The sequence below is a fragment of the Streptomyces sp. NPDC002776 genome (genome assembly GCF_053592195.1).
In genome coordinates this window covers 675591-731417 of record NZ_JBSFVG010000002.1, presented here as the reverse complement: position 1 = coordinate 731417, position 55827 = coordinate 675591, and the positions used below count along the sequence as shown (strand labels likewise).

53 protein-coding genes (2 of these 53 running past the window's edge) are annotated in these 55827 nt (G+C 71.3%); 19 read left to right on the top strand and 34 right to left on the bottom strand.

Features of this window, described 5'->3' with window-relative positions; translation table 11 throughout:
* The 4 genes from ACWD11_RS07535 to ACWD11_RS07520 all read right to left on the bottom strand — a co-directional run.
* Positions 1-1071, bottom strand: the start of a protein-coding gene (locus ACWD11_RS07535; protein ID WP_451281839.1) for an alpha-(1->3)-arabinofuranosyltransferase domain-containing protein. The gene continues 3210 nt to the left of window position 1, outside the view; 1071 of the gene's 4281 nt are visible here — the first part of the coding sequence; its start codon is at positions 1069-1071; its stop codon lies beyond the left edge, outside the window.
* Positions 1068-1832, bottom strand: coding sequence for a class I SAM-dependent methyltransferase (locus ACWD11_RS07530; RefSeq protein WP_389416198.1), 765 nt, complete (start codon positions 1830-1832; stop codon positions 1068-1070). Before ACWD11_RS07530 ends, ACWD11_RS07535 begins: the two co-directional genes overlap by 4 nt.
* Complete coding sequence (locus tag ACWD11_RS07525) at positions 1829-2977, bottom strand: glycosyltransferase family 4 protein (protein ID WP_389416199.1); 1149 nt, start codon at positions 2975-2977, stop codon at positions 1829-1831. Before ACWD11_RS07525 ends, ACWD11_RS07530 begins: the two co-directional genes overlap by 4 nt.
* Before the next feature lie 225 nt (positions 2978-3202).
* Entirely contained in the window at positions 3203-4177 is a 975-nt protein-coding gene (locus ACWD11_RS07520; protein ID WP_451281836.1) for a DUF3068 domain-containing protein, read from the bottom strand.
* A gap of 198 nt (positions 4178-4375) precedes the next feature.
* On the opposite strand from ACWD11_RS07520, the gene ACWD11_RS07515 reads away from it, so the two are divergent.
* Positions 4376-4528 (top strand): hypothetical protein, encoded by a 153-nt coding sequence (locus ACWD11_RS07515; protein WP_015660618.1) that lies wholly within the window; start codon positions 4376-4378, stop codon positions 4526-4528.
* A 3-nt stretch (positions 4529-4531) separates the two neighbouring features.
* Positions 4532-5776 (top strand): helix-turn-helix domain-containing protein, encoded by a 1245-nt coding sequence (locus ACWD11_RS07510; protein ID WP_389416201.1) that lies wholly within the window; start codon positions 4532-4534, stop codon positions 5774-5776.
* A gap of 20 nt (positions 5777-5796) precedes the next feature.
* On the opposite strand, the gene ACWD11_RS07505 is transcribed toward ACWD11_RS07510, so the two are convergent.
* The 12 genes from ACWD11_RS07505 to ACWD11_RS07450 all read right to left on the bottom strand — a co-directional run bounded on the left by ACWD11_RS07505 (position 5797) and on the right by ACWD11_RS07450 (position 19876).
* On the bottom strand, positions 5797-6909 hold the full coding sequence (locus tag ACWD11_RS07505; RefSeq protein WP_451281834.1) for an MBL fold metallo-hydrolase: 1113 nt from the start codon (positions 6907-6909) through the stop codon (positions 5797-5799).
* A 161-nt stretch (positions 6910-7070) separates the two neighbouring features.
* The gene (locus ACWD11_RS07500; RefSeq protein WP_451281832.1) at positions 7071-8261 is read right to left on the bottom strand and encodes a PucR family transcriptional regulator; all 1191 of its coding nucleotides are present in this window, start codon (positions 8259-8261) and stop codon (positions 7071-7073) included.
* A 139-nt stretch (positions 8262-8400) separates the two neighbouring features.
* Positions 8401-9300 carry an ABC transporter permease gene (locus ACWD11_RS07495; protein WP_389416204.1) on the bottom strand — a complete coding sequence of 300 codons (900 nt, stop codon included), beginning with the start codon at positions 9298-9300 and terminating at the stop codon, positions 8401-8403.
* Complete coding sequence (locus ACWD11_RS07490) at positions 9287-10075, bottom strand: ABC transporter ATP-binding protein (protein ID WP_451281830.1); 789 nt, start codon at positions 10073-10075, stop codon at positions 9287-9289. The genes ACWD11_RS07495 and ACWD11_RS07490 overlap by 14 nt, the downstream gene beginning before the upstream one ends.
* Before the next feature lie 19 nt (positions 10076-10094).
* Entirely contained in the window at positions 10095-11240 is a 1146-nt protein-coding gene (locus tag ACWD11_RS07485; protein ID WP_451281828.1) for an ABC transporter substrate-binding protein, read from the bottom strand.
* Positions 11227-12465 (bottom strand): sulfate adenylyltransferase subunit 1, encoded by a 1239-nt coding sequence (locus tag ACWD11_RS07480; protein WP_451281877.1) that lies wholly within the window; start codon positions 12463-12465, stop codon positions 11227-11229. The genes ACWD11_RS07485 and ACWD11_RS07480 overlap by 14 nt, the downstream gene beginning before the upstream one ends.
* Before the next feature lie 133 nt (positions 12466-12598).
* Complete coding sequence (cysD, locus tag ACWD11_RS07475) at positions 12599-13507, bottom strand: sulfate adenylyltransferase subunit CysD (protein WP_389416207.1); 909 nt, start codon at positions 13505-13507, stop codon at positions 12599-12601.
* The gene (gene cysC, locus ACWD11_RS07470) at positions 13504-14052 is read right to left on the bottom strand and encodes an adenylyl-sulfate kinase (protein ID WP_389416208.1); all 549 of its coding nucleotides are present in this window, start codon (positions 14050-14052) and stop codon (positions 13504-13506) included. Before cysC ends, cysD begins: the two co-directional genes overlap by 4 nt.
* Positions 14049-15161, bottom strand: a complete 1113-nt coding sequence (locus ACWD11_RS07465) for a sulfotransferase (protein WP_389416209.1) — start codon at positions 15159-15161, stop codon at positions 14049-14051. Before ACWD11_RS07465 ends, cysC begins: the two co-directional genes overlap by 4 nt.
* A 108-nt stretch (positions 15162-15269) precedes the next feature.
* A complete protein-coding gene (locus tag ACWD11_RS07460; RefSeq protein ID WP_451281825.1) occupies positions 15270-16355 on the bottom strand; it encodes a type III polyketide synthase in 1086 nt (361 codons plus the stop codon).
* A 351-nt stretch (positions 16356-16706) separates the two neighbouring features.
* Entirely contained in the window at positions 16707-19031 is a 2325-nt protein-coding gene (locus tag ACWD11_RS07455) for an MMPL family transporter (RefSeq protein WP_451281823.1), read from the bottom strand.
* 143 nt (positions 19032-19174) lie between these two features.
* Positions 19175-19876, bottom strand: a complete 702-nt coding sequence (locus ACWD11_RS07450; RefSeq protein WP_451281821.1) for an LmeA family phospholipid-binding protein — start codon at positions 19874-19876, stop codon at positions 19175-19177.
* 119 nt (positions 19877-19995) lie between these two features.
* Between ACWD11_RS07450 and ACWD11_RS07445 the strand changes: the two genes are divergently transcribed.
* From ACWD11_RS07445 to ACWD11_RS07435, 3 genes are all read left to right on the top strand, one after another.
* Entirely contained in the window at positions 19996-20616 is a 621-nt protein-coding gene (locus ACWD11_RS07445; protein ID WP_451281819.1) for a TetR family transcriptional regulator, read from the top strand.
* A gap of 123 nt (positions 20617-20739) precedes the next feature.
* A complete protein-coding gene (locus ACWD11_RS07440; protein ID WP_389416214.1) occupies positions 20740-21513 on the top strand; it encodes an IclR family transcriptional regulator in 774 nt (257 codons plus the stop codon).
* Positions 21510-22355: an SMP-30/gluconolactonase/LRE family protein gene (locus ACWD11_RS07435; protein WP_389416215.1), complete on the top strand. Its 846-nt coding sequence runs from the start codon at positions 21510-21512 to the stop codon at positions 22353-22355. The genes ACWD11_RS07440 and ACWD11_RS07435 overlap by 4 nt, the downstream gene beginning before the upstream one ends.
* Here the strand turns inward: ACWD11_RS07435 and ACWD11_RS07430 are convergent, their stop codons facing one another.
* The 3 genes from ACWD11_RS07430 to ACWD11_RS07420 all read right to left on the bottom strand — a co-directional run bounded on the left by ACWD11_RS07430 (position 22356) and on the right by ACWD11_RS07420 (position 25758).
* On the bottom strand, positions 22356-23768 hold the full coding sequence (locus ACWD11_RS07430; protein ID WP_389416216.1) for an FAD-dependent oxidoreductase: 1413 nt from the start codon (positions 23766-23768) through the stop codon (positions 22356-22358).
* Positions 23769-23920: 152 nt separating this feature from the next.
* Entirely contained in the window at positions 23921-25150 is a 1230-nt protein-coding gene (locus ACWD11_RS07425) for an MAB_1171c family putative transporter (protein ID WP_451281816.1), read from the bottom strand.
* The gene (locus ACWD11_RS07420) at positions 25147-25758 is read right to left on the bottom strand and encodes a toxin-antitoxin system, toxin component family protein (RefSeq protein ID WP_451281814.1); all 612 of its coding nucleotides are present in this window, start codon (positions 25756-25758) and stop codon (positions 25147-25149) included. Before ACWD11_RS07420 ends, ACWD11_RS07425 begins: the two co-directional genes overlap by 4 nt.
* Positions 25759-26006: 248 nt before the next feature.
* On the opposite strand from ACWD11_RS07420, the gene ACWD11_RS07415 reads away from it, so the two are divergent.
* The 9 genes from ACWD11_RS07415 (at position 26007) to ACWD11_RS07375 (ending at position 35434) form a co-directional block, all read left to right on the top strand.
* The gene (locus tag ACWD11_RS07415; RefSeq protein WP_389416219.1) at positions 26007-27356 is read left to right on the top strand and encodes an extracellular solute-binding protein; all 1350 of its coding nucleotides are present in this window, start codon (positions 26007-26009) and stop codon (positions 27354-27356) included.
* Positions 27353-28294: a carbohydrate ABC transporter permease gene (locus ACWD11_RS07410; RefSeq protein WP_389416220.1), complete on the top strand. Its 942-nt coding sequence runs from the start codon at positions 27353-27355 to the stop codon at positions 28292-28294. The genes ACWD11_RS07415 and ACWD11_RS07410 overlap by 4 nt, the downstream gene beginning before the upstream one ends.
* Positions 28291-29148: a carbohydrate ABC transporter permease gene (locus ACWD11_RS07405; RefSeq protein ID WP_451281812.1), complete on the top strand. Its 858-nt coding sequence runs from the start codon at positions 28291-28293 to the stop codon at positions 29146-29148. Before ACWD11_RS07410 ends, ACWD11_RS07405 begins: the two co-directional genes overlap by 4 nt.
* The gene (locus ACWD11_RS07400; RefSeq protein ID WP_451281810.1) at positions 29145-30116 is read left to right on the top strand and encodes an arabinan endo-1,5-alpha-L-arabinosidase; all 972 of its coding nucleotides are present in this window, start codon (positions 29145-29147) and stop codon (positions 30114-30116) included. The genes ACWD11_RS07405 and ACWD11_RS07400 overlap by 4 nt, the downstream gene beginning before the upstream one ends.
* 104 nt (positions 30117-30220) lie before the next feature.
* Positions 30221-31726 carry an arabinosylfuranosidase ArfA gene (arfA, locus tag ACWD11_RS07395; RefSeq protein ID WP_389416223.1) on the top strand — a complete coding sequence of 502 codons (1506 nt, stop codon included), beginning with the start codon at positions 30221-30223 and terminating at the stop codon, positions 31724-31726.
* 34 nt (positions 31727-31760) lie between these two features.
* Entirely contained in the window at positions 31761-32219 is a 459-nt protein-coding gene (locus ACWD11_RS07390; protein ID WP_389416224.1) for an RrF2 family transcriptional regulator, read from the top strand.
* 100 nt (positions 32220-32319) lie between these two features.
* On the top strand, positions 32320-32931 hold the full coding sequence (locus ACWD11_RS07385; RefSeq protein ID WP_451281807.1) for a sulfite exporter TauE/SafE family protein: 612 nt from the start codon (positions 32320-32322) through the stop codon (positions 32929-32931).
* Between the two features lie 89 nt (positions 32932-33020).
* Positions 33021-34019 carry an arabinan endo-1,5-alpha-L-arabinosidase gene (locus tag ACWD11_RS07380; RefSeq protein ID WP_451281805.1) on the top strand — a complete coding sequence of 333 codons (999 nt, stop codon included), beginning with the start codon at positions 33021-33023 and terminating at the stop codon, positions 34017-34019.
* Positions 34001-35434 (top strand): family 43 glycosylhydrolase, encoded by a 1434-nt coding sequence (locus tag ACWD11_RS07375; protein WP_451281803.1) that lies wholly within the window; start codon positions 34001-34003, stop codon positions 35432-35434. The genes ACWD11_RS07380 and ACWD11_RS07375 overlap by 19 nt, the downstream gene beginning before the upstream one ends.
* A gap of 72 nt (positions 35435-35506) precedes the next feature.
* Here ACWD11_RS07375 and ACWD11_RS07370 read toward each other — a convergent pair whose 3' ends face one another.
* From ACWD11_RS07370 to ACWD11_RS07335, 8 genes are all read right to left on the bottom strand, one after another.
* Positions 35507-36967, bottom strand: coding sequence for a pyridoxal phosphate-dependent aminotransferase (locus ACWD11_RS07370; protein WP_451281801.1), 1461 nt, complete (start codon positions 36965-36967; stop codon positions 35507-35509).
* Between the two features lie 139 nt (positions 36968-37106).
* The gene (locus ACWD11_RS07365; RefSeq protein WP_389416228.1) at positions 37107-38252 is read right to left on the bottom strand and encodes an aldose epimerase family protein; all 1146 of its coding nucleotides are present in this window, start codon (positions 38250-38252) and stop codon (positions 37107-37109) included.
* A gap of 54 nt (positions 38253-38306) precedes the next feature.
* Entirely contained in the window at positions 38307-39551 is a 1245-nt protein-coding gene (gene mmsB, locus ACWD11_RS07360; protein WP_389416229.1) for a multiple monosaccharide ABC transporter permease, read from the bottom strand.
* Positions 39548-41098 (bottom strand): multiple monosaccharide ABC transporter ATP-binding protein, encoded by a 1551-nt coding sequence (gene mmsA / locus ACWD11_RS07355; protein ID WP_451281799.1) that lies wholly within the window; start codon positions 41096-41098, stop codon positions 39548-39550. Before mmsA ends, mmsB begins: the two co-directional genes overlap by 4 nt.
* Positions 41099-41130: 32 nt before the next feature.
* Positions 41131-42243 carry a multiple monosaccharide ABC transporter substrate-binding protein gene (gene chvE, locus ACWD11_RS07350; protein ID WP_451281797.1) on the bottom strand — a complete coding sequence of 371 codons (1113 nt, stop codon included), beginning with the start codon at positions 42241-42243 and terminating at the stop codon, positions 41131-41133.
* Between the two features lie 87 nt (positions 42244-42330).
* Positions 42331-43299 (bottom strand): hypothetical protein, encoded by a 969-nt coding sequence (locus ACWD11_RS07345; protein WP_389416232.1) that lies wholly within the window; start codon positions 43297-43299, stop codon positions 42331-42333.
* A gap of 113 nt (positions 43300-43412) precedes the next feature.
* Entirely contained in the window at positions 43413-44417 is a 1005-nt protein-coding gene (locus ACWD11_RS07340) for a zinc-dependent alcohol dehydrogenase (protein ID WP_389416233.1), read from the bottom strand.
* Positions 44414-45574, bottom strand: coding sequence for a mandelate racemase/muconate lactonizing enzyme family protein (locus ACWD11_RS07335; RefSeq protein ID WP_389416234.1), 1161 nt, complete (start codon positions 45572-45574; stop codon positions 44414-44416). The genes ACWD11_RS07340 and ACWD11_RS07335 overlap by 4 nt, the downstream gene beginning before the upstream one ends.
* Before the next feature lie 279 nt (positions 45575-45853).
* Between ACWD11_RS07335 and ACWD11_RS07330 the strand changes: the two genes are divergently transcribed.
* Positions 45854-46633: an SCO2400 family protein gene (locus tag ACWD11_RS07330; protein ID WP_451281794.1), complete on the top strand. Its 780-nt coding sequence runs from the start codon at positions 45854-45856 to the stop codon at positions 46631-46633.
* Between the two features lie 21 nt (positions 46634-46654).
* Here the strand turns inward: ACWD11_RS07330 and ACWD11_RS07325 are convergent, their stop codons facing one another.
* Complete coding sequence (locus ACWD11_RS07325; RefSeq protein WP_389416236.1) at positions 46655-47092, bottom strand: MarR family winged helix-turn-helix transcriptional regulator; 438 nt, start codon at positions 47090-47092, stop codon at positions 46655-46657.
* Positions 47093-47182: 90 nt separating this feature from the next.
* On the opposite strand from ACWD11_RS07325, the gene ACWD11_RS07320 reads away from it, so the two are divergent.
* Both ACWD11_RS07320 and ACWD11_RS07315 read left to right on the top strand, forming a co-directional pair.
* Positions 47183-48205 (top strand): NADP-dependent oxidoreductase, encoded by a 1023-nt coding sequence (locus tag ACWD11_RS07320; protein ID WP_451281792.1) that lies wholly within the window; start codon positions 47183-47185, stop codon positions 48203-48205.
* A gap of 115 nt (positions 48206-48320) precedes the next feature.
* Positions 48321-48740, top strand: coding sequence for an organic hydroperoxide resistance protein (locus ACWD11_RS07315; RefSeq protein ID WP_389416238.1), 420 nt, complete (start codon positions 48321-48323; stop codon positions 48738-48740).
* A 63-nt stretch (positions 48741-48803) separates the two neighbouring features.
* Here the strand turns inward: ACWD11_RS07315 and ACWD11_RS07310 are convergent, their stop codons facing one another.
* The gene (locus ACWD11_RS07310) at positions 48804-49955 is read right to left on the bottom strand and encodes a serine hydrolase domain-containing protein (RefSeq protein ID WP_451281790.1); all 1152 of its coding nucleotides are present in this window, start codon (positions 49953-49955) and stop codon (positions 48804-48806) included.
* Positions 49956-49974: 19 nt separating this feature from the next.
* A complete protein-coding gene (locus tag ACWD11_RS07305) occupies positions 49975-52479 on the bottom strand; it encodes a M14 family zinc carboxypeptidase (protein WP_451281788.1) in 2505 nt (834 codons plus the stop codon).
* 141 nt (positions 52480-52620) lie between these two features.
* Between ACWD11_RS07305 and ACWD11_RS07300 the strand changes: the two genes are divergently transcribed.
* Entirely contained in the window at positions 52621-53412 is a 792-nt protein-coding gene (locus ACWD11_RS07300; RefSeq protein ID WP_451281786.1) for an EI24 domain-containing protein, read from the top strand.
* On the opposite strand, the gene ACWD11_RS07295 is transcribed toward ACWD11_RS07300, so the two are convergent.
* From ACWD11_RS07295 to ACWD11_RS07280, 4 genes are read right to left on the bottom strand one after another with little or no spacing between them, the layout of a single operon-like run.
* Positions 53402-54634 carry a pyroglutamyl peptidase gene (locus ACWD11_RS07295; RefSeq protein WP_451281784.1) on the bottom strand — a complete coding sequence of 411 codons (1233 nt, stop codon included), beginning with the start codon at positions 54632-54634 and terminating at the stop codon, positions 53402-53404. The two genes, ACWD11_RS07300 and ACWD11_RS07295, sit on opposite strands and share 11 nt — an antisense overlap.
* 58 nt (positions 54635-54692) lie before the next feature.
* Positions 54693-54920, bottom strand: a complete 228-nt coding sequence (locus tag ACWD11_RS07290; RefSeq protein ID WP_389416243.1) for a LysR substrate-binding domain-containing protein — start codon at positions 54918-54920, stop codon at positions 54693-54695.
* Positions 54921-54955: 35 nt separating this feature from the next.
* The gene (locus tag ACWD11_RS07285) at positions 54956-55105 is read right to left on the bottom strand and encodes a hypothetical protein (protein WP_389416244.1); all 150 of its coding nucleotides are present in this window, start codon (positions 55103-55105) and stop codon (positions 54956-54958) included.
* A complete protein-coding gene (locus ACWD11_RS07280) occupies positions 55102-55677 on the bottom strand; it encodes a TetR/AcrR family transcriptional regulator (RefSeq protein WP_451281781.1) in 576 nt (191 codons plus the stop codon). The genes ACWD11_RS07285 and ACWD11_RS07280 overlap by 4 nt, the downstream gene beginning before the upstream one ends.
* A 102-nt stretch (positions 55678-55779) precedes the next feature.
* Between ACWD11_RS07280 and ACWD11_RS07275 the strand changes: the two genes are divergently transcribed.
* Positions 55780-55827, top strand: the 5' end (the start) of a protein-coding gene (locus ACWD11_RS07275; RefSeq protein WP_451281779.1) for a beta-glucosidase. Its footprint extends 2385 nt past the window's final position; 48 of the gene's 2433 nt are visible here — the first part of the coding sequence; the start codon lies at positions 55780-55782; its stop codon lies beyond the right edge, outside the window.

The window sequence follows — 55827 nt, the reverse complement described above, 5'->3', positions numbered from 1 at the left end:
GGGGGCGCCGAACGCGCCGCCGTACCCGGCGAGCAGGATCAGCGCCGTCGTGAGCACGGTCAGCACCAGCCAGCGCCGCTCGGGCAGGTCCCGTCTCGCCAGGCCCGCGAGGCCCAGGCCGGCCGCCAGCGCCGAGCAGACGATCACCAGCACCGAGGAGGCGACCGCCCAGCCGGCCGGCAGCCAGGCGTCCCCGAAGTGCAGGTAGGCCACCCAGTTCCCGGCGCCGCGCAGCGCTTCGGTGGCCGCCATGGTCTCGGTCGTGGTGTGCGAACTCTCCACGTAGGGGAGGAAGTTCTCGCCGTAGACGCCGAGCAGCAGCAGCGGGATCCACCACCAGGCGGTGGCCAGGAGCACCCCGGGCACCCACCAGGTGATCAGCTTGCGCTGCCGCGGTCCGGGCGGGCGGGTCAGCAGATACAGGCCGACCGGGAGCAGCGAGGCGAGGGTCGAGGCCGCGTTGACGCCGCCCATGAACGGGATGAGCAGCGCCGAGCGCAGGGCGGCGACCCGGGGGCTGTGGCGCTCGTCGACCAGCGGCAGCAGCACCCACGGCAGGAACGCGCCGGGCAGCGCGGCCGCCGAGGTGGAGCCGACGACGACGGTGAACACCGGCCACAGCGCGTAGGCCACGGCGGCGAGCAGCCGGGAGCCGCCGCTGCCGATCCGCAGCCGCTCGGCCAGGCGCAGGGCGCCCCAGAAGGCGACGGACACGATCAGCGACAGCCACAGCCGTTCCGCCAGCCACACCGGCAGCTGTACGAGATCGGCCAGCCAGTAGAACGGCAGCATCGGCCAGAGGTAGCCGGAGTACTGGTTGGAGATGCCGCCGAAGCTGCCCTGGTCCTGCCAGAGCTGGCCCAGGTCGGACAGGAACCGGCCGGGGTCGACGGTCACGCCGAGCTTGGTGTCGAAGGTCTGCCGGCCCGGCTGCACCGCGAGGAGGAGCACGAACACCACGGCCCAGAACCCCAGCAGCCAGCGCCGCGACCGCGGCCCCTCCGGGGGGCCCGTCATGATCGCGGTGGTGGGGACGGCTGCCGGGGGAGGAGCCTGGACCGTGCTCGTCATGGGTGACACCGCCGGAGGATGAGGAGGAGGTTCCAGGTGGCTATCTCGCGGATGCCGGGCGCCTTGACGACGGTCTCCGCGAGAAAGGGCCAGTAGCGGGAGCGCGCCGAGACGACCGTGACGTCGTCGCGGGCGCGGACCTGCCGCAGGGTGGGCCCGATGTGCACGGCGAAGAGGTTCTCGCCGAGGGTGTGCTTGGCGGGCCTGCCGGTACGGCGCCGGTAGCGGGCGCGGGCCCGCTCGGCACCCAGGTAGTGCCAGGGGGCCCATTCGTGCCCGCCCCACGGCGACAGCCAGTTGGTGAACGACACGTAGATCAGCCCGCCGGGCCGGGTCACCCGGATCAGCTCGCTGAGGAAGGTGCCCGGGTCGGCCACGTGCTCCAGCACATTGGAGGAGAAGGTGACATCGGCGACCCGGTCGTACAGGGGGAGCAGATAGCCGTCGGCGACGACGCTTCCCTCGGGCGGCTTCTCGCCCAGCTCGTTCAGGTCCGGCTCGAAGAGGTAGGCGTGCGCGCCGCGCCGCCGGAACTCCTCGGTGAAGTACCCGCTGCCGCCGCCGACATCGACGACGATCCGCCCGGAGACGGATCCGTCGTAGGCCTCGACCTGGTCGACGGCGTCCCGGGCGAGCAGGGAGTAGCAGGCCTCGGGGTCCTGCTGTTCCCGGAGGAAGGCCCGGAACAGCGTCAGGGACCTGCGGAACGAGGGGTCCTTGGCATAGGGGCGCGGGGACCAGCCCGCACCGGCTGGAGTCACGATGCCCAACCCCGCACCGCCTCCGCCGCGACCGCCCGGAACTGCCGGACGGTCCGGTCCCACCGGTACCCGGCGGCATGATCCCGCGCCGCCTTGCCCATCAGTTCCCGCCGGTGTCCGGACAGCGCCAGGGTGCACCAGGCGGCGGCGAACGAGGACTCGCCCGAGGCGAGCAGGCCGGTCTCCCCGTCGATCACCGAGTCCCGCAGTCCGGGTACGTCGAAGGCGATGGTGGGAGTCTCCCGGGCGGCCGCCTCGGTCACCACCAGGCCCCACCCCTCCACGGCGGAGGGATGCAGCAGCAGCCAGGCCGCGCACAGCAGCCGGTGCTTCTCGGCCTCGGTGACATGACCGGTGAACTCAACCCCGGGACCGGCGAGTTGTTCCAGCCGCTGCCGCTCGGGGCCGTCCCCGACGATGACCAGCCGGCCGCCGGTGACCGGCCGCACCCGCTCCCACAGCCGCAGGAGCAGATCGATCCGCTTGTACTCGACGAGCCGCCCCACGGCCACGAACAGCGGCTCGGCGGAGCGGTCGGCGCGCGGACCCGGTTCCTCCACACCGTTGTGGACGACCCGTATCCGCTCCCGCTCGACTCCTATCGCGCGCAGCGCGTGGGCCGTGGACGGGGAGACCGCGACCAGCAGCCCGCGCTGCTGCGCGCCGGTCAGCGCCCAGTGCTCCAGCTTTCGCCCGATGCGGGCGGCCGGGGCCAGGGGCCCGCCGAACCGCATCCGCCACAGGTCGGTGTGCACATGGTTGACCAGGCAGAGCGTGGGGCCGCGGTGCCACAGGGGCGCCAGGTAGGGCACCCCGTTGCAGACCTCGACCAGCAGGTCGGTCTCGCCGACCTGGCGGGTGAAGGCGGAGCGGGCGCGCAGGTAGTGGCCGTAGGTGCCGCCCGCGGAGACGACCCGGTAGTCGCGGTAGGCCGCGGGGCCGCCGCAGAGCAGGGTGACCTCGTGGCCGAGGCGGGTCAGACCGTCGGCGAGGCGGTCGACGAGCAGTTCGGAGCCTCCGGCGGACCGGTTGCCGAGGTCTCGATGGGCGAGGAAAACGATTCGGCGCGGCTGTGGGGGGAGCGCCGGGGGGTGCTGCGGCACCGTGAACGGGGCGTGCAGCGAGGACGGCACGTGCTGGGGCATCGGTGCTCCAACATGTCTCGGGGTGCGGAACTCAGCGTGGGGGAAGAGTGCGCCGAATGAATACGGCTGGGGCGAGCTGGATGGTGCTGTGGGGGAACCGGGAGCTTCCTGGGTGACGGCTGTGGACGGGTTGTGCTCGGGTGGATTGGACAGTTTTCGCTTCACCGTTCGCCACGGCTACTCACCGAAGTGACAATTTCGGGCTTTATTAGAACTGACGTTAAGTCACATCGTGAGCGGAGGCTGGGACACCTCGGGTGAACCGGGATCACGCCTCCCACGTACCACCAAAACGCCCCCCACCGCGGCGAGGACGAACCCCACCACGCCCGCCCCGATGGGCAACGTCTGCCCCACCAGGCGCAGTCGGCCGCTGTCGTCCTCCGCCTGCGACACCGCCTCCTTCTGCGTCTCGGTGGTGAACGCGATCTTCCTGCTGTCCAGCAGGACCGCCTCGTCCTTCTCGCCGCCCGGCGCGCGCAGGGTGCGGCGCGGACCCGTCCGGGCATACAGCACCCGGCCCGTGGCCTGGTCGACCACCAGCTCGACGCCGTGGTTGGCGTACCACTCCTCGGCCAGCACCTGGGGGGTGTCCAGGTCGACGAGCCGTCCGGGCACCAGCCGCGTCCCGGTCTTGGTGGCCGGCACCGAACCGGTGAACCGGTAACCGGTGTACCCCTGAACCTTCTTGGTACCCCGGTAACTCAACGTGACCGTCCCGCCGAGCGTGTTGTCCCACCACCGGTAGTCCCGCTTCTGCACGTCGAAGGGGAACTTCAGATAGGCCTCACCCTCGATGTACGGCTTCTCCTCGCAGCAGTGCACCGGCCTGGTGGTCTTCCGGTCCATCACCCAGCGGTGCGGTACGTGGTCCAGCGCGTCGTGCGGGTCCTCCGCGGGCAGCGACTTGTCGGTGTCCACCGTCGTGATCACATCCCAGACGGCGTTCCCGCTCTGTTCACTCTCCGCGACATTTCCGCGCACCCGCTGGGTGACGGTGATGGTCCGGTCCGGCACGGTCTCGATCTTCTCGGTGTCGAAGACGCTGCCGGTGCCCTTGTAGACGGCGGTGGTGTCGATGTCGATGGGATTCACGGCAGCCCGTGGCTCGACGTACCAGGCGAGCATGGGTGCCAGGACCAGCAGAAACGTGCCGAGACCCAGCAGGATCAGCGACAGGGGTGAGGCGGTTCGGCGCATCCGGGCACTCCAGGGAGGTGTGGTGGCGGAGTTCGGGCCGCTCTATGGGCCGGGAACCGTAGGCGCCCCTTGACGGAGTGTCAATGTCGTGTCGACACTGGGGCGGACAGTCAGGGACGGGAAGCCCGGGTGGGGCGACCGACAGCGGCCGCCACGAGCCGCTGACCGATGCGGCCGTACAGAGAGGCTGACCCCGCGATGTCCAGACTGCTCGCCGCCGCGCTGACCGTAGCGCTCGCCGCCGCCCTGGCGGTGGGAGCCGCGCTCGGCGTGGTCGCCCTGCTGGAGGCCACCCCCGACCAGCCGAACAACCCGCTGATCACGTACGAGCAAGCCGGCCAGGGGAGTTGACCCGTGCCGCCCGCCGCCCGCACCGACGCCGTCTCGACCCACTCGGCCTGGCACGACGTCCCCCGCCTGAAGGTGCGCCGCTTCGCGGCCATCGCCATGGCGGAGGCGCCGGAGCTGGCCGAGCAGATCATGCACGAGATCCGCCGCGAGTACCCCCATCTCCCGGTCGTCCTCGACGAGTCGGGCGAGCCGATGGCCCTGATCGGCATCCGCCGGGCGATCGAGGTCTTCGTCCAGCACCTGGAGACCGCGGAGGGCCGCCCCAGGGTCCCGCCCGGCGTCTTCCAGGAGTTCGGCAGGGGCGAGGGCCTCAACGGCCGCAGCCTGGACTCCCTCCAGGCGATCTACCGCATGGGGGTACGGCTGGCCTGGCGCCGCTTCGCCGACATCGGCCAGCGCGTCGAGATCCCGCCACCGGCGATGTACGAACTGGTCGACGCGGGCTACGAGTACCTCGACGGCCTGGTGGACCAGTCGGTACGCGGCTACGCCGAAGCCGCGGCGCGCCAGGCCGGGGAACGGCTGCGCCTGCAACGCCGCCTGATGGAACTGCTGCTGGCCGAACACCACCGGGGCGACCCGGCCGAGGCCCTCACCGAACGGGCCGCACGGATCGGCTGGCCGCTGCCGGAGAAGGTCGCGGTGGGCGTCCTGTTGCGCCCGGCGCGGGAGGCGGTGGCCCCGGCGGTGGGCCAGGGCGTCCTGCTGGACATGGAGTACGAACAGCCCCGGATGGTCGTCCCCGAACCGGACGCCGCGGGCCGCTCGGAGCTGCTGCACCGGGCGCTGACCGGCTGGTCGGGCGCGATCGGACCACCGGTGCCGCTGCCGGACGCGGCGAAGTCGCTGCGCTGGGCGGAGGCGGCGGTGGCGCTGATGGAACGCGGCCTGCTGCCGGCGGGCGAGGTGCTGTACTGCACGGAGCACACCGAGGCGCTGGTCCTGCTCCAGCCGGAGGAACTGATCGACGACCTGGCCCTGCGCTGCCTCGCCCCCCTGACCCACTGCGGCCCGAGCCACGGCCGCCGCCTCGCCGAGACCCTGCTGGCCTGGCTGGAGACGAGAGGCGGCGCCCCCGAGGTGGCGGCCCGCCTCGGCGTCCACCCCCAGACGGTCCGCTACCGGCTGCGCCAGATCCGCGAACTGTGGGGCGACGAGATAGACGACCCCGACCGCCGCTTCGAGCTGGAACTGGTGCTGCGGGCGCAGCGGTTGCGGGGCCGTCTCGGCGAATTCCGGCGCGGCTGACGCCACAGGAGGCCCGCCCGTCACGTCCGCCGGGACCCCACGGGCAGCCGGGCGAGGTCGGTGCCCACGATCACGCGGCCCGAGTAGCCCTTGCTCGCCTTGGTGTGCCAGGTCGCGTCGGAGACGACGTTCGTGGCGCCGGGGACCAGGTGGCTCAGCACCAGCGTGGCCACGCCGGCGCGTTCGGCGATCGGCCCCACCCGCGTCGCGTCCGTGTGGCTGATCTCCATGTGCCGCAGCTGCGCCGGTCTCAGCCCGCCCAGGGCCAGCGTCTCCAGGTCCATCACCTCGTGCACCAGCACGTCCGCGCCCCGGGCCAGCCGCGCCACGTTCGCACACGGCGCGGTGTCACCGCTGAACACCACCGAGCCGTCGGCGGTGTCGAAGCGGTAGGCGAAGGAGGGGAACACCGGCGGATGGTCGACGAGCACCGCGGTCACCCGGACCCGGTCGTCCCGCATCACCTCGAACGGCTCCATCGCGGGCGCCATCAGCTTGCGCGGCCCCGCGCCCCTCGGCAGCGGGACGCGCACGTCGTGCGGCCGGATCAGGGTGCGGATGTCGGGCCAGCCCTCGCTGCGCATCCGTACGTTGATGTCGTAGGCGGTGGCCGCGATCTGCCCGGCGATCAGGTTCTCGATGCCGGGCGCGGGTTCCGACGGGCAGACGGTCCCCACCGGTCGGCCCTTCGGCCAGACGGCGGGCAGGTTCCCCGCGGAACCCGGCCCGTAGACGTGTACCGGGCCCTCCAGCGGCTGGAACCCGCCGAAGCGCAGCCACAACAGGGCGTACAGGTCGGAGAGATGGTCGGAGTGCAGGTGCGTGACGAAGACCGCCGCGAGCTGCTCGGCCGTCAGCCAGGCCTGCGCGTACCGGCCGAACGTGCCGGGGCCGCAGTCGACGAGGTAGGCGCGGTCGTCGACGACCAGCGCGGACGCGATACCGGCGCGCCCGTGCATGGGGACGGGGCCGCCGCTGGTGCCGAGCAGGATCAGCTCGGTGCCACGGCTCGCGCCGGGCGCGGCGTGCGCGGGGTGCGGGGGCAGGGCGGCGGCAGCCGTGGTGAGGGTGGAGGCGGCAGCGGCGGTGCGCAGCAGGGCGCGGCGGGTCGGGGAGGGGGGAGATGAGGGCATGACGGATCCCGGGTGGAGGGGGGACGGCTGGGGGGTACACGGTGGGGGCGCGTGTCAGGTGCTGTTCGTCTTCCGTTGCAGTGAACGGCGCAGACGGGTTCAGGGCTTTGGGCCGACAGCCCAAACTCCGGCCGCTGTTTGGGACGGGGAGCCGGGGCCCTCTACCCCGGCCCCAGCAGCCGGGCGACCTCCAGCGCCATCCGCAGTTCCAGCGCGTCCTGCTCCAACGGCCGCCCCAGCAGCTCCATGGCCCGCCGCACCCGGTACGTCACCGTGTTGCGCGCCACGAACAGCCGCTCGGCCGCCCCCTGCGGGCTCCGCCCCTCGGCGAGATACACCCGCAGCGTCTCCCGCAGCTCCCGCACCCGCGGATCATCGGCCCCCAACGCCCCCAGCACCCGCGCCGCGAACCACCGCGCGTGCTCCGCGTCGGCCGTGAGCAGCGCCGCCGTGCTGATGTCGGCGTAGTCGCACAGCCAGCCCGTACGGCCGAGGCGGGCCACCCGCTCGGCTTCCCGGGCGCCGCGGTGGCTGCGCCGGAAGCCCTCGACGCCGTATCCCACGGGCCCCAGCGCCGCCCGCAGTGGTCTGCGCTCGGGGACCAGCGAGGGCAGCCGGGTCAGCGCGCCGGGGGCCGGTTCCGCCGGCCAGCAGGCCCACGCCCACAGCTCGGTGGCGCCCGCCGACACGGCCAGCAGACCCTCCCCGCCGACCGCACGGCACAACTCCGCTGCCAGATACCGCAGTTCGTCGGCCGAGGTGTCCTGGGAGCCGGAGGTGAGGATGAACGCCACGTGGTGCCGGGCCAGTTCGTAGCCGAGGGTGCGCGCGGCGACGGCGCCGCCGATCAGCCGTCCGGCCAGCAGGTCGTCCACCGTGCGGCGGCGGGCCGCTTCGGTGCTGCGCCGCCACCGGTCGCGTTCGGCGACGTACTCCTCGGCGAGCCGGCTGGCCTGTACGTCGGCGTAGACGAAGAGCAGCCTGCTGATCCGGTGGGTCTCCTGGGCGCGGGTCTCCACGGGCTCCTTGTCGAGCGCCTCCATCAGCCGTGCGTGCAGATAGGCGTGGCCGAGCCGGACGCCGCGCAGCACCCGGTCCAGCGGGATGTTGCGGCGGGCCAGTTCGGCGTTGCCCGCCACCGCCTCCGGTGCCACCAGCGCTTCGGTCGGCTCGGGTTCGGTGGCCAGGCCCCGCAGGGCCGTCAGTACGGTGGCCTCCACCGCCCGCCGGAACGGCGGGTACGCGCCGGGGGTGCCGTGCTCGGGCACCTGCCGCACGATGTGCGCCGCCATGTCCCGGGCCACCTCGACGGCCCAGCCGACCGGCCCCGGCCCCAGGGGCCGTTCGGCCACGGCCAGCGTCTCCGGTGGACACGCCGGTTCCGGTGGCACCGCGGACGGCGCCAGACGCAGCAGCCACGAGGATCCCGAACCGGCGGTCACGCTCACCGGGCCAGTACAGCAGACGGCGCCCGCACCCGCGTCCCCCTCGTCACGGCCGCGCCCCGGTCAGCCCCCGCGACCGCAGCACCCTCCGCTCCAGCGGCGCGAACAGCAGCAGGTCCACGGCGATGCCGACCACCAGGATCTCCCCGATGGTGGCGAGCACCAGGGCCATGTCCTGGTAGGTGCGCGCGTTCTCCAGCAGTTGGCCGAGTCCGAGGCCCAACTCCGGGCTGCTGGCGATGAGTTCGGCTGCCATCAGGGACCGCCAGGAGAACGCCCAGCCCTGTTTGAGCCCGGCCAGGTAGCCGGGCAGCGCGGCGGGCAGCAGGACGTACCGGACCCGGGCGGCCCCGGTGGCGCCCAGCACCCGTCCGGCCCGCAGGTACAGGGGCGGCACCTGGTCCACGCCCGCCAGCAGCCCGTTCGCGATGGACGGGACGGCGCCCAGCAGGACGACCGCGTAGATGGTGGCGTCGGTGAGCCCGAACCACACGACCGCCGCCGGTACCCACGCCACCGACGGCAGCGACTGCAGCCCCGACAGCACGGGACCGATCCCGGTCCGCAGCGACCGCACCGCGCCGAGCAGCAGTCCCAGCGCCGTGCCGATGACGACGGCCGCCGCGAACCCGAGGGCGCCGCGCTGCATGCTCGTCCACACCGTGGAGAACAGCGTGCCCTCGTACCACTGGTCCGACAGCGCCCGCCACACGTCGGCCGGGGACGGCAGCAGGTAGTCCGGCTTGACCTCGGCCTCGTAGGCGACCTGCCAGGCGAGCAGGACGAGAACGACGGCGGCCACGGGCGGCAGCACCCGTTCCCGCAGGATTCGCCGCACGGGTGTCCGGGCGGGTTTGGCGGGTGCGCTGTCCAGCGCGTCGAGACCGGCCTCGACGGCCGCGGTCTCGCTCACCTTGCGGGGAGCGACCGTCTCACCGGCGGCCATGGCGGCGTATCTCCTCCCGCAGCGCGTCGGTGACCCGGGACGTCAGGGCGGCTTCAGGGGTGCCGGTGGCGGCCCACTCGCGGGCGATCCGGCCCGGCCGGGAGGACAGCAGTACGACCCGCTGCCCGAGCCGGACCGCCTCGCGGACGTTGTGGGTGACGAAGACGACGGAGAGCTTGTTCTGCGACCAGATGCGGGTGAGCTCCTCGTGGAGCACGTCCCGGGTGATGGCGTCGAGCGCGGCGAACGGCTCGTCCATCAGCAGCACATCGCCCTCCTGGGCGAGCGCGCGGGCCAGGGCGACGCGTTGGCGCATGCCGCCGGACAACTCGTGGACGCGCTTGCCGTAGGCGTCCTTCAGCCGGACCAGTTCGAGGAGCCGGCGGGCCTCCTCCGGCCGCTCGCGCCGGGGCACTCCGCGCAGCCGCAGGGCGAGTTCGACGTTCCGGCCCGCGGTCAGCCAGGGAAACAGGGCGTGGTCCTGGAACATCAGCGCGGGCCGTCGGCCGCCGGTGACCTCGATGGCGCCGACGGACGGCCGGTCGAGTCCCGCCACCAGGTTGAGCAGGGTGGACTTGCCGCAGCCCGAGGCGCCGAGCACACAGACGAAGTCCCCCCGGCCGACGGTCAGGCTGATGTCGTCCAGGACCGTCTGGCGCCGCCCCGCGGTGTCGAACCACTTGGAGACGCCGGTGAGCCGTACGGCCGGATCCGCCACCCCGGCCAGGGCGATCGGGCGGGCCGGTGATACGGCCCGCAGCGCGGTTTCTGACATGTGATCAGATCCTTTGGGTTCAGGTGGTCGGAGTGGCTGCGACACCCAGGTCGGCGTCGTCGACGGCCGGTTCTCCCCGCTGGGCGAGGACCCGGTTGAGCGGGCGCAGATCGAAGATTCCGGCCAGGCCCGCACGGCTTCCCTCCAGCAGCCCGAGCCGTTCGGCCCGGTCCGCCTCCTCGAAGAGCGTCGCGGCGAGCGGATCGTCGGTGAGGCGCACATGACGCCAGGCCGCGTCGAGGACGCCGGGCTCCAGTGGTCGGCCGGTCACTGCCTCGATGGCGTCGTTGACGGCCGCCTTCCCTTCGGCGGGGCGGCTCTTCAGCCAGGCGTTGGTGCGTACCGAGCCGCGCAGCACGGCCTCGACGACGTCCGGATGGTCGGCCAGGAACGACGGGGACACCACCACCAGGGCGGTGACGAACGCGCCGCCGTCCCACAGGTCCGACTCGTCGAGGAGTACCCGTCCGCCGGCGGCGACGAGCTGCGCGGCCACCGGCTCCGGCACCCACGCTCCGTCGATCGTGCCCCGCCGGAAGCTGGTCGGGATCTCCTTGGGCGACTGCCGTACCACCGTGACGTCACCGCGCCCGGTGCGCGGGTCCACCTCCCAGCCCTGCTCGCGGATCCAGTGCAGCAGCGCGACGTCCTGGGTGTTGCCCGCCTCCGGCGTCGCGATCCTGAGCCCCCGGACGTCGGTGCCGCGCACCTTCGCGTCGCCGTCGACGACCAGCGCGACCCCTCCCGAGGCGGCACCCGAGATGATCCGCAGTCCGCGCCCCCCGGACCGCAGGTAGCCGTTGACGGCAGGCGACGGTCCCATCCACGCGATGTCCACGGCGCCCGCGTTGAGCGCCTCCAGCGCGGACGGGCCGCCGTTGAAGACCTGCGTGCGCAGCCGGGTGCCGCCCAGCTCGCGGGTGAAGGAACCCTGCTGGACACCGGCCAGCGCGGTGGCGTGGCCGACGTTGGCGAAGTAGCCGACGGAGACCTCGTCCGCCGACAGCGGTGGTCCGGTGCCCACGGCCGGTGCCGCCGCCGCCCCCGGCGCCCGGGACCCGTAGCCGCAGCCCGCCGCCAGGAACAGCAGCAGGAGCAGCGCGAGGGCCGCGCGGAGCGGACGCCGGGAGCGGGGGGACGCCGGGCGGCGCTCAGGCAGCCGCATCGGGGGATCCCGGAGCGGTCGCGCCGACCATGCCCGCGGTCAGGGTGGCGCCGTCGGCCGGGTCGATCAGCACGAAGCAGCCGGTGCGCCGGCTGTCCTCGTACCGGTCGAACGCCAGCCGTTCGGCGGTGCGCAAGGAGACCTGGCCGATCTCGTTCAGGTCGAGCCGTCCCGGCCCGTGGATCCGGCGGACCACCGCGCGCACGGTGCGCGAGGTGTGTTTCAGGAGCACGTGGTCCCCGGGTTTCAGCGGCCGCTCGTGCAGATGGCACACGGCCGCTTCGACGTCCCGGGACACCGTCGGAAGCGCCCCCGCCGGGACGATCAGGTCGCCCCGGGAGACGTCCAGGTCGTCGGCGAGCCGCAGCGCGCCGGACTGCGGCGAGCGGAGCAGCTGGGCCGGGGCGCCCAGCACGTCGATGCCGGTGACCGTGGTGGTGCGCCCGGACGGCAGCACGGTGACCCGGTCGCCGACCCGCAGCGCACCGGCGGCGACCTGACCGGCGTAGAGCCGGACGTCCCCGGAGCGGATGACGTACTGGACCGGGAACCGGGCGGGTCCGTCGGCCACGTCGTCCGCGACCGGGACGTTCTCCAGGTGCGTGAGGACGGTCGGGCCTTCGTACCAGTCCATGCGGGTGGACTTCTCGACGACGTTGTCACCGGCGAGCGCGGAGATCGGGACGGCGGTGACCTCGGGAATGCCGAGCTGTGCGACGATCCGGCCGAACTCCTCGGCGATGCGGCGGAACACGGACTGCTCGTAGCCGACGAGGTCCATCTTGTTGACGGCGAGGACCACGTGCGGCACCCGCAGCAGCGCCGCGACGGCCGCGTGCCGCCGGGTCTGCTCGACCACGCCCTTGCGGGCGTCGACGAGGATCACGGTCAGCGTGGCCGTCGAGGCGCCGGTGACCATGTTGCGGGTGTACTGCACGTGTCCGGGGGTGTCGGCCAGGATGAACCGGCGCCGGGGGGTGGCGAAGTAGCGGTAGGCGACGTCGATGGTGATGCCCTGCTCGCGCTCGGCGCGCAGCCCGTCGGTGAGCAGGGCCAGGTCGGGGCCCTCGCCGCAGGACGCGCGGGTGACGGCCTCCAACTGGTCGGCGAGGACGGACTTGGAGTCGTGCAGCAGTCGTCCCACGAGGGTGGACTTGCCGTCGTCCACCGAGCCGGCGGTGGCCCAGCGGAGCAGGTCCGGCTCGGTCGGCTGGGCGGTGGCCATGGGGTTCACGCGTCCTTTCGGCGTGCCGGAACCGGCGCTCAGCCGGGACCTGGCTTCCTGGAAGATGCCGCGCACCAGCAGCGCGGCGGTGGAATGAGGGGGATGGCCGGGGGCCGTCAGGTCGGCGGTCACGTCAGAAGTACCCCTCGCGTTTGCGGTCCTCCATCGCGGCCTCCGACAGCCGGTCGTCGGCCCGGGTGGCGCCGCGCTCGGTGAGCCGGGAGGCGGTGATCTCCACGATCACGTCGTCGACCCCGGACGCCTCGGAGAGCACGGCGCCGGTGCAGGACATGTCGCCGACGGTGCGGTAGCGCACCCGGCGCTTCTCCACCGGCTCGCCGTCCCGCGGGCCGCCCCAGTCGCCCGGCGCCAGCCACATCCCGGACCGCAGGAACACCTCCCGCTCGTGCGCGAAGTAGATGGACGGCAGCTCGATGCCCTCGCGGGCGATGTACTGCCAGACGTCCAGCTCGGTCCAGTTCGACAGCGGAAAGACGCGCACATGCTCACCGGGCAGGTGACGGCCGTTGTACAGCTGCCACAGCTCGGGCCGCTGGCGGCGCGGGTCCCACGTACCGAACTCGTCCCGCAGGGAGAAGACCCGCTCCTTGGCCCGTGCCTTCTCCTCGTCGCGCCGCCCGCCGCCGAACACCGCGTCGAACCCGCCGCCGCTGATCGCCTCCAGCAGCGGCAGCGTCTGGAGCGGATTGCGGGTGCCGTCGGGGCGTTCGCGCAGCACACCCCGGTCGATGCAGTCCTGTACGGACGCCACATGGAGGGTGAGCTCCTGCGCCGCCACCACCCGGTCCCGGTAGGCGAGCACCTCCGGGAAGTTGTGCCCGGTGTCCACATGCAGCAGCGCGAACGGCAGCCGGGCCGGTGCGAACGCCTTCAGCGCCAGATGCAGCATCACCACGGAGTCCTTGCCGCCGGAGAAGAGCAGCACCGGCCGCTCGAACTCGCCGAGCACCTCCCGGAAGATGTACGCCGCCTCCGCCTCCAGGACGTCGGTGTGTCCGAGCCGGGCGGCAACCGTGCTCACAGCACCCCCCGTTGGGTCATCAGCGCGTGCACGGCGTTCACCGACTCGGCCACGGACTGGAGTTGGGTCTCCACCCTCGCGTCCGGGTGCTGCGGAGGCTCGTAGGGGTCGTCGACACCGGTGAGGCCGGACAGCCGCCCCGCGCGGGCCTGCGCGTACAGGCCCTTCACATCGCGTACCGCACACACCTGGAGCGGTGTCGCGACATGCACCTCCAGATACGGGGTGGCGCTCGCCTCGTGCCGCTTGCGGACCGCCTCCCGGCTGTCGGCGTACGGCGCGATGACCGGGACCAGCACCAGGATGCCGTTGCGTGCCAGCACCTCGGCGACCAGGCCGATGCGCTGCACGTTGGTGTCCCGGTCCTCGCGGGTGAAGCCGAGGCCGGCACTGAGGAAGGTGCGGATCTCGTCGCCGTCGAGCACTTCGACCCGCCGCCCTTCCCGGGTGAGGCGGCTTGCCAGGGCCTGGGCGAGCGTGGTCTTGCCGGAGCTGGGCAGCCCGGTCAGCCACACCGTGGCGCCCGGGGTCGGCGGGGTCCTCATGCGCTGCTCCCCGCCGTCGTGCCGGCCAGCGGGACGACACCGTGCGCGGCGAGCACGGCGAACCCGGGGGCGCACGCCTGGTCCAGCTCCGCGCGCTCGGCGTCGGGCAGGTCCCGCCAGGACGACGAGGGCGCGCCGACCTTGGCCGCGCAGCGGCGCTCCCAGTCGCCGTCCACGAAGTCCGCGCCGAGGAATTCGCCGATGCGGTGCAGGGACTCCTCGGGCGCGGCGAGCAGGTCCTCGTACCACAGGTGCAGCACGTTCTGCTGCGGCAGCATCGACATCGCCTCCATGCCGCGCTTCATCTCGTCGGCCCAGTACGTGCCGAACAGCGACACCGGGAGCCGGTAGTCGCGCACGGCGTCCGCGTCGAAACGGTCCGGCAGGAACGGCAGCAGTTCCTCCGGTACGAAGCCCAGGTCCCGTCCGGTGTCCGGTGCGGGCGGCTCGGCGTACGGGTCGTGGCCGAGGGTGAGATGCAGTGCCATCACCACCGCCGCCATCCGGAAGCCGGTGTGCCGGCTCATCGACAGCGCGGTGTCCCGGCCGTCGCGCACGATGTGCAGATAGCGGGCGTCGGGGAAGTGCTCGCGGAACTGCCCGGCGAGGATCAGCGAGCCGCCGCTGCGCTCGGCCCACAGGGTCTTGCCGAAGCGGGCGCACAGCCAGGCGAACAGGCGCCGGTAGTGCTCACCGGCCCGGGCGTCCGGGAACCCGGCGACGGCCGCCCGGAGTTCGTCGTACAGCTCGTCGGGGGTGTCGGACAGGTGGGGGAGGGTGGTCATCAGGACGGCCGGTATGCCGGTGGCGGCCTGGAAGCGGGTGGTCGCCGAGGGGCGGTAGAGGACTTCCCTCGGGGCCAGGCCGTGGGCGCCCAGCAGCCGGTTGACGGTGTTGCGGGCGGACAGGACGTCCCAGAACTCCGCCGCCGTGAGGGGGCCTTCGGGGAAGACCCGGGCGGTGATCCGGTACATGTCCGTGAGGTGGTTGAAGAGCTCGGACAGGCTGAGGGCCTGCGGGTGTTCGCGCAGCAGCTCGGAGACCAGGGTCGAGCCGCAGCGTCCGGTGCCGGTGACGAAGACCTGGCCCGGTGAGGTCGGAGTGGGCATGGCGCAGCTGTTCCTTCCGTGCGTCCTTGGGGCGGTGTCCGTGGGGTCGTGCGGGAAGGTGTTGCGGGTGGGCCGGCGGAGTGCGGTCCGCCGGTGCCCCGGCCGGGGTCAGGTCCGGCGCAGCAGGGCCGCGTACAGCGTCAGGCCGGGGCCGAAGGCCATGGCGACCACCGGTCCTTCGGTGCGGGGCAGCCGCTCGAGGACCATCAGGACGGTGGGCGAGGAGCAGTTGCCGCACTCGTCGAGGACGCCGTAGGAGGCGTCGAGTGCGCCGGCGGGCAGTTCGAGCCGCTCACCGACGACCTCCAGGATGCGCTTGCCGCCGGGGTGCACGGCCCAGCCGGTGACCTCCTCGGGCTTGAGTCCGTGCGGGGCGAGCAACTGGTCGCGGACCACCTCGCCGACGTGCTGCGCGAGGACGTCGGGCACCCTCGGCGAGAGGCCCATCTTGAAGCCGAGGTCGGTGATCTGCCAGCTCATGAGGTCGGCGGTGCTGTGGTCGGTGACCGCGACGACGTCGAGGACCTCGTAGCCGGAACCGGCGTCGGGCTCCAGGACGACGGCCGCGGCGGCGTCGGCGAACAGCGCGTGCGCCACGATCTGTTCGATGTCCTGGGTGGGCGGCTGGACGTGCAGCGAGGTCAGCTCCAGGCAGAGCAGCACCGCGGGACGGTCGCGCGAGGCGACGAAGTCGGAGACGGCACCGAGTGAGGGCACGGCGGCGTAGCAGCCCATGTGGCCGATGAACAGCCGCTGGACCTTGCTGCTCATGCCCAGCTCGTCCGCGAGCCGTAGGTCGAGGCCGGGCGTGGTGTAGCCGGTGCAGGAGGCGACGGCCAGCATGCCCACGTCCGACGGGGCCAGGCCCGCGGACTCCAGGGCCTCGGAGACCGTGCGCCTGCCCAGCGGCACGGCCTCCTCGATGTAGCGCTCCATGCGCTGTCCCGTGCTCCAGCCGGACACTGCACGCTCGGCGCGCGGGTCCACGGCCGTGGAGCGGGCGCTGATCCCGGAATTCTCGAATATCCGACGCGCCAGCGGGAAGCCGTCGTAGTGCTCCAGGAAGAATTCCTTCCACAGGTCGTCCTGGCTGGTCCGGGTCTCCGGAAAGGAATGCGAGGACCCGGTGATGACGGGACGCGCGGCGGCGCGCATCCCATGACGGGCAGGGGCGATTTTCGCTTCGAGATGCATGCGTGTTTCCCTTGGCTTTCGGGCGGCGTAAAGGAGGGAATCGTGCGTGCCGATGGAAGCCGACCCGGGCCTCTTTGCGCAGGTCAGACTGTCCAGTGAACATGCGCCGAACGGGCGCATGGAAGATGGAAAGAAGAGTGGTCAGACTCTCCCCCGTTCGAGCCGGATGCCGATCCGGTGACCTCAGTCAAACACGGGAGTTCCGGTGGAATCAAATGTTCCAGGGTAAATTTCCGTGCCGGTGACATCGAGCGGCGTAAAAACGTCGGCCTGCCTCCGGGTAAACTCGGAGGCAGGCCGACATCGCGTTATTGCGACCGGTTCTGATGTCTGGAATCAATTCCTGGTAATTCAGCCAGAGCCGACATTGATTTCGGTCAGCGGGCGCGTGGGTCCGGTGCGGGCCGGCTGGTGCAGCCGTGCGCCCTCGATGTCCAGATCGGGCAGCAGCCGGTCCAGCCGGCGGGGCAGCCACCAGGCGCCGCGTCCCACCATCGCCAGGACCGCCGGCACCAGGGTCATCCGTACGACGAAGGCGTCCACCAGCACGCCGAAGGCCAGCGCGAACGCGATGGGTTTGACGATGGCGTCCTCCGTCGCCACGAAGCTGGCGAAGACGAAGAACATGATGAGCGCCGCCGCCGTCACCACCCGCGAGGCCTGTCCGGCCCCGTCGATCACAGCGTCCCGGGCCCGGCCGGTGCGCACCCACTCCTCGCGCATGCCGGAGACCAGGAAGACCTCGTAGTCCATGGCGAGTCCGAAGAGCACGGCCATCAGGACGATCGGCAGGAAGCTGACGACGGGCCCGGTCCTGGCCACGTCCAGCGCGTCGGCGAGCCAGCCCCACTGGAACACGGCCACCACCGCGCCGAAGGACGCCCCGACCGACAGCAGGAAGCCGACGGTCGCCTTGACGGGCACGACCAGCGAGCGGAACACCAGCAGCAGCAGGACGAGGCAGAGCCCGACGACCACCGCCGCGAACGGCAGGAGGGACGCGGTCAGCCGGTCGGAGACGTCGATCCCGATCGCCGTGGTGCCGGTGACGGAGAGGGCGGCGCCGGTCTCCCGCTCGATGACGGCCGCGTCACCGCGGAGGGCGTCGACCAGATCCTGCGTCGACTCGTCCTGGGGTCCGCCCTCCGGCACGACCTGGATCACCGCCCGCCCGGACTCCGGCGCGTACTGCGGCCGGCCGACCTTGACCACGCCCGGCAGCTCCCGCACCCGTCCGGCCACGGCGGCCGCCTGCTGCTGGCCTGCCTGGCCCCGGGTGTCCGTCTCGGCGAGCAGGAGCAGCGGCCCGTTGAAGCCGGGCCCGAACGCCTCGTCGACGGCGTCGTACGTCTCGCGCTGCGATGTCCCGTGCGCCGCCGTGCCGTTGTCGGGCAGCGCGAGCCGCAGGTCGGCGGCGGGCAGCGCCAGGGTCACCAGGGCGGCGACGGTGCCGACGACGACGAGGAGCGGGCGCCGGGTGACGAGCCGGGCCCAGCGCTGTCCCAGGACGGAAGCCTTGGCCGCGGCGTCCTCCGGCGCGGCTTCTCCCGTGACTCCTTCCGTGGCTTCTCCCGTGGCTTCCTCCGTGCCCTTTTCCGTGGCCCTTTCTGTATGCCTCGCGGGCCCCTCCCCGTAGGCAACCGCCGCTCGCCGCGCTGCCCTTGACCCCGGCCGGGGGGTGAGCCGGGCCCCCGCGAAGCCGAAGAGCGCCGGGAGCAGCGTCACCGCGACCAGCACGGCGATGAGCACCGTCACCGCCGCGCTCAGACCCATGACCGTCAGGAACGGGATACGCACCACGACCAGCCCCACCAGCGCGATGACGACCGTCGTCCCGGCGAAGACCACCGCGCTGCCCGCCGTCCCGACCGCCCGCCCCGCCGACTCGCGCGGTTCCATGCCCTGGGCGAGCTGGGTCCGGTGCCGGGACAGCACGAAGAGCGCGTAGTCGATGCCCACCGCGAGGCCGAGCATGAGCGCGAGGCTCAGCGCGGTCGACGACACCGTCACCCCCGAGGACAGCGCCAGCAGCCCGGCGAGCCCGGTACCGATGCCGACGAAGGCGGTCAGCAGCGGCATCCCGGCGGCGAGCAGCGAACCGAAGGTCAGGGCGAGCACCGCCAACGCGACCACGACACCGAGCAGTTCGAGGACGCTGGGGGTGAGGACGCCGTTGCCGTACGCCTGACCGCCGACGGAGACTTCAAGGCCCGCCTCCTCGGCGGCCGAGGTGGTCTCCTCCAGCGTGTCGAGCGTGCCGTCGTCCAGGTCGGAGCGGGCGGCGTCGTAGTTGACCTGGGCGAGTGCGGTGCGGCCGTCGGGGGTCACGGTGCCGGCCCTGTCGGGCGGGATCACCGCGGCGACCTGCGGGGCGTCCTGCGCGGCGGCCAGGGTCCGCTGGATGCCCTGTACGGCCCCTGGATCGGTGACCTTGGTGCCCTCGGGCGCGGTGAACACGATCTGGGCGCTGGTGCCCGCGGCGGCCGGGAAGTCCTTGGCCATCGTGTCCTGCGCGCGCTGGGACTCGGAGCCGGGAATCGTGAACTCGTTGTCGAGCTCGCCGCCCACGACGAGCAGCGCGCAGACGCTGCCGGTCAGCACGGCGAGCCAGGCCGCCAGGACGAGCCGCCGACGGCGGAAGGCGCCGAGACCGAGCCGATAGAGCCAAGTCGCCACGGAGATGCTCCTCGTGCAGTAGTGGCAAGTGCGGTGGGAGGCGTGGGGGAGGGAGGCCGGACAGGCGCTGTGGGCGGTGGTGGCCGGCCGAGGGGGAGCCGGACGGGTGCCGGTGCGCGGTGACGGCCCGCCGAGGGGGAGGGTCAGGCCCGCACGGTCGTACTGCCTCCCGCCAGCTCCATGCGCAGCCCGTCGCCGGTGACGTCGAGGCGTTCCGGCTCCAGGTCGAGCGGCAGCCCCGACAGGTCGACCTCCCGCGGGGCGTCCCCGAGCAGTTGCCCGGCGAGGGCCTCGGGGAGGACGCGTTCGCCGACGTGCACGGCGGTGCGCTCGAACCGGATGCCCTCCTGCTCCAGGACAGGCCGGAAACCGACGGAGATCCGTCCGGCCGGACCGGCGTGCACGACCAGCTCGCCCGTCTCCTGCTCGGTCGTCACCGCTGCGATGTTCAGCGCGCCCCCGGTCATCGTGGTGACGGCACCGGCCAGGGCGGTGTCCGTCAGTTCGGCGCTGACCTGGGTGTCGGCCACCGACAGTCCGTCGCCGGTACGGACCACATCGGCGAGTTCGGCGTGCAGGTCCACCCCGGAGAACCGGCGGAACGTCGCGCCCTCGCCGGAGACCTCCACGCGGGGGAAGGACCCGCGGGCCAGTTGCAGCATCACCGGTGTCGGTCCGAAGCCCACGTCGAGGCCGGTGTGCAGGCGCTCCTCCATGCGGTCCGTGAGCCGGTCGGCCGCCTGATGACGTGCCACCGCCTCGACGGCGGCCCCGGTGACCAGCACGGCGCCGACCCCGCCCAGGGCGATCAGACGGGTCCTGCGGGAGATGCGACCGCGGGGCACACGCCTCGGACCGCGGGGCACACGCCTCCTCCGAAAAAGTGTCATGACTGACACCATACCGAAGGTGTCATGACTGACAGATTCCGCACCGTCGGTTTTCCGCCTGCGATACTCCGCACATGGCAACCCTCGACACCTCCCCCGCGGAGCCACGCGGGCGCCGCGAGGCGCAGAAGGCGGCGACCCGCAAGGCCCTCCAGGAGGCCGCCCACCGCATGTTCGAGGAGCGTGGGTACGCGCAGACCACGGTGCGGGACATCGCGGCCGCCGCCGGAGTCACCGAGCGGACCTTCTTCCGCTACTTCCCCTCCAAGGAGGACCTGGTCCTCGACGAGGTCCTGGACCTCATCCCGGTCATGCGGGCCCATGTCGTCGCCCGGCCCGCCGACGAGGACCCCTACACCGCCGTCCTCGGCGCCTGCCTCGACCTCATCGCCGACGGCACTCCCGGCCTGATGTTCAGCGGGCCGCCGCAGCGCTTTCCGGGCCGGCCGGTGCGCCAGTTCCTGCCGGTGCTCAGCCAGTTCGAGGACGGTCTCGCCGACGCCCTGCTGGAGCGGCTCGCCGGGCATCGTCCCGACGCGGCCACGCCGCTGCGCGCGGCCGTGCTGGCCCGGGCCGCCGTCGGCGCGATGCGCTCCGCGCTGTTCGCGTACGCCGGTCTGCCGGAGGCGGAACGCACGCCCGCCAGGGCGCACGAGCTGCTGGCCTCCGCGTTCGACTGCCTCCGGGAGTCATGAGCGCGGGACATCCGGACATCGGGTCGCCGCAGTCCCATTGCCCAGGCAAACCCAGCATGAGTAGCCTGTGTTCGTCATTCCGACCAGCCGTTGAAATTTCGAACATTAGGGAGGGGGCCGCACGTGGGACGCCTCGTACCTGCCGTGACCCGGGCTCTCGACATCCTCGAGCTCTTTCTCGACGGGGACGGCACACTCTCCGCCCCCGACATCGTGCGCAAGCTCCAGCTCCCGCGCACCACCGTGCACGAACTCGTCACCACGCTCGCCGCCCGGTCCTACATCGTCCCGGTGCCGGGGCAGCCGGGCCGCTACCGGCTGGGCGTCCGGCCGTACCAGCTCGGCAGCCGGTACGCCGAGCAGCTCGACCTCGCCGCCGAGGGCCAGAACGTGGCCCGGACGGTCGCCGAGACCTGCGACGAGACCGTACACGTGGCGATCCTCGAAGGCACCGACGTCATCTACATCGCCAAGGTCGACTCCACGCACGCCGTGCGCATGGTGTCGGCGGCCGGCCGCCGTCTGCCCGCCCACTGCACCTCCGTCGGCAAGATGCTGCTGGCGTCCCTGCCGGAGCCGGAACTCACCTCGCGCATCCCGGACGGTGCCGAGCTGGTCGCGATGACCCCCAACAGCATCACCGACCCGGCCGTTCTGCGCGAGGCCCTTGCCGAGATCCAGACGCGCGGGATCGCCGTGGAGAGCCGCGAGTCCAACCCGGACGTCTCCTGCGTCGCCGCGCCGGTACGCGACCGCACCGGCCGGGTCGTGGCCGCGCTGTCCATCTCCGTACCGATGATCCGCTGGAGCGAGGAGCGCAAGGCGGAGCTGGAGCAGCTCGCCGCCAAGGGCGCCGCCGAGCTGTCCGAGCGGCTCGGCCACCGGACCGCGGCATGAGGTACGACGTCGCGGTACGCGCCGAGGCGACCCTCGGTGAAGGGCCCACCTGGGATCCGGTCACCGGCCGGCTCCTGTGGATCGACATCCTCGGGTCGCGCATCCACTCCTACGACCCGTCCTCCGGCCGCCGCACCAGCCGTACCACCGGCCAGCACATCGGCGCCGTGAAGCCGCGCGCGCAGGGCGGGCTGGTGCTGAACCTCCGGGACGGCGTGGCTCTCCTCGACCCCGACGACTCGCTGCGCTGGCTGCATCGCGAGCCCGTCCCGGGCCGCCGCGGCAACGACGCCGCCGTGGCCCCCGACGGTTCCCTCTGGGCGGGCACCATGCGCTACGACGAGGCGCCGGGCGGCGGCACGCTGTCCCGGATCACCGGGGCGGGGGAGGTGGTCCCGGTCCTGGACGACGTCACCGTCAGCAACGGCACCGGCTGGAGCCCCGACGGCCGGCTCCTGTACTACATCGACTCGCCCACCCGCCGCGTGGACGTCCTCGACCACGCCGGCGACGGGACCGTCTCGCACCGGCGTCCCCTGGTCGAGATCGAGGCCGGCGCCGGATTCCCCGACGGTCTCACCGTGGACGCCGACGGCTGTGTGTGGGTGGCCCTGTGGGACGGCGGGGCGGTACGGCGCTACACGCCCGCGGGCGAGCTGGACCGGGAGATCGTCCTGCCCACCCCGCGGATCACGGCCTGCGCCTTCGGCGGCGCGGACCTGACCGACCTGTACATCACCACGGCCCGGGTGGGCCTGGCCGCTCCGCATCCGGTGGCGGGCTCGCTGCTGGTGGTGCCGGGGGCGGGGACGGGCCTGCCGCAACCGGCCTTCGCGGGCTGACTACTGCAGCCCGGCCCGCTTCAGCTCGTCGTCCGTCAGCGGCGGTCCGCTCAGCGCCGGCTTGAGCGGGCCGACCGCGGCCGCCACCAGGATCGGCGGCGTGAGCAGCACGCCCGCGCCCTTCTCCAGTGCCATCACGTCCGTCAGCGCCCGCGCCACCCGGCCGTTGCCCGTGGCGGTGTACGTCAGACGGTCCACGTACGCGGCCACCAGCCGTTCCGCCCGCGTGGGCCCGGCCCCGGCGGCTCCGGTCGCCCCGGTCGCCCCGGGATAGAACACGTCCTGCCCGATGGCCAGGTCCCAGGCCGCCCGCGCCGGCCGGGCCACCGCCTTCTGCAGGCGCCGGGACAGCCCGGGCGTGGCCCAGCCGTGATCCTGCACCGTGGCGCGCAGGGTCACCGCCGCCTGGGCGGCCACCGACATGCCGTGCCCGTAGACGGGGTTGAACGCGGCGAGCGCGTCGCCGACGACGACGAAGTTCTCCGGCCACACCGCCATCCGCTCGTAGAAGTGGCGGCGGTTCGCCGTCGTACGGGTGAAGGCGACTTCCGAGAGGGGCTCCGCCCGCGCGATCAGGTCCGCCAGGATCGGATGCCGCTGCTCCTTGCGGGCGTGCACGTCGAAGTCGGCGGTGGAGGATGACGGTTCGCCTCCGCGGGTGCCGAACAGGGTGACCAGCCAGCGCCCGTCCTCGATCGGCAGCAGCACACCGCCCCGGCCGGGGCCGCCCGCGCGCGGCTCCGGCTGGACGTTGACCACCGGGAAGCCGTCGCGGGCCGCCTCCGGCGCCCGGAACAGGCGGCTCGCGTACGCCACCCCCGAGTCCACCTCCCGCACCTGCGGCCGTGGCAGTCCGAGCGCCGACAGCCACTTCGGGGTCCGGGATCCGCGCCCCGTCGCGTCGACCACCAGATCGGCTCGCAGGGTGCGCCGGGCGGCGTCGTGGGCCCGCAGGTGTACGCCGGTGACGGCGGCGGCCGTACCCTCCAGGCCCAGCACCTCCGCGCGCTCGATCAGCTCGATCCGTTCGTCGGCGAGGACCTGGGCGCGGACGGTCGCGTCCAGCAGGTCGCGGCTGCACAGCAGCATGAAGTGGGACTCCGCCCATCGCCGGTACCAGCCGCGGGGTGAGAGGCCGACCATGTCCGTGGTGACCGGAAGCCGCCGTGCGCCCGCCTCCGTGAGCCGCGCCGTCACGCCCGGCAGCAGTTCCTCCATGGCGTGGGCGCCGCCGGACCACAGCTGGTGGACATGGCGGGCCTGGGGGAGGCCCTTGCGCGGTTCGGGGCCCGCCGGGAGGGCGTCGCGCTCGACGACCGTGACCCGGACGCCGACGGAGGCCAGCGAACGGGCGGTGAGCATCCCGGCGACGGAGCCGCCGAGCACGACGGCGGTGGCACTGCGATCACTCATGGACGGCTTGCTCCTGATCGGTCAGTCATGGACGACTGGTTCTTCGCCATTCCGGCGCGAATACAGCTCGAACTACAGCACGAGAACACGGCATGGGACACCCATCGGCAGGGAGGAGTTCAGCGGCACCGGTGACGGGGCGGCGTCGGTGACTAGCTGGACGAGCGCGCCATGGAGGGCGACTCGGCCGTCCCGTCCCGCACCGTTTCCAGCAGATCGGGGCGGCGCAGGGCCCGGGACACCGCCCGGATCTCCCGGAGGAGTTCGGTGGTGTCGGGGTCGCCCGCGCCCTCGCTGTCCGGGGCCCGCCGCTTGGCCTCGACGGCGTCCTGGATGGCCACCGCGGCGGCCAGCGCCCGGGAGCGCTCCGGGCTGAAGCCGAGGGCGAGTCCCCGGTCGTGGGCGCGCTGCCGCTGGTCCTCGTCGAGGTGGCGGGCGAGGGGGAGCAGGGCGTCGCGGATGAACGTCTCCCGGCGCACCAGGCGCAGCTCGGGGGTGGCGCGCAGCACGTAGGGGAGGCGGTTGCCGCTGACCGTGCGCATCAGCAGGTACAGCGGCCGCAGTTCACGGTGGGCGAGCCGGACCCGCCAGCGGTCGTGCAGGAACTGGCCGGCGTGCGGGAGGATGAAGCCGACCGCGATCAGGATGGCCGACAGCGCGGCCACCGGCGGCGCCAGGTCGGTGCTGAGCCAGTCCAGGTCGTGGCCGGTCCACCGGGCCACCACGGCGGTGATCTTGGCCCCGTCGAAGACGAGGTTCACCACATAGCCGGCGCCCAGCAGCTTCAGTCCCCAGCGCAGCCAGGCGTCGAGGCCGTCGGTGCGCACCCAGTTCCAGATCAGCCGGGACGTGATCAGTACGGCCACGGTGTGCGCCAGGAGGTAGAGGACGATCTCCTCGCGCATGAACGGGGTGGTGGCGTAATAGGTGTCCAGGTCCCGCAGCCGCTCCACGGGGGCGTCCGCGAGGGCGAAGAGCACCCACAGGGCGACGATCACGCCCGAGTAGACGGAGACCAGCCAGCGCATGGCGCGGCGGGTGGCGGCGTTGCGGTCGGACAGGCCGTTGCGCCAGGCGATGATCAGCAGCAGACAGGAGCCGCAGAAGGCCGTCAGGAGCGAATAGCACCAGGGCGCCGAGATGTTGGGCACGCCGACCAGCCGGTTCACCCGGGCGATGGTCGAGGGCGTGCAGAAGACGAACACCGCGCAGGCGAGCAGCAGCAGTCCGCCGACCGCGCGCAGCAGCGGGTCGCGCCAGAGCCGGATGATGCTGGGCAGTTTGATCGCCAGGGCGGCGGCGAGCACCGCGGCGGGGATCCAGAAGGAGATGTAGAAGTCGCTGAGCGCGGCGGCGGGGTCCAGGGCCGACGTCGTGGTCATCCCGTCGGACCTCCTCGTCCGCGGTAGCCGAGGGACCGCTGGAGCGGGTCGAGCGGCGGCCGGGAGCCGGGCGCGTCCGTCAGGTACGGCCGGAAGGCCGCCGCCAGCCGGTGGCCGAAGTCGTCGGCGTCGGCCTCGTCCCGCTCCCGGGAGCCGTTGCGGGCGGCGACCCCGAGCGCGACGTCCTGCCAGTCGGGCCGCTCCGCCAGGGCGTCCACGGCCGCGGCGCCGGCGATGTGGTGGTGCCGGTGCCCCGCGTGCAGATGCCACAACTCATGGCCCAGAATGACGAGTTGCTGCATGGCCTCGGCCCGCTCCTCGACGATGACCAGGTCGAAGTCCTGGAACTCCACCCACAGCCCGGTGACTTCGATCTCGTCGGGGAACCGCTCGAAGCGCAGCTCCACGGGACGTCCGCCGCGACGGGCGCTCATCGCCGCGCACAGGTCCGCGCACAGCTCGCGCACATCGGCCGGGCGGCGGCCGTTCGCCCGTGCCGCGGTGGCCAGTTCGGCCGCCAGCGCACGCATCGCGGGGCCGCCGCGTGGGCGCCGCCGCAGCGCTGCCGCGACCCGGGCCGCCCTTTCGCGCGCGCCCGCGATGTCCATCCGTCCCCCTTCGTCTCGCCGCCGTCCCGGTGCCGTACGGCAGGCCGTTCGAGAGTACGCGGACGGCGCTGTCCACGTCATGCGGTCCGGGGGCCGTTGTTCAACCGGGAACCACCGGGCGCGACGGCCCGCGGCCTGAAAGCACCTTGAAATTCCTGCGCAACCCATTGACGCGCGAGCGCTTCGACCCTACGGTCCCGTTCGAAGTTACGAGCACCATTCGAAATCTCGAACAGTAAGGGCAGGGCATGGGACGACCTGGCCTGAACCGCAGGCAACTCCTCGCCGGAATGGGCGGGTTGACGGTCGCCGGAAGCTTCGGCTTCGCGGCGCTCGGGACCGGGGCCGACGCGCTCGCCTCCGGCGCCGACACCCGGGTGCGCTACTGGAACCTCTTCAGTGGCGGCGACGGCTCCAACATGATCGCGATGCTGGACGCCTTCCGTGCGCAGTACCCGGACATCGCGGTCAAGGACTCCACGCTCCAGTGGGGCAACCCCTTCTACACCAAGCTGGCCATGGCCGCCGCGGGCGACCGCGCCCCCGAACTCGGCGTCATGCACGTGGGCCGGGTCGCCGGCTTCTCCCCGGGCCGCCTCCTCGACCCGTGGGACGTCGGCCTGCTCGCCGAGTACGGCGTGAAGGAGCAGGACTTCAACCCCGCGCTGTGGAGCCGCGGCGTCATCGACGGCAAGCTCTACGCCCTGCCGCTCGACATCCACGTCCAGCTCTGCTTCTACCGCAAGGACGTGCTCAAGAAGGCGGATCTGCTCGGCGACGACGGCCGGATGATCCCGGTCGGCTCCACCGCCGAGTGGTTCGACGTCCTGAAGCGGGCCAAGGCGGTCCAGAAGAAGGGCCTGCAGACCATCGGCCTGTGGACCAACGACCAGAACTTCCAGTGGTGGTTCTTCGTCGCCTTCTACACCCAGCTCGGCGGCGAGTGGTTCAACGACGACCGCACCGAGGTCCTCTTCGACGCCGACAAGGCCACGCAGGTCCTGGAGTTCCTGCGGCAGCACGTCACCGACGGCTATGTCATCCCCGGCGCCCCCACCGGCGAGCAGTTCGTCAACGGCGCCCCCTTCACCTGGGAGGGCAACTGGTCGGTGCCGGTCTTCTCCGGTGCCGAACTCGACTACGGCGCCACCCCGCTCCCGCCCGTCTTCGGCAAGCAGGCCACCCACGCCGAGTCGCACGCCTTCGTCCTGCCCCACCAGGCCGGCCGCGGCGGCGCCGCCAACGAGGCCGCGCACCGACTGGCCGCGTACGTCGTCCAGCACGCCCAGCAGTGGGCGGCCGGCGGCCACATCCCCGCGTACACGCCGACGCTCACCACGGACGCGTACCAGAAGCTCACCCCGCAGAACGAGTACGTCAGCGCCATGGACCACCAGGCCACCGAGCCGAAGGTGTGGTTCGCGGGCTCCACCGGCGTGCTCGCCCAGGATCTCGGCCCGGTCGTCGTCTCCTCCACGATGGGCTCCGCCCAGCCGGCCGCCGTCGCCCGGACGATGAAGAGCCGGCTCACCCGGCTGCTGGCCTCGAAGAACCCGATGGACGGCCGGACCGCCGCCGAGGGAGGTGCGGCCGCATGATGGCGACCAGCGCTCAGACCGCCGTCGCACCGGCGCGGGCGAGGACCGCCGCCGCCAGTGCCACCGTCCGCCGCAAGCAGGGCTTCCAGCACGGGGGCTGGTTCGTCGCCCCCTTCCTGGCCCTGTTCGCCCTGTTCGTGATCTGGCCGCTGCTGCGGGGCGTCTACCTCAGCTTCACCGACGCCAACATCTCCGGCGAGGGCGCGAGCTTCGTCGGCCTCGACAACTACCGCGAAGCCCTGAACGACGCCGCGATGTGGGACGCGCTGGGCCACAGCGCCTACTTCACGCTGCTCGTCGTGCCCTGCATCACCGTCCTCGCCTTCCTGCTCGCGATGCTCGCCCACCACATCGAGCGCGCCAAATGGCTGTGGCGGCTGTGCTTCTTCGCGCCCTTCCTCCTGCCCTCCACGGTCGCGGCCAACATGTGGCAGTGGCTGTTCACCCAGGGCATCGGCCTGTTCAACGAGACCTTCGGGCTGGAAACGCCCTGGCTGACCGACAAGTCGTACGCGATGTTCGCCATCGTCATCACCACCCTGTGGTGGACCGTCGGCTTCTCCTTCCTGCTCTACCTCGCCGCCCTCCAGGGCATCCCCGGCCACCTCTACGAGGCCGCCAAACTCGATGGCGCCAACGCCTGGCACCGCATGGTCCACATCACGCTGCCGCTGCTGCGCAACATCACCGGCCTGGTGATCGCGCTGCAGATCCTCGCCTCGCTCCAGCTCTTCGACCAGGCCGTCGTGATGATGGACTTCAGCCCCGGGCCGGAGCTGTCCACCCGCTCCTTCGTCCAGTACACCCTCGAACAGGGCTTCACCAGCTACCGCGTGGGCTACGCCTCCGCGATGTCCATCATCTTCTTCGTGCTCATCGCAGCCGTCGCCCTGGCGCGGATGTGGCTGCTGCGCACCCGTGAGGAGGGCACCCGATGAGCGGCGCACCGATACGGCTCAAGCCCCGCAGTACCTGGTCCCCCAGCCAGATCGTGCTCACCCTGATCGGCGCCGCCGTCTCCGCCGTCTTCATGGCGCCGATCGTCGCGGCCCTGCTCACCTCGCTGAAGTCCGAGGCCGAGGCGGCCGAGATCCCGCCGCACTGGCTGCCGGAGGTCTGGACGGGCCAGGCGTGGCGGTCGCTGTGGGAGACCGGCAACGTCACCAACTGGTTCGTGAACTCCCTGGTCGTCTCCGTCTGCGTCACGGCCGTCGTGCTGGTCGTCAGCGCCCTCGCCGGATACGGCTTCGCCCGCACCGAGTTCCGCGGCAAGAACGCCCTGCTGGGCCTGGTGATGACGGGCCTGATGGTCTCCCCGGCGGTGCTCGGCGTGCCGCTGTTCACGACGGTCCAGCAGATGGGGATGGTCGACACCTACTGGGGCATGATCCTGCCGCAGTGCGCGCCGGCCGCGATGGTCTACATCCTCTACAAGTTCTTCCAGGGCATCCCGCGCGAGCTGGAGGAGGCCGCGTTCATCGACGGTGCGGGCCGCTGGCGGGTCTTCTTCACCATCGTCGTCCCGCTCGCCCGCCCCTCCCTCGCGGCGGTCGGCATCTTCACCTTCATCGCCTCCTGGAACAACTTCCTGTGGCCGTACATGGTGACCAACAACCCCGACCTGATGACCATGCCGAACGGCATCGCGACCGTCATGAACTCCTACGGCATCCAGTGGGCCCAGCTCATGGCCGGCGGCCTGATGGCGGGCCTGCCCCTGATCGTCGTCTTCGTCTTCTTCCAGCGGCAGATCGTGGCGGGCGTCGCCCACACGGGATTGGCGGGACAGTGACCCTGCGCAGCACCCTGACCGCCGTGACGGCGGCGGCCCTCATCGCCCTGCTGCCCCACACGGCGCAGGCGGCCGGGACCTACCCGGACCCCCGCCCCATCACCGGGCAGCAGATCATCCACGACCCCACCGTCATCCGCCTCAAGTCCGGCGGCTACGCGGCCTATTCGACCGGCGGCGTCATCGGCGCCCGCCTGTCGAAGGACGGCACGCACTGGGACGACGCGGGCAACGCCTTTGCCCAGCCGCCGAGTTGGTGGTACGAGTACAACGACACCGGTGATCCCTGGGCCCCCGACATCTCCTACCGCGACGGCAGGTACTGGCTGTACTACGCGGTCTCGTCCTGGGGCACCAACCACTCCGCGATCGGCGTCGCCACCTCCCGCTCCGGCCTCCCCGGCACCTGGACCGACCACGGCAAGGTCTTCAGCTCCGAGACGACCGACCACTGGAACGCCATCGACCCCGCCCTGATCAAGGCGGACGGCAGGCTCTGGATGTCCTTCGGCTCGTACTGGACCGGCATCCGCATGGTCGAACTCGACGAACGCACCGGCAAGGCGGTCCCGGGAGCCACGGTCCACCACCTGGCGACCCGACCCGACGTCCCGTACGCCGTCGAGGGCCCGTACATCGTCAAACACGGCCGCCACTACTACCTCTTCGCCTCCTACGACGCCTGCTGCTCCGGCGTGAACTCCACCTACAAGATCAAGGTGGGCCGCTCGACGGACATCAAGGGCCCGTACATCGACAGCACGGGCAAACCGATGCTGGAGGGCGGCGGCGACCTGCTCCTGGAGGGCCACGGCAGGTTCATCGGCACGGGCGGCCAGTCGGTCTTCAAGGACCGAGGCGAGGACTGGCTGGCGTACCACTACTACGACGCGGAGGACGCCGGCACGCCGAAGCTGGGCCTCAACAAGCTGAGCTGGTCGGAAGACGGCTGGCCGAACGCCGTATAGGGGCGCGGGGCTGTGTCTATTTGCGGCTTCGCCGCGTGGGCGCGATCAGCCCCCACGACCCGCAGACGCCATCCACACGGAACCACCCCCTTCGAAAGGCGAAAATGCACACCGCCCGCTTCACCCTCGACCCCGCGTTCACCGTCGGTGAGGTCAACCCCCGACTCTTCGGATCCTTCGTAGAACACCTCGGCCGCTGCGTATACACCGGCATCTTCGAACCCGACCACCCCACCGCCGACGAGGCCGGCCTCCGCCAGGACGTCCTCGACCTCGTCAGGGAACTCGGCGTCACCGCCATCCGCTACCCCGGCGGCAACTTCGTCTCGGGCTACAAGTGGGAGGACTCGGTAGGCCCGGTCGAGGACCGCCCCCGCCGCCTCGACCTCGCCTGGCGCACGACGGAGTCCAACCGCTTCGGCCTCTCCGAGTACATCGCCTTCCTCAAGAAGGTCGGCCCCCAGGCCGAGCCCATGATGGCCGTCAACCTCGGCACCCGGGGCGTCGCGGAGGCCATCGAGCTGCAGGAGTACGCCAACCACCCCTCCGGCACGGCACTCTCCGAGCTGCGCCGCAGCCACGGCGACAAGGACCCCTTCGGCATCAAGCTGTGGTGCCTGGGCAACGAGATGGACGGCCCCTGGCAGACCGGCCACAAGACGGCCGAGGAGTACGGCCGGGTCGCCGCCGAGACGGCCCGCGCCATGCGCCAGATCGACCCGTCCGTCGAACTCGTCGCCTGCGGCAGCTCCGGCCAGTCCATGGAGACCTTCGCCGAATGGGAGGCGACGGTCCTCAAGGAGACGTACGACCTCGTCGACTACATCTCCCTGCACGCCTACTACGAGCCGCTCGACGGTGACGTCGACTCCTTCCTGGCCTCGGCCGTCGACATGGAGTCCTTCATCGACAACGTCGTGGCCACCTGCGACCACATCGGCGCCCGCCTGAAGTCGAAGAAGAAGATCGACCTCTCCTTCGACGAGTGGAACGTCTGGTACCTGTCCCGCACCGAGGCCCAGGTCAGCGCCCTGGACTGGCCGGAGGCGCCCCGGCTGCTGGAGGACAACTACAGCGTCACCGACGCCGTCGTCTTCGGCTCGCTGCTCATCGCCCTGCTCCGGCACGCCGACCGCGTCACGGTCGCCTGTCTCGCGCAGCTCGTGAACGTCATCGCCCCGATCATGACCGAGCCCGGCGGCCCGGCGTGGCGGCAGACGACGTTCTTCCCGTTCGCCCAGGCGTCGCGGTACGGCCGCGGCCAGGTCCTGGACGTCCGGGTCGACTCGCCGACGTACGAGACGAAGAAGTACGGCGAGGCCGACCTGCTGCACGCCACCGCCGTGCGCGCCGAGGACGGGACGGTCACCGTGTTCGCGGTGAACCGCAGCCGCACCGAGTCGCTGCCGCTCGAAGTCGCCCTGAACGGGCTGGACCTGACCCGGGTCGTCGAGCACAGCGCGCTCGCCGACGCCGACCCGGACGCCCGCAACACGCTCGACGAGCCGGAGCGGGTCGCCCCGCACCCGGGCGAGGGCACGGCGCTGACGGACGGCGTCCTGACCGCCGTACTGGAACCGCTGTCCTGGAACGTGATCCGGCTGGGCTGACACGGACACCTGTGACAGCGGTGACAATGGTCGTATGAGGATCTCGGCACGGGCGGACTACGCGGTACGAGCGGTACTGGAGCTCGCCGTGCGCCAGGACGACGGCCCGGTGAAGGCGGAGGCCATCGCCACCGAGCAGGACATTCCGCACAAGTTCCTGGAGGGGATCCTCGGCGACCTCCGCCGCGCCGGTCTGGTCGACAGCCGGCGCGGCGGTAACGGCGGGTACCGGCTGGCCCGGGACGCGTCGGCGATCACGGTCGCCGATGTGATCCGGGCCGTCGACGGCCCCATCGTCTCCGTGCGCGGCGTCCGCCCGACCGGGCTGACCTACGCCGGGTCGGCCGAGCCGCTGCTGCCGCTGTGGATCGCGCTGCGCGCCAACGTCCGCCGGATCCTGGAGGGCGTCACCGTCGCGGACATCGCCACCGGCGCGCTGCCCGAGAACGTCCAGCTGCTGGCCGCGGAACCGGCCGCCTGGGAAAACCCTTAGAAGCCCTCTCGGCTCGCCCTCGCGGGCCTGGGCGCCCAGCTAGTGGACGGCAGCCTCGGCACGGCCCTACGGCGTCACCTCGCCCACGCTGCTGCTGGCCATGGGCACCAACCCGGCCGCCGCCTCGCCCACCGTCCACCTCGCCGAGATCGGCACCACCCTGATGTCCGGCGCCGCGCATTGGCGGTTCGGGAACGTGGACTGGAAGGTCGTCTCGAGGATCGGCGTACCGGGGGCGGCGGGCGCCTTCCTGGGCGCGACGGTCCTGCCGAGGCTGTCGACCCAGCTCGCCGAGCCGCTGATGTCCCTGATCCTGCTGAGCCTCGGCGTCTACGTCATGTCCCGCTTCACCTTCCGCGGCCTCCCCGAGGGGCAGCTCGGCATGCCGCTGCGCAAGCGGTTCCTGTCCCCGCTCGGCCTGGTCGCCGGGTTCCTGGACGCGGGAGCCGCGCAAGGTGATCGGCTCGATCGACACCAGCGAGTTCCTGGTGGCCGTCGCCGCCAGCCTCGGCTTCCTCTTCTCGCTCGGCTCACAGGGCATCGACGTCGTCTGGGTGACGGCGTTCCTGCTCGGCGGCCTGATCGCCGCGCCGCTCGCCGCCTGGCTGGTCCGCCTGCTCCCGCCCCGCATCCTCGGCGCGGCGGTAGGCGGCGGCCGCACTGGCCTGGTCGATCCGCGCCTACCGCGGAGAGCAGGCGGAGCCGGCGGTGACCAACTCCGTTTCCGGGGCTGTTTAGTTGCTGCGCGAACCATTGACGCGCAAGGGGTTCGATTCTACGGTCCGTCCGAAGTGACGATCGATGTTCGATATACAGAACAGGAGCGTTCACGTGAGCCGCACCAGAACCGCTCTCCTCGCCCTCCCCGCCGCCGTCCTGCTGGCCTTGATCCCGTCCAGCGCGTCGGCCTACCCCAACCCCGGCACGGTCACCGGTTCCACCGTCGTCCACGACCCCACGATGATCCGCACCGCGTCCGGCCAGTACCTGCTGTACGCCACCGGCGGCGGCATCGCCAGCAAGACGTCCGGCAACCGCATCGCCTTCACCGCCGGCGCCGACGCCTTCTCCACCCGCCCGGGCTGGTGGTCGGCGTACTCCTCCGTGCCGGAGGCCTGGGCGCCGGACATCTCGTACCACGGTGGCAGGTACCTGCTGTACTACTCCGTCTCGAAGTTCGGCTCCAACACCTCGGCGATCGGGCTCGCCACCTCCAGCACCGGCCGGCCGGGCAGCTGGACCGACCAGGGAACCGTCTACACCTCCGGCTCGGCCAGCGACTACAACGCCATCGACCCCAACCTCTTCGTCGACAGCGACGGCAAGTGGTGGCTGTCCTTCGGCAGTTGGTGGACGGGCCTGAAGATGATCCAGATCAACCCCGCCACCGGCAAACAGCTCGCCACCAACACCACCCGCTACTCCCTGGCCTCCCGCCCGACCGGCACCAAGGCGGTGGAAGCGCCCTACATCGTCAAGCGCAACGGCTACTACTATCTGTTCGCCTCGTACGACACCTGCTGCGCCGGCATCAGCTCCACGTACAAGGTCAAGGTCGGCCGCGCCACCAGCGTCACCGGGCCGTACTACGACCGGAACGGCGTGTCGATGATGAACAACGGCGGGACGCCCGTGCTGGAGTCCCACGGCCGCTACATCGGCCCCGGCGGGCAGTCGATCATGAACGACGTCGACGGCGACCTGATCGTCTACCACTACTACGACGGCCAGGACAACGGCACACCGAAGCTCGGCATCAACCTCCTGAACTGGAGCAGCGGATGGCCCGTCGCGTACTGACCCTGCTGGCCGCGCTGGTCTTCGTGCTCGCCCTGGGGCAGACCCCCGCCAGTGCCGCCTCGTTCAGCAACCCCGTGAAGTCGGTCAAGGGCGCCGACCCGTGGATCTCGTACCACAACGGCAACTACTACCTGGTGACGACCAGTTGGACCGACCGGATCACCATCCGCAAGTCCGCCACGCTGGCCGGTCTGGCCACCGCGCCCAGCGTGCAGGTCTGGCAAGGGGACGCGGCTTCCCGCTGCTGCAACATCTGGGCGCCGGAGCTGCACTACCTCAACGGCCGCTGGTACCTCTACTACGTGGCCGGACAGAACGTCTCCGACTACGTGCCCACCCAGCGCACCCACGTCCTGGAGAGCGCGGGCTCCGATCCCATGGGCCCGTACACCTACCGCAACCAGCTCAACTCGGCCTGGATGCTGGACCCGACCGTCGGCACGATCAACGGTCAGCTCTACCTCTTCGGCAGCGCGAGCGGAGGCACCCAGAACCTGGTGGCGGCCCGGATGTCCAACCCGTACACCCTGGCCACGGGCTTCTCCACCATCTCGACGCCGACCTACGACTGGGAGCGGTCCGGCGGCACCGTGAACGAGGGCCCGGAACTCCTCCAGCGGGGCGGCCAGACCTACCTGGTCTACTCGGCGAGCGGCTGCTGGACGCCCGACTACAAGCTGGGCCAGCTGCGCCTCACCGGCTCCGACCCGCTGTCCGCCGCCGCCTGGACGAAGAAGTCCACGCCGGTCTTCCAGCGCAACGACTCGGCGGGCGTGTACGGCCCCGGCCACCACGGCTTCTTCACCTCGCCGGACGGCACGGAGAACTGGATCGTCTACCACGCCAACGACGCCGCGTCCGAGGGCTGCGACAACGGCCGTACGACCAGGGCGCAGAAGTTCACCTGGAACGCGGACGGTTCGCCGAACCTCGGCACACCGGTGGCCCTGGGCGCGAGCCTGGCGGGGCCCTCGGGGGAACCGGGGTCGGCGTCGACCACGTACACGCTCAGCAACCGCAACAGCGGCAAGTGCCTGGAGGTGGCGGGCGGTTCGACGGCGGACGGGGCCAATGTCCAGCAGTGGACGTGCAACGGCGGCACCAACCAGCGCTGGCGCCTGGAGGACCTGGGCGACGACACCCACCGTCTGGTGAACGCCGGCACCGGCAAGGTCCTCGACACCGAGAACTGCTCCTCGGCCGACGGCGCCGATCTGCGCCAGTGGCCCTGGCTGAACAACACCTGCCAGCGCTTCCGCTTCATAGCGACAACCGACGGCTACGTAAGGATCGTCAATCAGGCCACGGGAAAGGTGGCGGACGTGTCGAACTGCGGCACGGCAGACGGAGCGGACGTCCGCCAATGGGCATGGCTGAACAACAACTGCCAACAGTGGCGCCTCAACCCGGTGTAAGTGAACCCACCTAGGGGCGCGGGGAACGGCGCGACCAGCCACAGCGCACCCCGCACCCGCCGAACAACAAGCTCACACCATCCCGGCCGCGTTGGGCCACCCCGTAGCCGGGGCAGGGGCCAACCCCGGCCCCGTCGTCCCCCGAACCTGCGCCGCCGTAAGCCCACCCCGGGCCGGAACCCCAGGCGGCGTAGGCTCGAAAGCCGCCGCCGCAGGCATAGGCGCAGGCATGCGCGCAGGCATGGGCATCGGCGCGGGAACAGGCGCCGGAACTGGAGCCGGCACAACCGCCGGAGGCACTGGCATCGGCATAGCCATCCCCGCCCCGTTGGTCGACCCCACCAACCGGTCCACGGCCGCCGTGCCCGAGCTGTAGCTGGTCCCGGTAGCCGGCTCGGGTACGGCGGCCGCTCCCCTCCTGGTCCCGTAGAGCACCTGTTCCAGGCCGGACACCAGGCGACGCACGTCCACCTGGGGGCGCACCACGAGTCTCAGGAAGCGGCTGGACGAACCGATCTTGTTGCCGCACTCACGGACCAGGATCCGGTGCTCGGTGAGCAGCCGGTCCCGTACGACCGTGCCCTCGGCGCCGACGGGCAGCCGTACGAAGAGGAAGTTGCCCTGCGAGGGGTAGACCGTGAGTCCGGGCAGCGCGGCCAGCTGGCTCGCCATGTCCAGCCGGTCCCGGCGCACCTGGTGCAGGCTCTCCGCGTACTCGGGCCCATGGTGCTTGAGCATGAACACCACGTGCTCGGCGAAGGCGTTGAGGTTCCACTTGGGGAGCATCGAGCGGACGCGCCCCGCGAGCGCCGGGTTCGCGACCAGGTATCCGAACCGTATGCCGTGCAGACCGAAGTTCTTGCCGAGGCTGCGCAGCACGACCACGTTGGGCCGCAGCATCGCCTCCTGCACGACCGACGGCTCGGCCTCCGCGTCGGCGAACTCCAGGAACGACTCGTCGATGACGACGAGGTCGAGGTCGGCCATGGCGTCCATGAACTGCACGATGGCGTGCCGGTGCAGAAAGCCGCCGTCGGGGTTGTTGGGGTTGCAGATCACCGCGACACGCGTGCCGCGGGCCCGGATGAACTCGGCGTACTGCGCGAGATCGAGGGCGAAGCCGCTGGACTCCTGGAGCGGGAACATGTCGACCCGCTTGCCGGTCTCCATGGGCTGGTCGGTCCAGCGGCCGAAGGTGGGGACGGGGACGGCGAGGGACTCCCGCACCAGCAGATGGTCGATCCAGGTGATCAGCTCGGTCGAGCCGTTGCCCATGGCGACGGCCTGCGGGGGGAGCCGGAGGAGGTTGCACAGCTCGGCCGTGATGGTGTCGGCGCTGCTCGGGTAGTACGTGATGATGTCGCGCAGCCGGCCCGCCATGTCGTCGAACATGGCGGGCGTGGGGAAGTACGGGTTGCACGGGATGCAGAAGTCGATCGGCCCGGCATCCTCACCGCCTTCACGGGTCAGCGCGGCCATCGAGGGGCTGTGCGCCGCCGTGCTGCGGAACAGCGAGGTGACGTTCTCAGCCAAGGCAACCTCCGGGTCCGGGTGGCCCGCGCGGGGAAGCGCGGGCCACCCTGGGATACGGATGCCGGTGTGGCGCTGTTCAACCTCTGTGAATTCGCCGGGAAGTTGTGAACGTCTTGTGAGGTTTCAGGCGCTGTGCGGCTCAGGCGCTGAAGGAGTGCACCGTCGTCGTCCGGTACGTCTGGCCGGGGCGCAGGGTGGTGGACGGGAACGACGGCTGGTTCGGCGAGTCCGGGAAGTGCTGCGTCTCCAGGCACAGGGCGTCGCCCTGGCGGTAGACCGAGCCGCCGCTGCCGACCAGGGTGCCGTCGAGGAAGTTGCCCGAGTAGAACTGCAGCCCCGGCTCGGTGGTGGCGATCTTCAGGGTGCGGCCGGAGGAGGGGTCCCGCAGGGTTGCCACCCATTCCGGCCTGGCGGTGATGCCCTTGTCCAGCACCCAGTTGTGGTCGATGCCCTTTCCGTACAGCAGTTGCTGGTGCGCGACCCGGATGTCCTCGCCGACGGTCTTGGTGCGGCGGAAGTCGAAGGGGGTGCCCGCCACCTTGGCCAGCTCGCCCGTGGGGATCAGCCCCGAGTCGACCGGCGTGTAGCGGGAGGCGGCGATGGACAGCTCGTGGTCGTAGATGGTGCCGCTGGACTCGCCGGCCAGGTTCCAGTAGACGTGGCTGGTGAGGTTGACGACCGTGGCCTTGTCGGTGGTGGCCTCGTAGTCGATGCGCCAGTCGCCGGAGCGGGTGAGGGTGTACGTCACCTTCGTGCGCAGCGTGCCGGGGTAGCCCATCTCGCCGTCGACGGAGGTGTAGTAGAGGTACAGGCCGACATCGGAGCCCTTGGTGAACGGCTCGACGTCCCAGACGACCTTGTCGAAGCCCTTGGACCCGCCGTGCAGGCTGTTCTCGCCGTCGTTGACGGAGAGCTGGTGGGTCTTGCCGTCCAGGGTGAAGCGGCCCTTGCCGATGCGGTTGCCGTAGCGGCCGATCAGGGCGCCGAAGTAGGGGCTGGAGGCGACGTACTCCTCGATGGTGTCGAAGCCCAGCGAGACGTTGGTCCGGCGGCCGCGGCGGTCGGGGACCTCCAGGGACTGGACGATGCCGCCGTAGGAGAGGACCTTCAGCCGGGTCCCTCCGTTCTCCAGCGACCAGCGGTAGATCTTGGTGCCGTCGGCGAGCTTGCCGAAGAGCGACTTCACCGGCTTGTGCCCCCCTGTGGCATGGGCCGTGCCGCTCATGGCGGCGGTGACACCGGCGGCTGCGGCCCCGGCGATGACGGTACGTCTGCTCAGTTCCATGTTGCGGCTCCTGCAAAGGAAGCGGGCCCCGCCTTCCGGCGGGGCCCGAGCGACTTACGAACCGACCTTGCGCTTGTTCCACACGTCGAACCCGACCGCCGCCAGCAGGACCAGGCCCTTGATGACCTGCTGCCAGTCGGTGCCGATGCCGACGAGGTTCATACCGTTGTTCAGCACGCCCAGGACCAGACCGCCGATGATGGCGCCGAGCACCGTGCCGACACCGCCGCTCATCGACGCGCCGCCGATGAACGCGGCGGCGATCGCCTCCAGTTCGAAGTTGAGGCCGGCCTTGGGCGAGGCCGCGTTGAAGCGGGCGGCGAAGACCAGACCCGCCAGGGCCGCGAGCATGCCCATGTTCAGGAAGACCAGGAAGGTGACCTTCTTGTCCTTCACACCCGACAGCTTGGCCGCGGGCAGGTTGCCGCCGATGGCGTAGATGTGGCGGCCGATGATCGCGTTGCGCATGAGGTAGCCGAAGCCGACCAGCAGCACTCCGAGGACCAGCAGGACGTACGGGGCGCCCTTGTAGCTGGCGAGCAGCATCGTCAGCGTGAGGATGGCGGCGCCGAGTGCGACCAGCTTCAGCAGGAACAGGTTGCGCGGCGCGACCTCCAGCGCGAACTCCTGCTGGCGGCGCCGGTCGCGGTACTCCTGGAAGATCACGAAGGCGATCAGCGCGAACCCGAGCAACAGGGTGAGGTTGTGATAGTTGGTGTCCGGGCCGACCTCGGGCATGAAGCCGTTGGAGACCTTCTGCAGCCCCTCCGGGAACGGGCCGAGGGTCTGGCCCTCCAGGAAGATCTCGGTCAGACCGCGGAAGATCAGCATGCCCGCGAGGGTGACGATGAACGAGGGTATGCCGCCGTAGGCGATGAAGAACCCCTGGACCGCGCCCGCGATGGCCCCCATGGCCAGGCAGAGGATGACGGCTACCGGCCAGGGCAGATCGTTCCTGACCATGAACACGGCGGCCATGGAACCGATGAACGCCGTCAGTGATCCCACCGACAGGTCGATATGACCCGCGATGATCACCAGCATCATGCCGATCGCGAGGATCAGGATGTAGCTGTTCTGGAGCACCAGGTTGGAGACGTTGCGGGGCAGCAGCAGGTCACCGTCGGTCCATACGGCGAACAGCACCACGATCAGCCCGAGCGCGAACAGCATGCCGTACTGCCGCATGTTGCGGCGCATACCGTCCAGCACCAGCTGGAACAGTCCGTCGGCGGTGGCCGAACCGCCCTTGCCGGGCGGCGCCGGGGCCGGCGTCTTCGCGGTCACATCCGTGCTCATCGGGATACCTCTTTGTCCTTGGTCATCTGGCGCATCAGCGATTCCTGCGAGGCCTCGGCCCGCGAGAACTCACCGGTCAGCCGCCCCGCGGCCATCGTGTAGATGCGGTCGCACATGCCGAGCAGTTCCGGCAGCTCGGAGGAGATGAAGACGACCGCCTTGCCCTGGGCGGCCAGCTGGTCGATGACGGTGTAGATCTCGTACTTGGCGCCGACGTCGATACCGCGCGTCGGCTCGTCCAGGATCAGCACATCGGGACCCGCGAAGATCCACTTGCTGAGGACGACCTTCTGCTGGTTGCCGCCGGACAGCTTGCCGACCGGTTCGAAGACGGTGGGCGCCTTGATGTTCATGGACTTGCGGAAGCCCTCGGCGACCTGCCGCTCCTCGTGCTCGTCCACCACGCCCCGCTTGGAGACCTTGCCCAGCGCGCTGAGCGAGATGTTGCGGTTGATGGTGTCGATGAGGTTGAGGCCGTAGTGCTTGCGGTCCTCGGTGACGTAGGCGATGCCGTGCTTGACCGCCTCGGGGACGGACTTGGTACGGATCTCCGTGCCGTCCTTGAGGACCGTGCCGCCCGCGTACCGGCCGTAGGTCCGCCCGAAGACGCTCATCGCGAGTTCGGTGCGGCCCGCGCCCATCAGGCCCGCGATCCCGACGATCTCGCCGCGCCGTACCTCGATCGACACATCGTCGACGACCTTGCGCTGCTGGTCGATCGGGTGGTGCACGGTCCAGTTGCGGATCTCCAGGGCCGGCGCCGCGCCCTCCTCCGGCTGGTGCGGCGTCCGCTCGGGGAAGCGGTGCTCCAGGTCGCGGCCGACCATCCCGCTGATGATCCGGTCCTCGGTGGTCCCCTCGGCCTTCACGTCGAGGGTCTCGATGGTCCGGCCGTCGCGCAGGATCGTCACCGAGTCCGCCACCTTGCGGATCTCGTTCAGCTTGTGCGAGATGATGATCGAGGTGATGCCCTGGTTCTTCAACTCCAGGATGAGATCGAGGAGTTTGCCGCTGTCCTCGTCGTTCAGGGCCGCGGTCGGCTCGTCCAGGATGAGCAGCTTCACCTTCTTCGAGAGCGCCTTGGCGATCTCCACCAGCTGCTGCTTGCCCACACCGATGTCGGCGACGCGGGTGTCGGGGTGATCGCTCAGCCCGACCCGGCGCAGCAGCTCGGTGGCGTGCCGGAGCGTCTCGGTCCAGCTGATGATCCCGCGGGTGGCGTGCTCGTTGCCGAGGAAGATGTTCTCGGCGATGGAGAGGTAGGGGATCAGCGCCAGTTCCTGGTGGATGATCACGATGCCGTGCTGCTCGCTGGCCCGGATGTCCTTGAACTCGCAGGCCGCCCCCTCGAAGAGGATCTCGCCCTCGTACGTGCCGTGCGGGTGGACGCCGGAGAGGACCTTCATCAGGGTCGACTTGCCGGCGCCGTTCTCCCCGCAGATGGCGTGGACCTCGCCCTGCCGGACGGTCAGTGTGACGTCCGACAGCGCCTTGACGCCGGGAAAGGTCTTGACGATCGAGCGCATTTCCAGGACGGGTCCCGCCATGGTCGTGCCTTCCAATCAGTGGGTGCCGGAGGTTACTTGAGGTCGCTTTCCTTGATGTAGCCGGAGTCGACGACGACCTTCTGGTAGTTCTCCTTGTCCACGCTGACCGGCTCCAGCAGGTAGGCGGGCACGACCTTGGAGCCGTTGTCGTAGGTCTCCTCGTCGTTGACCTCGGGCTTCTTGTCGTTGAGCACCGCGTCGACCATGTTGGAGGCGACCTTGGCGAGTTCGCGGGTGTCCTTGTAGACGGTCATCGACTGCTCGTCGGCGATGATCGACTTCACCGAGGCGACCTCGGCGTCCTGGCCGGTGACGATCGGCAGCGGCTTGGACTTGGAGCCGTAGTCGTCCGACTTCAGTGCCGACAGGATGCCGATGGAGATGCCGTCGTACGGCGAGAGCACCGCGTCGACCCGCTCGGACTTGTAGGCCGAGGTGAGGATGTCGTCCATGCGCTTCTGGGCGGTGCCGCCGTCCCAGCGCAGGGTGGTGACCTGGGTCAGGTCGGTCTGGCCGGAGCGGACGACGAGCTGCTTCTTGTCGATGTAGGGCTGCAGGACGTTCATCGCGCCCTGGAAGAAGTAGCGGGTGTTGTTGTCGTCGTTGGAGCCGGCGAACAGCTCGATGTTGAACGGGCCCTTCTCGGAACCGTCCTTCAGGCCGAGCTTCTCCACGATGTAGGTGGCCTGGAGTTCGCCGACCTTCTCGTTGTCGAAGGAGGCGTAGTAGTCGACGTTCTCGGTGCCGAGGATCAGGCGGTCGTAGGAGATGACCGGGATGTCGGCTTCCTTGGCCTGCTGCAGGACGTTGTTCATCGACTTGTTGTCGATGGCCGCCACGATCAGCGCCTCCACACCCTGCGTGATCAGGTTCTCGATCTGCGAGACCTGCTGGTCGGGGTCGTCCTCCCCGTAGACCAGCTTGGTCTTGTAGCCCATGTCCTTCAGGTGCGTCTCGACGTTCTTTCCGTCGGCGATCCAGCGCTCGGAGGACTTGGTCGGCATCGCGATGCCGATGGTGGCACCTTCGGTGCTCCCCTTGCCCTCCTCGCTGCCGCCCTCGCCGTCCTGGCCGCAGGCGGTCAGGGTGAGGGCGAGGGAGGCGGCGGTGGTTATCGCGGCGAGAGCGGCTCTGCGGTTGCGCATGGTCATCTTCCTTGATGTCTCAGCACGGCTGGGTGTGTGGGATTCTGTTTGGCTGCGTCGCCTTCTGTGAAGGGGGCGCCGAAACCTTTATGAATATGTTTCGAAACGTCGGAGGTCCCCCGGCAGTCGTGAGCCCAGGGGAGCCATCTCCCCGTCGGCCCCGTGCCGGGCGAGCAGGTCCAGCGCCAGCCGGCCCCGCCGCACCCGCTCCTTGGCGGTGGACAGCGTGAGTTCGCGCAGGTGGTGGCCGTAGGGGTAGATCCCGGGCGTCTTGGACAGACCGAACTTCAGGTACAGCGGAGCGCCGCGCCGGATGAGTTCGGCGACCTCGTACATCCGGACGTAGCCGCCGAGGTCGTCGGGGGCCTCGATGTACATGTCCATGGGGGCGGCGGAGACCCGCCGGATCTCGGTGAGGTGGTCCAGCGTCAGATCGCTGGGCACGTTGACCGAGTCCGCGCCGAGCCGCTCGTAGACCGCGTAGGCGGCCGGGTTGACCGGGCCGATCAGCGCGCTCACCTTGAGCGTGGTGTCGGCCGGGATGATCCCGGCGGCGCGCGCCCGGTGCAGGGTCCACAGCACGCCCTCGTCGGCGACGAGCAGGCACTGCACACCCAGCTCGGTGGCGCGCACGGCGTCCTCGACGCAGCCGGCCACCGCGTCGTGGCCGCGGGCCCGCAGCCCCGCGCCCCGGGAGTCGGTACGGGTGGAGCCGCCGATGTCCCAGGTGCCGCGCGGGCCGGTGAACAGGCAGAGCTCGATGTCGCGCTCGCCGGTGGCCTCGACCATCTCGGTGATCTCGGCGTCGGTCAGCATCCAGACGCCGCTGCCCTGGCTGATCCGGTGGATCGGCACGTCGAGCCGCGAGGCTTCCTTCAGGACAACGGCCAGCGCTTCGGGACCCTCGCACGAGGGAATCTCGGTGCGCCAGCGGCCGCCGCCCGGGAACGAGTGGGGCGAGGCGTCGGCGGGGGAGAGGTCGGGCGCGCCCAGGCCGAGGGCGGCGAGCGCCTGCTCGCCGGGTCGACGGGCTGCCGTGGCGGAAGCGTCGGTCACAAGCTGTCCTTCTTGTTCGTTATTTCGGACGAAGTTCGCGGCTCTGGGTACGGCAAAGGCTTGGTGGTACGCCGGTGCGGGGGCCGTCAGGTCGCCCCCGCACCGGCGCACGGCTAGGGGCGCAGCAGGACTTTCCCGACCTTCGGATCGCCCGACCCGACCAGCTCGATGGCGCGCGCGAACCCCTCCAGCGGCAGCTCGTGCGTGACCAGCGGCAGTGGATCGAGCAGCCCGGCCGCGAACACCCGCACCGTGTGCGCCCAGGCATCCGGCGGGGCCCCGAAGACGGTGTGCACCTCCAGCTGCCGTACGACCAGGTCCGTCGGGTCCAGACCCTCGGCGCCCGGCGCCGGGATCCCGGTCAGGACCAGGCGTCCGCCGCGCCTGAGCAGACAGGCGGCGGTGCGCGCGGCGGACGCGGACCCGGCGGTCTCGATGACCACGTCGAAGGTGTCGGGCAGTTCCTCGTCCCGGGTGCGGAAGCCGGTGGCGCCGAACTCCCGGGACAGCGCCTCCCGGTCCCGCCGGGTGCCCACCACCAGCAGCTCGCCCGGCGATCCGGCCCGCAGGAACTGCACGGCGAACATGCCGAGCGTCCCGGTGCCGACCACCGCGACCCGCTCGCCGGGGCGGGCGTTCGCCTTGATCGCCGCGGCGGCGATACAGGCGGCGGGCTCCAGCAGGGCGGCGGCCGTCAGATCGCAGTCTTCCGGCAGCACGTGCAGCAGCCGGGCGGGCAGGGTGAGCGTGGTGGCCATCGCGCCGGGCTGGGTGAACCCGGTCTCCTCGTACCCGGCGGTGCACAGGGTGGTCTCGCCGGCGTGGCAGCGGTCGCAGACCTGGCAGTTGCGGAAGCCCTCCCCGACGACCTTGCGGCCGACGAGGGACCCGGGCACCCCGGCGCCGACCCGCTGCACGGTCCCGGACCACTCGTGGCCGGGGGTGAGCGGGTACCGCACGTACCCCTCGGGCCGGTTGCCCTGGTACACCTCGCGGTCGCTGCCGCAGATGCCGACCGCGTGGACGCGCACCAGCGCCTCCCCGGGGCCGGGCTCGCGCGGCGTGTGCTCGGCCAGCCGGTGCTCGCCGGGCGCCTCGACGACGACGGCGCTGCTCACTTCTGGGTGCCCTTCGGCTGGCGCCGCTCCCAGCCCTCGGCCCACAGGTCGAAGCGGGCCTGCTGCTGCGGGAACTCGGCGGCGGCGTCCACGTCCAGCTCGACGCCGAGACCGGGGGCGTCGGAGAGGTGGAAGTAGCCGTCCACGACCTGCGGCGCGCCCTTGACGACCTTCTTGATCTCGGAGTCCGCGAAGTCGTTGAAGTGCTCGAGGATCTTGAAGTTGGGGGAGCTGAAGCCGACCTGGAGGGAGGCCGCGGTCAGCACGGAGCCGCCCACGTTGTGCGGGGCGACCAGCATGTAGTGGGTCTCGGCGGTGGCGGCGAGCTTGCGGGTCTCCCAGATGCCGCCGATGTGACCGACGTCGGGCTGGATGATGTCGACGGCCTGGCTCTCGAAGAGCTCCCGGAACTCGATCCGGTCGTGGATCCGCTCACCGGTGGCGACCGGGATGTCCACCTTGGCGGCCACCTTCTCCAGCGCCTTCAGGTTCTCCGGCGGGCAGGGCTCCTCCAGCCAGGCCGGCTTGAAGGGCGCCAGCTCGTGGGCGAGCCGGACCGCGGTGGCCGGGGAGAACCGGCCGTGCATCTCCAGCATCAGCTCCGCGTCCGGGCCGATGGCGTCCCGGACCGCCTCGATGAGGGAGACGGCGTACAGGCTCTGCTCGTGGTCGAGCTCGAACTGCCCGGTGCCGAAGGGGTCGATCTTGAGCGCCTTGTACCCGCGCTCCATGACTCCCTGGGCGGCCTTGTGGTAGGCCTCGGGCGTCCGCTCGGTGGTGTACCAGCCGTTGGCGTACGCCTTGACCCGGTCGGTGACCTTGCCGCCCAGGAGCTGCCAGACCGGCACCCCGAGCGCCTTGCCCTTGATGTCCCAGCAGGCCATCTCGATGACGGCGATCCCGGACATCACGATCTCGCCCGCGCGGCCGTAGTCGCCGTACTTCATGCGGCGCACGAGGTCTTCCGTGGCGAACGGGTCGGAGCCGAGAATGTGGTTGGTCTCGGCCTCTCGCAGATAGCCGATCAGCGCGTCGGTGTGACCCAGCATCCGGGTCTCACCGACTCCCGTGATTCCCTCGTCGGTGTGCACCTGTACATAGGTCAGGTTGCGCCACGGCGTTCCGACCACGTGTGTGCTGATTCCGGTGATGCGCACGGCAGTTGTCCCTTGCTGCGTCGTCGGCTCATTAGCGTGTGTTCGAGATTTCGACACACGTTCGAAATGCTGACGTGACAGTAGGGAGGGGGCGGCGGGGGTGTCAATGGGTCGCACGCATAACGGTTTCGACACCGCTTTCGACACGCCTTTCGGTACGGCATCGGTGACGGATGGGGCGTATACCTCAACAGGTGCTGCGGAGGGGGTAGTTCCGCACATAACTTTCACAGGCTGCCCTATGAACGTGATCTCCCCGGAACTTAGTCTTCCCGCGTCATGGACTACTGCCACCCGTGCCGACGGCACCTGAATGGCGCCCTCGCCTGCCCGGGCTGCGGCGCACCGGCCGAACAACTCCGCGCGTACCCGAGCGAGGAGGACCCGCAGGCGTACGCCGCGTACGAGGAGGCCGAGCGCGCGCCGGAGCCGGTCGCGGCGGTCGCGGGGGCCGGGGGCCGGGCGGCGGCCCGCCGGTCGGCCCGGGGCGGACGTGGCGCGGACCTCCACGAGCCCGGGGCCGCTGATGAGGTCGCGCCCGAGGGTGGCACCGGCGCCAGTCGCCGCGACCGCAAGGCGGCGGCGCACCGCCGTCGTCGCCGCCGCACCCTGCTGGTCACCGCGGGCTTCCTGCTCGCCGCCGGCGGCCTGAGCCTCGCCGAACTGGGCCTGGACGCCCCCGGCTCGTCCCCCGCCCCGGCCGCGGCGGGCGGGGCCTCCACGGACGGCGGCGCCGAGGAGGAGGCGGTCGAAACGGCGCAGCCGATCAGCGACACCACGGACACACCGGCCACCGCGTCCCCGAGCACCTCCGCCTCCCCGTCACCCTCGGAGTCGGAGTCGGAGTCCGCGCAGGCCACGGAGTCGGCGCAGCCGGAGGACAAGCCGACGAAGGACGCCCAGTCGTCGGCGACGGGGGGAGCGGTCCCCGAGACCTCCCAGGCCCCGGAGCCCACCACGCAGGACCCGGACCCGACTCCGACGGCGGACCCGACGACACCGGAACCCGAGCCGGATCCGGAGGAGACGTGCACACGCTTCCTGTGGTGGTGCGGCTGACGTGACCGGAGTGCGGCCGGCTCAGGACTCCAGCATCCGCCGCAGCAGATCCCGCAGCGCCAGCCGCTCGTCCTCGGAGAGCCCCGCGAGCGGCTCCCGGGCGAACCGCAACGACTCCCGCAGACTGAGGGCGACCCGCCGCCCCTCCTGAGTCGCCGCCGCGACCTTCACCCGCCGGTCCGCGGGATCGGGCCGCCGCTCCACCAGCCCCCGTGCCTCCAGCCGGTCGACGATCCCGGTCACGTTCGACGGCTCGCACTTGAGCCGCTGCGCCAGCTTCCGCATGGGCAGGGGCTCCAGCGACAGCAGCCCCAGCAGCCGGGCCTGCGCCCCGGTCAGCGCATGCGTGCCGGCGGCCTCTTCGTACTCCTCGTGGTACCGCGCCACCACGGACCCGATCAGGTCGACGACCTCCATGGTCAGCTCGTCGGGGCGGTGGGGCGGGTGCGGGGTGGCCATGGCGTCCAGCGTATCCCGTTACTTGACATCATGAAATATTCAGGCGCATGGTTGTTTCAGGTAATGAAGTATTCAGGAAGGTCACCCGCCATGCCCGAATCCCCCGCCCGCCCCGCCGTCAGCCGCGAGTGGCACCTGCTCAGCCGCCCGGTCGGCTGGCCCAAGCCCGAGGACTTCGCCCTCGTGGAGGCGGAGATCCGGCAGCCCGGACCGGACGAGGTGCTGGTGCGCAACGCGTACCTCTCGGTCGACCCGTACATGCGCGGCCGGATGAGCGCCGCCAAGTCCTACGTCGCCCCCTTCGAGCTCGGCAAGGCCATGCAGGGCGGCGCCGTCGGCGAGGTCGTCGCCTCGAACGTCGACGGCATCGCCCCCGGCGACCACGTCCTGCACTTCGGCGGCTGGCGCGAGTACGCCACCGTCGGCGCCGCCCAGACGGTCAAGGTCGACGCGGACGCCGCGCCGCTGTCGGCGTACCTCGGCGTCCTCGGCATGACCGGCCTCACCGCCTACGCGGGCCTGCTGCGCACCGCCTCCTTCACGGAGGGCGACGCGGTCTTCGTCTCCGGCGCCGCGGGTGCCGTGGGCAGCCAGGTCGGCCAGATCGCCAAGCTCAAGGGCGCCTCCCGGGTCATCGGCTCGGCCGGCTCCGACGAGAAGGTCAAGCTGCTCGTCGAGGAGTACGGCTTCGACGCCGCCTTCAACTACAAGAACGGCCCGGTCGGCGAGCAGCTGAGGGAGGCCGCCCCGGACGGGATCGACGTCTACTTCGACAACGTCGGCGGCGACCACCTGGAGGCCGCCATCGGCCTGCTCAACCGCGACGGCCGTATCGCGGTCTGCGGAATGATCTCCGTCTACAACAACACCGAGGCCGCCCCCGGCCCCCGCAACCTCGCCCGGCTCATCCAGACCCGCGGCCGCATCGAGGGCTTTTTGGTCGGCGACCACTACGACCTCCAGCCGCAGTTCGTCCAGGAGGTCGGCCCCTGGGTCGCCTCGGGCGCGCTGAAGTACCGCGAGACGGTCGTCGAGGGCATCGAGAACAACCTGGAGGCGTTCCTCGGGGTCCTGCGCGGCGACAACACCGGGAAGATGATCGTCAAGCTCTGAGCCCTTCCCCGGCCGCCACCTCTTCTACGATTTTCCGGTATGCGGTAACTTCTTTCCGAAACCGCCGTCGATCGTGGGCGCGAGTCACGGCGGACCGAGGAGGAGAAGACACCGCATGTCCATCCAGCAGACCGATGTCCTGTACACCGCCGTCGCCACCGCCGAGAACGGCCGCGACGGCCGGGTCGCCACCGATGACGGCAAGCTCGACGTCGTGGTGAACCCGCCGAAGGAGATGGGCGGCAGCGGCGCCGGAACCAACCCGGAGCAGCTGTTCGCCGCCGGGTACAGCGCCTGCTTCCAGGGCGCGCTCGGCGTAGTCGCCCGCCAGGAGAAGGCCGACATCTCCGGCTCGACCGTCACCGCGAAGGTCGGCATCGGCAAGAACGACGACGGCTTCGGGCTGATCGTGGAGATCTCGGCGAGCATCCCGAACGTGGACGCGGAGACGGCGCAGAGCCTGCTGAAGAAGGCCCACGAGGTGTGCCCGTACTCCAAGGCGACGCGAGGGAACATCACCGTGACGCTGGGCTGACCGCAGGTCGTCGCGTACGACGAAGGCCGCACCCCTGGACGTGGGGTGCGGCCTTCGCCTGTGTCAGACCGCCAGCGCCGCCGTATGGGCCGCCCTCACCAGCCGTGCGTTCTCCGGGGCCGCGCCGCCCGGGAAGGCACAGCGGCGCCTGGTGTAGCCGTAGGCCAGGCCGCTGCGGGGGTCGGCGAAGGCCTGGGAGCCGCCCGCGCCGCTGTGGCCGAAGGCACCGGCGCCCAGGAAGGGATACCAGACGTCGGCGGTGGCCTGGAAACCCAGTCCGAACGCCTTGTGCGCGCGGGCGACCAGGTCGTAGCCGACGGAGTGGATCTGGCCGACCTCGGCGACCGTGTCCGGCTTCAGCAGCGGGGGACGGCCGTCCACCTCGCTGATCGCCGCCGCGTACATCCCGGCGAGTCCGCGGGCGGCGGCCACTCCGCCCGCCGAGGCCGGGCCCTTGGCGCGCACCGTACGGGAGTTGGCGTGGTCGACCAGCTGACCCGGCTCCGGCACATGGGTGTTGAAGGCGATCGAGGAGAGCGTGTGCGGGCCGGTCGCCGTCGCGTCCAGCAGCGCCTGCTGCTTCGGCGTCGGCGCCATCGGCTGGACCGAACGGAAGCGGGATTCCAGGGCGGCGGGCAGCCCCAGGAAGAAGTCCAGCGCGTACGGCGCGCGCACCCGCTCCTCGTACACCTCCTGGAGCGTACGGCCCGTGGCCCGGCGGACGACCTCGCCGGTCAGCGCCCCGATGACCAGGGCGTGATAGCCGAAGGCGGTGCCCGGACGCCAGAACGGCCGCTGGTCGGCGAGCCGTTCCGCGATGACCCGGTCGTCCGCCAGCTCCTCCGCGGTGAACCCGGCGTCCAGGCCCACCAGACCCGCCCGGTGCGCGAGCAGATCACGCAGGGTGAGACCGCCCTTGCCCTCGGCGGCGAACTCGGGCCAGTAGTAGGTGACCTTGCGGTCCAGTTCGAGGGTGCCGTCCTGGACGAGGAGAGCGACCACCAGATGGGCGGCCCCCTTGGTGGAGGAGAACACGCCGTACAGCGACTCCCCGTCCGCGCCGTCCCCGGCCCACAGGTCGACCACCCTGCGACCGTGCACGTACGCGCACAACTGCCCTTCGTAGTAGGGTCGTTCCTCCGCGACGAAGGCGGTGAACGCGTCGCGCACCGCCTCGAACCCGTCCGCGACGGTGCCGTGGATCTCCAGCGTCATCCGCTCTCCTCGTACTCGACTAACCGCTGTGCGCGTGTGCCATGGTGAACAGCGCCCTTCCCACCTGGGCGAATTCTCCCTTGGGATGATCCCGGAAAAGCGGCTCGGTGCCGAACAGCACGGCCCGCTCCCCGCTGACCACCGCGGCCCGGCCCGCCGCGTCCGCCGGCCCGCCCGAGCCGTCCTCGTCCGGCCGCCAGTGCCCGGACAGCAGCGGGTTCCCGGCCGCGTACGACTGCTCCGCCCGCATCCCGGGCCCGAGGTCGGTGAACCACACCGGCGCGTACACGAACCCATGGTCCGTGGCACCGCCCGAATCCACCAGCCGTACCACGCCGTTGGCGTTCCGGTTGCCTTCCACGGCCGTCGCCGCCGGCAGCCCGGCCGCCGTGTTGAGCGCGACGCCCGCGCTGCCCCGTCCGACGAGCCCGTGCCCGGCGAGGAAGGCGTCCAGCGCGGTGCGGGCGGCCGGGGTGAGGCCGCCGTGGTCCAGGCCCGCCGACACGAACAGCACGTCCACCGAGGACCAGTCGAACCCCGCGTTGAGCACGGCCGTGGAGACCGGCACGACCTCGAAGTTCATCTCCCGCAGCGCGAACAGCTCGCCCGCCGTCACGGCCGCCGCCACCCGCACCGGGCGCAGCTCGGCACCGCCGCCGAGCCGGGTGGCGTCGAGGACGACGTCGTACCGGCGTGCCGCCTGCGCCGCCAGCGCCCGCGCCGACCCCGGCACCAGCGCACTGCCGTCCGCGGCCCGCCGTACCGGAACACCTTGCTGGAGCAGGTGGTTGAGCGCGGCCACCTCGTTCGGGTCGGTCAGCCGCAGCCGCAGGTCGCCGCGCGGGGCGACCCGGCCGACGGGCGCGGCCTCGCGCACGGCCCGCAGGGGCAGGCCCGTCAGGCTCCCGGAGGTCACCGGGCGCACCTCGGCGCCCCACAGCCTGCCGAGGCTCCAGCCGGAGATGTCGTACATCACCGACACCTTGTCGCTGATGTCCCGCCCGTCGGCCAGCAGGACGTTGGCCATGCCGCGCTTGGGCTGGCGCAGGTCGACGACGTACGCGCCCTTCGGGTACGTCCTGCCGTCCAGCCGGAAGGGACGGGTGGCGCGGGTGACGCGGACGTCGTTGGCGATCAGGTGGTCGACCAGGCGGGCGGCGGCGGTGGTGCCGCCGGGGATGACGTAGGCGCGGGGGAAGGTGGTCGTGTAGACGTCCTCGGGCCCGATGCCGGGGACCCCGGGGACCGTCTCCGCGGAGACCGGCACCTGGGCCGCTCCGGCCGCTCCCCGGCGGAAGACCTCGATCTGGTCGGCGATCAGCGAAGTCCGCCTGGAATGCGCGAAGTCGAGCGTGGCGCGCAGCGCGGCACCGGCGATGTCGACGTTGATTGCGGACCGGCGGCGCAGTTCCTCGGCCGGCAGGGTGTCGTAAGCGGTGTTGTTCACCCGCAGCGGGATCTCCACCGTGTGCGCGGCGACCGTGCCGTGGAAGGCGGCGTATTGCGGGGTGAAGATCGGCGGCCAGTCGTCCCAGCCCTCCTCCTGGTCCCGGAAGGGGATCTGCGCGGGCCGCACGCCGTCCTGCTGCGGGGTGTGGCCGAGGGCGTTGACCGCCGCCTCCATGCCGAGGGCGTTGGCGTAGGTGTTCTTCAGGAACAGGTCGTACTCGTAGTTCTCGCCGTGCGGGGGAGTGGTGGGCTCGATGAGGGTGCCGTTGACGTAGCCGTGCAGGTCGAGCATGACGGCCGGCTGCTTGTCGAGCAGGATCTGCCGCATCGCCCGCGTCTCGGGCTGCGCGGCGGTCACGAAGTCCCGGTTCAGGTCGAAGCCGCCCGCGTTGGCCCGGGTGCCGGCGATCCGGCCGTCCGGGTTGGCGGTGATGTTGAAGTAGAGGCGGTTGCGGGCCAGGAGGTCCCGGGTGGCGCGGTCGTCCGCCGTGGCGAGCCGTTCGATCAAGCGCAGGGAAGCATCGGTGCCTTCCCACTCGTTGCCGTGGATGTTGTTGTTGAAGAAGACGGGGGTCTTGTAACTCTTCTTGATCTCAGGGGACTTGGCGGCCGTCGTGGGCGCGTTCTCGATGAGGTCGCGCATCCGCTCCTGGGCGCGGGCCTGGTGGTGGGTCTCGGGTGCGGTGACCGTGACGAGATACAAGCGGTGCCCGCCGGCCGAACGGCCCGCGACCTCCACGCTCACCCGGTCGCCCAGCCGTTGCAGGGCGTTCAGCTTCGGCGCGATGCCGTGGTACGGGACGAGGCCCAGCTTGAGGGACTTGTCGGCGGGGTTCTCGGGGTCGGGGGAGAGGACCTGCTCGCGCGGGTAGCCCCGCACGGTCCGGTCCAGGACGGGGGCGTGCTCGGCCAGGGCCCGCTGGGCCGCGCTTGCCGGGGCGCGGGCGGCCCGGTCGGCGGCGGCGTCGCGTTCCCGGGTGGGCGCGGGGCGGTCGGCCACGGCGCTGTGCGGGGTGAGGAACAGGGATCCGACGGTCACTAGGGCGAGCACGGGGACGGTTCTCGCGGTGCGCACACGTACCTCCTCCGGGACTTCCTGAGATCGGTACGGCGAGGTGTACCTGTTCGACTCAACTCCAACAAGAGGGGGTCGGTGCCACCGGTGCCCCGGACGGCGTATCCCGGGGGGATGCGCCCCTACCGATAGAGTGCGGTCATGCGCGATCTTGGGGTGGGTTTCCGCTATCTCCTGAAGGGCCAGCGGTGGGTGGCCCGGCACGGCAAGCAGTACGGTTTTGGGCTGATTCCCGGCCTGATCACCCTCGTTCTGTACGCGGCGGCGCTGGTCTCCCTCGTGCTGTGGGGCGACGACCTGGTGGCCTGGTCCACGCCGTTCGCCGACGACTGGTCGAGCCCCTGGCTCGGGCTCTTCCGCGGCTTCCTGACCGGCCTGCTCTTCGCCCTCGCGCTCCTGCTCACCGCCATCACCTTCACCGCGGTCACGCTGCTGATCGGCCAGCCCTTCTACGAGAACCTCTCCGAGAAGGTCGACCGGGACGTCTCCCCGGACGGCACCGCCCCCGAGTCGGGGCTGCCGCTCTGGCGCGAGCTGTGGATCTCGGCCCGCGACAGCCTCCGGATCGTCGTACGGGCCCTGTTCTGGGGCGTGCTGCTCTTCGCCCTCGGGTTCGTCCCGGTCGTCGGGCAGACGGTCGTGCCGGTGATCGGGTTCGTCGTCACCGGGTTCTTCCTCACCGAGGAGCTCACCTCGGTCGCCCTGCAGCGCCGCGGTGTCGAGGCCCGGGACCGCCTGCGCCTGCTGCGTTCCCGCAGGACGCTGGTGTGGGGCTTCGGCACACCCCTCGCCGTGTCCTTCGTGGTGCCGTTCGTCGCGATCTTCCTGATGCCGGGCGCGGTGGCGGGGGCCACGCTCATGGCCCGCGACCTCCTCGGCGAGGAGACCCTGGAGGAGAACGGCGAGGGGTCGGCCAAGGGCGTCAGCGCGTGACGGGCCCGCTCATCGCGGCCGCCAGGATCTCCCGTACCTGGGCGATGATGTCCAGCCGGTTGCGCACGAACTCGGGGTCGGTGACCTCGGAGGTGTTGCCGGCCGCGAACTGCAGCACGGGCGTGTGCACATGCCCGGCGGGCAGCGTCTCGTGCAGCCCGAGCCGGTCCCGCAACAGCGTCGCCCGGTAGGCGATCTCGTTGGACAGGTAGTTCCCGCCGCCCCCGGCCCGCGCGGTCGACCCCGCCGTCGGCCCGTCCGGCCGCACCACCGGCTCCGTCCCTCCCGCCGGGATCTCGGTCACGGCGGTGTTGTCGTACACGGGGAACGGCCCGGTCGCCGCGGCCACGATCCGCTCGTACGGCAGGGTCGTCGTCGTCCACTGCGGCTGCGACGCCGGATCGCTCACCGGGACGGTCTCGGTGCGGCTGATGGTGTCGTTGTCCGGGAAGCCGCCCCGCCAGGCCCCGTTGGTCCGCTCGATGTCGAACCGCCCGACCCGGCCCTGGCTCACGGTGGTGAGCAGATCGACGCCCCGCAGATACGGCCGCAGCGTCCGCTCCACGGTTGCGTCGGTGAAGTCCCGCCAGCGCACCGGGAACACCGAGGTCTCGATCCGGGCGGGCCCCTGCGCGGTCTCGATCACCGTTCCGTCGAGCGCGAGCGCCGTCGCCCCGGAGGGGTTGGAGATCCGGATGTCCCGGTCCAGGGTGAACGGATCGAACCCGGTGAGCAGGATCCGCTTCAGCCCCTGGCCGTGCGGATAGCGGATCCCGGTCTGCCCGCGCGAGGTCCGCTCCAACTGCCCGAGCAGCTCGTCCCTTTGCCGGTCGGAGAGCCCGAACTCCGGCTCCCAGGACCGCACCTCCCGCGTCATCCCGAGCCGCGCCCAGTACAGCGGCCGGTCGTCGTCCCGGCTCAGGTCCCCGGCCGCGGGCCCCCGCCCCTGCGCCCGCTCCACGGCCCGCCGCCACAGCGCGGACCCTTCGCGTACGACGACGGCGCGGGCCTGCGCGTAGGACCGGGCCCCGCGCAGCTCACGCGTGAACTCGGCGGTCATGGCGTCGAATCCGGACCGCCGGAGGATCTCCTGGGGCACCGCGCGGTCGAGCCGCTGCTCCTCGACGGTGGGTGACTCCGCGGCGGTCGCGCTGGTGGGGGCGGTCAGCGTGGCGGCCAGGGCCAGTTCCAGGGCGCAGATCCCAACTCGTATGCAGTTCAAGGGGTTTCCGGTCCTTTCGGTGCGGTGGAGGAGCATGGTGAGGGCTCGCTTCCCCGCTTCACGGCACCGGAACCGTCCCCGCCGCCTCCCGCAGCGCCGCCAGGAACGCCTCGCCGGCCGGGGTGAGCGAGCGCCCGCGTGCCGTCGCCGCGTACACCGCCCGCCGGGGCGTGTCCTCGTCGAGCACCGGCAGGAGGGCGATGTCGGGGCGGACGGACGTTGCCGCCGGCGCCGGGACCAGGGTCACGCCGAGGCCCGCGGCGACGTACCCCTGCTCGGCGCGCACGGCGCGACCCTGGCCGACGTCATCAACATCCGGACCTAGCTCACCGACATCTCCCGGCTCGCCGAATACGCCGCCGTACGGCGGGAGTTGATCACCGGGACCCCGCCGGCCAGCATGACCTTCGAGGTGCCGAGGCTGTTCCGGCCGGAGGCGATGATCGAGATCGAGGTGGTGGCCGCGGTCACTCCTCGCCCAGCAGGGTGAGGAAGTCCCGGAACGCGCCCGGCATGTCCACCGACTCCGGGTCCAGCAGCCACTGGTACTGCAGCCCGTCCATGACGGCCACCAGCAGCGGCGCGGTGCGCTCCGGGGTGAGGCCGTTCGGCAGCCGGTCGCCGTACTCGGTGCGCAGCACCTCCGCCATGCTCGCGCGGACACGGGTGTAGCGCCGCGTGAAGTACTCACGGGCCGGGTGGCCCTCCGTGACGCTCTCGCCGAGCAGCGCCGAGAAGGTCTGGATGATGCCGGGCCGCATGGCGTTGTACTCCACCAGCGAGGCCAGCAGGTCGATCCGCCACCGGGTGTCCGGCACCGCGTCCCACTGGTCGCGGTCGGTGAGCACGGCGACCAGCAGCGCGTCCTTCGTCGGGAAGTAGTGCAGCAGCCCCTGCTGGGTGAGCCCGACCCGCTCCGCCACCGCGGCGAGGCTGGCGCCCCGGTAACCGCGCTCGGCGATCACCGCCAGGGCCGCCCGCACGATCTCGGCGCGGCGCTCCTCACTCCTGACCCTCGCGTTCATGGCGTCACCGTACGACATCGACCGACCATCAATATTACAGCAACATAACGAAACCTACCGGTCTACAGGGAGTCGATGCAGGATGGAGGCACAGCACGGACTCGACGAGGAGGCACCACCATGGCGGGAACCCGCACCCGGGCCGACGACGCACGTGAGACGGCCGTC

What these genes read in the sequence shown, in the direction of transcription:
- ACWD11_RS07525 (WP_389416199.1), bottom strand. Translation starts at nt 2,977, where the DNA reads ATGCCCCAGCACGTGCCGTCCTCGCTGCACGCCCCGTTCACGGTGCCG.
- ACWD11_RS07520 (WP_451281836.1), bottom strand. Translation starts at nt 4,177, where the DNA reads ATGCGCCGAACCGCCTCACCCCTGTCGCTGATCCTGCTGGGTCTCGGC.
- ACWD11_RS07515 (WP_015660618.1), top strand. Translation starts at nt 4,376, where the DNA reads ATGTCCAGACTGCTCGCCGCCGCGCTGACCGTAGCGCTCGCCGCCGCC.
- ACWD11_RS07505 (WP_451281834.1), bottom strand. Translation starts at nt 6,909, where the DNA reads ATGCCCTCATCTCCCCCCTCCCCGACCCGCCGCGCCCTGCTGCGCACC.
- ACWD11_RS07495 (WP_389416204.1), bottom strand. Translation starts at nt 9,300, where the DNA reads ATGGCCGCCGGTGAGACGGTCGCTCCCCGCAAGGTGAGCGAGACCGCG.
- ACWD11_RS07490 (WP_451281830.1), bottom strand. Translation starts at nt 10,075, where the DNA reads ATGTCAGAAACCGCGCTGCGGGCCGTATCACCGGCCCGCCCGATCGCC.
- ACWD11_RS07485 (WP_451281828.1), bottom strand. Translation starts at nt 11,240, where the DNA reads ATGCGGCTGCCTGAGCGCCGCCCGGCGTCCCCCCGCTCCCGGCGTCCG.
- ACWD11_RS07480 (WP_451281877.1), bottom strand. Translation starts at nt 12,465, where the DNA reads ATGGCCACCGCCCAGCCGACCGAGCCGGACCTGCTCCGCTGGGCCACC.
- cysC (WP_389416208.1), bottom strand. Translation starts at nt 14,052, where the DNA reads ATGAGGACCCCGCCGACCCCGGGCGCCACGGTGTGGCTGACCGGGCTG.
- ACWD11_RS07465 (WP_389416209.1), bottom strand. Translation starts at nt 15,161, where the DNA reads ATGCCCACTCCGACCTCACCGGGCCAGGTCTTCGTCACCGGCACCGGA.
- ACWD11_RS07460 (WP_451281825.1), bottom strand. Translation starts at nt 16,355, where the DNA reads ATGCATCTCGAAGCGAAAATCGCCCCTGCCCGTCATGGGATGCGCGCC.
- ACWD11_RS07445 (WP_451281819.1), top strand. Translation starts at nt 19,996, where the DNA reads ATGGCAACCCTCGACACCTCCCCCGCGGAGCCACGCGGGCGCCGCGAG.
- ACWD11_RS07435 (WP_389416215.1), top strand. Translation starts at nt 21,510, where the DNA reads ATGAGGTACGACGTCGCGGTACGCGCCGAGGCGACCCTCGGTGAAGGG.
- ACWD11_RS07430 (WP_389416216.1), bottom strand. Translation starts at nt 23,768, where the DNA reads ATGAGTGATCGCAGTGCCACCGCCGTCGTGCTCGGCGGCTCCGTCGCC.
- ACWD11_RS07425 (WP_451281816.1), bottom strand. Translation starts at nt 25,150, where the DNA reads ATGACCACGACGTCGGCCCTGGACCCCGCCGCCGCGCTCAGCGACTTC.
- ACWD11_RS07420 (WP_451281814.1), bottom strand. Translation starts at nt 25,758, where the DNA reads ATGGACATCGCGGGCGCGCGCGAAAGGGCGGCCCGGGTCGCGGCAGCG.
- ACWD11_RS07415 (WP_389416219.1), top strand. Translation starts at nt 26,007, where the DNA reads ATGGGACGACCTGGCCTGAACCGCAGGCAACTCCTCGCCGGAATGGGC.
- ACWD11_RS07410 (WP_389416220.1), top strand. Translation starts at nt 27,353, where the DNA reads ATGATGGCGACCAGCGCTCAGACCGCCGTCGCACCGGCGCGGGCGAGG.
- ACWD11_RS07405 (WP_451281812.1), top strand. Translation starts at nt 28,291, where the DNA reads ATGAGCGGCGCACCGATACGGCTCAAGCCCCGCAGTACCTGGTCCCCC.
- arfA (WP_389416223.1), top strand. Translation starts at nt 30,221, where the DNA reads ATGCACACCGCCCGCTTCACCCTCGACCCCGCGTTCACCGTCGGTGAG.
- ACWD11_RS07390 (WP_389416224.1), top strand. Translation starts at nt 31,761, where the DNA reads ATGAGGATCTCGGCACGGGCGGACTACGCGGTACGAGCGGTACTGGAG.
- ACWD11_RS07385 (WP_451281807.1), top strand. Translation starts at nt 32,320, where the DNA reads ATGGGCACCAACCCGGCCGCCGCCTCGCCCACCGTCCACCTCGCCGAG.
- ACWD11_RS07380 (WP_451281805.1), top strand. Translation starts at nt 33,021, where the DNA reads ATGTTCGATATACAGAACAGGAGCGTTCACGTGAGCCGCACCAGAACC.
- ACWD11_RS07375 (WP_451281803.1), top strand. Translation starts at nt 34,001, where the DNA reads ATGGCCCGTCGCGTACTGACCCTGCTGGCCGCGCTGGTCTTCGTGCTC.
- ACWD11_RS07365 (WP_389416228.1), bottom strand. Translation starts at nt 38,252, where the DNA reads ATGGAACTGAGCAGACGTACCGTCATCGCCGGGGCCGCAGCCGCCGGT.
- mmsB (WP_389416229.1), bottom strand. Translation starts at nt 39,551, where the DNA reads ATGAGCACGGATGTGACCGCGAAGACGCCGGCCCCGGCGCCGCCCGGC.
- mmsA (WP_451281799.1), bottom strand. Translation starts at nt 41,098, where the DNA reads ATGGCGGGACCCGTCCTGGAAATGCGCTCGATCGTCAAGACCTTTCCC.
- chvE (WP_451281797.1), bottom strand. Translation starts at nt 42,243, where the DNA reads ATGCGCAACCGCAGAGCCGCTCTCGCCGCGATAACCACCGCCGCCTCC.
- ACWD11_RS07330 (WP_451281794.1), top strand. Translation starts at nt 45,854, where the DNA reads ATGGACTACTGCCACCCGTGCCGACGGCACCTGAATGGCGCCCTCGCC.
- ACWD11_RS07325 (WP_389416236.1), bottom strand. Translation starts at nt 47,092, where the DNA reads ATGGCCACCCCGCACCCGCCCCACCGCCCCGACGAGCTGACCATGGAG.
- ACWD11_RS07320 (WP_451281792.1), top strand. Translation starts at nt 47,183, where the DNA reads ATGCCCGAATCCCCCGCCCGCCCCGCCGTCAGCCGCGAGTGGCACCTG.
- ACWD11_RS07315 (WP_389416238.1), top strand. Translation starts at nt 48,321, where the DNA reads ATGTCCATCCAGCAGACCGATGTCCTGTACACCGCCGTCGCCACCGCC.
- ACWD11_RS07310 (WP_451281790.1), bottom strand. Translation starts at nt 49,955, where the DNA reads ATGACGCTGGAGATCCACGGCACCGTCGCGGACGGGTTCGAGGCGGTG.
- ACWD11_RS07300 (WP_451281786.1), top strand. Translation starts at nt 52,621, where the DNA reads ATGCGCGATCTTGGGGTGGGTTTCCGCTATCTCCTGAAGGGCCAGCGG.
- ACWD11_RS07280 (WP_451281781.1), bottom strand. Translation starts at nt 55,677, where the DNA reads ATGTCGTACGGTGACGCCATGAACGCGAGGGTCAGGAGTGAGGAGCGC.